The sequence below is a fragment of the Chryseobacterium rhizosphaerae genome, from assembly GCF_003385455.1.
Lineage (GTDB): Bacteria > Bacteroidota > Bacteroidia > Flavobacteriales > Weeksellaceae > Chryseobacterium > Chryseobacterium rhizosphaerae.
Map to the genome: position 1 here is coordinate 1 of NZ_QNUF01000025.1, position 57,671 is coordinate 57,671.

48 protein-coding genes, 1 tRNA gene and 3 pseudogenes (1 of these 52 running past the window's edge) are annotated in these 57,671 nt (G+C 35.8%); 28 read left to right on the top strand and 24 right to left on the bottom strand.

Annotated features, from left to right (window positions below):
* The 9 genes from DRF57_RS17955 to DRF57_RS17975 form a co-directional block, all read left to right on the top strand.
* A partial coding sequence (locus DRF57_RS17955; protein WP_115919991.1) for a helix-turn-helix domain-containing protein occupies nucleotides 1-803 on the top strand: 803 nt, incomplete at its 5' end.
* 234 nt (nucleotides 804-1,037) lie between these two features.
* On the top strand, nucleotides 1,038-1,199 hold the full coding sequence (locus DRF57_RS23700; RefSeq protein WP_156126142.1) for a hypothetical protein: 162 nt from the start codon (nucleotides 1,038-1,040) through the stop codon (nucleotides 1,197-1,199).
* Between the two features lie 11 nt (nucleotides 1,200-1,210).
* On the top strand, nucleotides 1,211-1,375 hold the full coding sequence (locus DRF57_RS23705) for a hypothetical protein (RefSeq protein ID WP_156126143.1): 165 nt from the start codon (nucleotides 1,211-1,213) through the stop codon (nucleotides 1,373-1,375).
* A gap of 14 nt (nucleotides 1,376-1,389) precedes the next feature.
* Nucleotides 1,390-1,563: a hypothetical protein gene (locus tag DRF57_RS23710; protein ID WP_156126144.1), complete on the top strand. Its 174-nt coding sequence runs from the start codon at nucleotides 1,390-1,392 to the stop codon at nucleotides 1,561-1,563.
* 58 nt (nucleotides 1,564-1,621) lie between these two features.
* Nucleotides 1,622-2,269: a hypothetical protein gene (locus DRF57_RS17960; protein ID WP_115919993.1), complete on the top strand. Its 648-nt coding sequence runs from the start codon at nucleotides 1,622-1,624 to the stop codon at nucleotides 2,267-2,269.
* A complete protein-coding gene (gene gwsG / locus DRF57_RS17965; RefSeq protein WP_115919995.1) occupies nucleotides 2,266-3,237 on the top strand; it encodes a grasp-with-spasm system ATP-grasp peptide maturase in 972 nt (323 codons plus the stop codon). The genes DRF57_RS17960 and gwsG overlap by 4 nt, the downstream gene beginning before the upstream one ends.
* On the top strand, nucleotides 3,224-3,397 hold the full coding sequence (locus DRF57_RS23715; protein ID WP_157969912.1) for a hypothetical protein: 174 nt from the start codon (nucleotides 3,224-3,226) through the stop codon (nucleotides 3,395-3,397). Before gwsG ends, DRF57_RS23715 begins: the two co-directional genes overlap by 14 nt.
* Nucleotides 3,381-4,484: a grasp-with-spasm system SPASM domain peptide maturase gene (gene gwsS, locus DRF57_RS17970; RefSeq protein WP_157969913.1), complete on the top strand. Its 1,104-nt coding sequence runs from the start codon at nucleotides 3,381-3,383 to the stop codon at nucleotides 4,482-4,484. Before DRF57_RS23715 ends, gwsS begins: the two co-directional genes overlap by 17 nt.
* Before the next feature lie 26 nt (nucleotides 4,485-4,510).
* Nucleotides 4,511-5,161 carry a DUF6624 domain-containing protein gene (locus DRF57_RS17975; RefSeq protein WP_115919999.1) on the top strand — a complete coding sequence of 217 codons (651 nt, stop codon included), beginning with the start codon at nucleotides 4,511-4,513 and terminating at the stop codon, nucleotides 5,159-5,161.
* A 263-nt stretch (nucleotides 5,162-5,424) separates the two neighbouring features.
* Here the strand turns inward: DRF57_RS17975 and DRF57_RS17980 are convergent.
* Both DRF57_RS17980 and DRF57_RS17985 read right to left on the bottom strand, forming a co-directional pair.
* Nucleotides 5,425-5,509 (bottom strand) — tRNA-Ser (locus DRF57_RS17980).
* A gap of 195 nt (nucleotides 5,510-5,704) precedes the next feature.
* Nucleotides 5,705-6,208 carry a DinB family protein gene (locus DRF57_RS17985; RefSeq protein ID WP_047496242.1) on the bottom strand — a complete coding sequence of 168 codons (504 nt, stop codon included), beginning with the start codon at nucleotides 6,206-6,208 and terminating at the stop codon, nucleotides 5,705-5,707.
* Between the two features lie 195 nt (nucleotides 6,209-6,403).
* Between DRF57_RS17985 and DRF57_RS17990 the strand changes: the two genes are divergently transcribed.
* The gene (locus DRF57_RS17990) at nucleotides 6,404-7,546 is read left to right on the top strand and encodes a tetratricopeptide repeat protein (RefSeq protein ID WP_115920001.1); all 1,143 of its coding nucleotides are present in this window, start codon (nucleotides 6,404-6,406) and stop codon (nucleotides 7,544-7,546) included.
* Between the two features lie 67 nt (nucleotides 7,547-7,613).
* On the opposite strand, the gene DRF57_RS17995 is transcribed toward DRF57_RS17990, so the two are convergent.
* Entirely contained in the window at nucleotides 7,614-8,384 is a 771-nt protein-coding gene (locus DRF57_RS17995) for a hypothetical protein (RefSeq protein WP_206607203.1), read from the bottom strand.
* A 187-nt stretch (nucleotides 8,385-8,571) separates the two neighbouring features.
* Here DRF57_RS17995 and DRF57_RS18000 point away from each other — a divergent pair, with 187 nt between their 5' ends.
* The 7 genes from DRF57_RS18000 to DRF57_RS18030 all read left to right on the top strand — a co-directional run bounded on the left by DRF57_RS18000 (nucleotide 8,572) and on the right by DRF57_RS18030 (nucleotide 13,265).
* The gene (locus DRF57_RS18000) at nucleotides 8,572-8,991 is read left to right on the top strand and encodes a GNAT family N-acetyltransferase (protein WP_115920003.1); all 420 of its coding nucleotides are present in this window, start codon (nucleotides 8,572-8,574) and stop codon (nucleotides 8,989-8,991) included.
* Nucleotides 8,992-9,065: 74 nt separating this feature from the next.
* The gene (locus tag DRF57_RS18005; protein WP_115920082.1) at nucleotides 9,066-9,404 is read left to right on the top strand and encodes a nuclear transport factor 2-like protein; all 339 of its coding nucleotides are present in this window, start codon (nucleotides 9,066-9,068) and stop codon (nucleotides 9,402-9,404) included.
* A gap of 138 nt (nucleotides 9,405-9,542) precedes the next feature.
* Entirely contained in the window at nucleotides 9,543-10,493 is a 951-nt protein-coding gene (locus tag DRF57_RS18010; RefSeq protein ID WP_047496251.1) for a helix-turn-helix domain-containing protein, read from the top strand.
* A gap of 123 nt (nucleotides 10,494-10,616) precedes the next feature.
* Nucleotides 10,617-11,183: a Crp/Fnr family transcriptional regulator gene (locus tag DRF57_RS18015; RefSeq protein ID WP_115920005.1), complete on the top strand. Its 567-nt coding sequence runs from the start codon at nucleotides 10,617-10,619 to the stop codon at nucleotides 11,181-11,183.
* A 101-nt stretch (nucleotides 11,184-11,284) separates the two neighbouring features.
* Nucleotides 11,285-12,364: a DUF418 domain-containing protein gene (locus tag DRF57_RS18020; protein ID WP_115920007.1), complete on the top strand. Its 1,080-nt coding sequence runs from the start codon at nucleotides 11,285-11,287 to the stop codon at nucleotides 12,362-12,364.
* Between the two features lie 103 nt (nucleotides 12,365-12,467).
* Complete coding sequence (locus tag DRF57_RS18025; RefSeq protein WP_052188805.1) at nucleotides 12,468-12,767, top strand: thioredoxin family protein; 300 nt, start codon at nucleotides 12,468-12,470, stop codon at nucleotides 12,765-12,767.
* A 9-nt stretch (nucleotides 12,768-12,776) separates the two neighbouring features.
* Nucleotides 12,777-13,265 (top strand): DUF2938 domain-containing protein, encoded by a 489-nt coding sequence (locus DRF57_RS18030; RefSeq protein WP_115920009.1) that lies wholly within the window; start codon nucleotides 12,777-12,779, stop codon nucleotides 13,263-13,265.
* A gap of 112 nt (nucleotides 13,266-13,377) precedes the next feature.
* Here DRF57_RS18030 and DRF57_RS18035 read toward each other — a convergent pair whose 3' ends face one another.
* The 5 genes from DRF57_RS18035 to DRF57_RS18055 all read right to left on the bottom strand — a co-directional run bounded on the left by DRF57_RS18035 (nucleotide 13,378) and on the right by DRF57_RS18055 (nucleotide 16,527).
* On the bottom strand, nucleotides 13,378-13,938 hold the full coding sequence (locus DRF57_RS18035; RefSeq protein WP_115920011.1) for a DUF6624 domain-containing protein: 561 nt from the start codon (nucleotides 13,936-13,938) through the stop codon (nucleotides 13,378-13,380).
* Between the two features lie 3 nt (nucleotides 13,939-13,941).
* Nucleotides 13,942-14,367 carry a GNAT family N-acetyltransferase gene (locus DRF57_RS18040; RefSeq protein ID WP_047496265.1) on the bottom strand — a complete coding sequence of 142 codons (426 nt, stop codon included), beginning with the start codon at nucleotides 14,365-14,367 and terminating at the stop codon, nucleotides 13,942-13,944.
* Nucleotides 14,368-14,423: 56 nt separating this feature from the next.
* Entirely contained in the window at nucleotides 14,424-15,002 is a 579-nt protein-coding gene (locus tag DRF57_RS18045; protein ID WP_115920013.1) for an AAA family ATPase, read from the bottom strand.
* Nucleotides 15,003-15,058: 56 nt separating this feature from the next.
* Nucleotides 15,059-16,054, bottom strand: a complete 996-nt coding sequence (locus tag DRF57_RS18050; protein ID WP_115920015.1) for an MsnO8 family LLM class oxidoreductase — start codon at nucleotides 16,052-16,054, stop codon at nucleotides 15,059-15,061.
* Between the two features lie 77 nt (nucleotides 16,055-16,131).
* Nucleotides 16,132-16,527 carry a winged helix-turn-helix transcriptional regulator gene (locus DRF57_RS18055; RefSeq protein ID WP_047496274.1) on the bottom strand — a complete coding sequence of 132 codons (396 nt, stop codon included), beginning with the start codon at nucleotides 16,525-16,527 and terminating at the stop codon, nucleotides 16,132-16,134.
* 105 nt (nucleotides 16,528-16,632) lie between these two features.
* Between DRF57_RS18055 and DRF57_RS18060 the strand changes: the two genes are divergently transcribed.
* A complete protein-coding gene (locus tag DRF57_RS18060) occupies nucleotides 16,633-17,775 on the top strand; it encodes an MFS transporter (RefSeq protein ID WP_115920017.1) in 1,143 nt (380 codons plus the stop codon).
* A 180-nt stretch (nucleotides 17,776-17,955) separates the two neighbouring features.
* On the top strand, nucleotides 17,956-18,732 hold the full coding sequence (locus DRF57_RS18065; protein ID WP_115920019.1) for an MBL fold metallo-hydrolase: 777 nt from the start codon (nucleotides 17,956-17,958) through the stop codon (nucleotides 18,730-18,732).
* Nucleotides 18,733-18,824: 92 nt separating this feature from the next.
* Here the strand turns inward: DRF57_RS18065 and putP are convergent, their stop codons facing one another.
* The 16 genes and pseudogenes from putP to DRF57_RS18150 form a co-directional block, all read right to left on the bottom strand.
* Nucleotides 18,825-20,321: a sodium/proline symporter PutP gene (gene putP, locus DRF57_RS18070; protein ID WP_084084638.1), complete on the bottom strand. Its 1,497-nt coding sequence runs from the start codon at nucleotides 20,319-20,321 to the stop codon at nucleotides 18,825-18,827.
* Nucleotides 20,322-20,463: 142 nt separating this feature from the next.
* Nucleotides 20,464-22,917: a M1 family aminopeptidase gene (locus DRF57_RS18075; RefSeq protein WP_228450377.1), complete on the bottom strand. Its 2,454-nt coding sequence runs from the start codon at nucleotides 22,915-22,917 to the stop codon at nucleotides 20,464-20,466.
* Between the two features lie 504 nt (nucleotides 22,918-23,421).
* Nucleotides 23,422-23,832 carry a DUF4279 domain-containing protein gene (locus tag DRF57_RS18080; protein WP_115920023.1) on the bottom strand — a complete coding sequence of 137 codons (411 nt, stop codon included), beginning with the start codon at nucleotides 23,830-23,832 and terminating at the stop codon, nucleotides 23,422-23,424.
* A gap of 415 nt (nucleotides 23,833-24,247) precedes the next feature.
* Nucleotides 24,248-24,757, bottom strand: coding sequence for a hypothetical protein (locus DRF57_RS18090; RefSeq protein WP_123863347.1), 510 nt, complete (start codon nucleotides 24,755-24,757; stop codon nucleotides 24,248-24,250).
* Between the two features lie 346 nt (nucleotides 24,758-25,103).
* A complete protein-coding gene (locus DRF57_RS18095) occupies nucleotides 25,104-25,580 on the bottom strand; it encodes a DUF6843 domain-containing protein (RefSeq protein ID WP_123863348.1) in 477 nt (158 codons plus the stop codon).
* A 3-nt stretch (nucleotides 25,581-25,583) separates the two neighbouring features.
* A pseudogene (locus DRF57_RS18100) lies at nucleotides 25,584-26,528 on the bottom strand (RHS repeat-associated core domain-containing protein); the annotation flags it as partial.
* 487 nt (nucleotides 26,529-27,015) lie between these two features.
* Complete coding sequence (locus tag DRF57_RS18105) at nucleotides 27,016-27,492, bottom strand: hypothetical protein (protein ID WP_115920030.1); 477 nt, start codon at nucleotides 27,490-27,492, stop codon at nucleotides 27,016-27,018.
* Between the two features lie 9 nt (nucleotides 27,493-27,501).
* Nucleotides 27,502-28,365 (bottom strand): annotated as a pseudogene (locus tag DRF57_RS18110) (hypothetical protein); the annotation flags it as partial.
* Between the two features lie 389 nt (nucleotides 28,366-28,754).
* Nucleotides 28,755-29,243, bottom strand: a complete 489-nt coding sequence (locus tag DRF57_RS18115) for a hypothetical protein (RefSeq protein ID WP_115920032.1) — start codon at nucleotides 29,241-29,243, stop codon at nucleotides 28,755-28,757.
* Nucleotides 29,243-30,205 (bottom strand): annotated as a pseudogene (locus DRF57_RS18120) (RHS repeat-associated core domain-containing protein); the annotation flags it as partial. The gene DRF57_RS18115 and the pseudogene DRF57_RS18120, both read right to left, overlap by 1 nt.
* Before the next feature lie 920 nt (nucleotides 30,206-31,125).
* The gene (locus DRF57_RS18125) at nucleotides 31,126-31,629 is read right to left on the bottom strand and encodes a hypothetical protein (RefSeq protein ID WP_047495330.1); all 504 of its coding nucleotides are present in this window, start codon (nucleotides 31,627-31,629) and stop codon (nucleotides 31,126-31,128) included.
* 3 nt (nucleotides 31,630-31,632) lie between these two features.
* Entirely contained in the window at nucleotides 31,633-41,445 is a 9,813-nt protein-coding gene (locus tag DRF57_RS18130) for a SpvB/TcaC N-terminal domain-containing protein (protein ID WP_167449385.1), read from the bottom strand.
* An 8-nt stretch (nucleotides 41,446-41,453) separates the two neighbouring features.
* A complete protein-coding gene (locus DRF57_RS18135; RefSeq protein WP_115920036.1) occupies nucleotides 41,454-43,421 on the bottom strand; it encodes a T9SS type A sorting domain-containing protein in 1,968 nt (655 codons plus the stop codon).
* A gap of 7 nt (nucleotides 43,422-43,428) precedes the next feature.
* Nucleotides 43,429-45,678 carry a S8 family serine peptidase gene (locus DRF57_RS18140; protein WP_115920038.1) on the bottom strand — a complete coding sequence of 750 codons (2,250 nt, stop codon included), beginning with the start codon at nucleotides 45,676-45,678 and terminating at the stop codon, nucleotides 43,429-43,431.
* Nucleotides 45,679-45,690: 12 nt separating this feature from the next.
* Nucleotides 45,691-46,320: a hypothetical protein gene (locus DRF57_RS18145; protein ID WP_123863349.1), complete on the bottom strand. Its 630-nt coding sequence runs from the start codon at nucleotides 46,318-46,320 to the stop codon at nucleotides 45,691-45,693.
* Nucleotides 46,320-48,311 carry a hypothetical protein gene (locus DRF57_RS18150; protein ID WP_123863350.1) on the bottom strand — a complete coding sequence of 664 codons (1,992 nt, stop codon included), beginning with the start codon at nucleotides 48,309-48,311 and terminating at the stop codon, nucleotides 46,320-46,322. The genes DRF57_RS18145 and DRF57_RS18150 overlap by 1 nt, the downstream gene beginning before the upstream one ends.
* Before the next feature lie 679 nt (nucleotides 48,312-48,990).
* Here DRF57_RS18150 and DRF57_RS18155 point away from each other — a divergent pair.
* The 9 genes from DRF57_RS18155 to DRF57_RS18200 all read left to right on the top strand — a co-directional run.
* Entirely contained in the window at nucleotides 48,991-49,791 is an 801-nt protein-coding gene (locus tag DRF57_RS18155; protein WP_115920043.1) for a helix-turn-helix domain-containing protein, read from the top strand.
* A gap of 117 nt (nucleotides 49,792-49,908) precedes the next feature.
* On the top strand, nucleotides 49,909-50,790 hold the full coding sequence (locus DRF57_RS18160; RefSeq protein WP_047490536.1) for a cupin-like domain-containing protein: 882 nt from the start codon (nucleotides 49,909-49,911) through the stop codon (nucleotides 50,788-50,790).
* Between the two features lie 237 nt (nucleotides 50,791-51,027).
* Complete coding sequence (locus DRF57_RS18170; RefSeq protein ID WP_047490539.1) at nucleotides 51,028-51,741, top strand: hypothetical protein; 714 nt, start codon at nucleotides 51,028-51,030, stop codon at nucleotides 51,739-51,741.
* A 171-nt stretch (nucleotides 51,742-51,912) separates the two neighbouring features.
* Complete coding sequence (locus DRF57_RS18175) at nucleotides 51,913-52,455, top strand: TetR/AcrR family transcriptional regulator (protein WP_047490541.1); 543 nt, start codon at nucleotides 51,913-51,915, stop codon at nucleotides 52,453-52,455.
* Between the two features lie 173 nt (nucleotides 52,456-52,628).
* Nucleotides 52,629-53,462, top strand: a complete 834-nt coding sequence (locus tag DRF57_RS18180) for a sigma-70 family RNA polymerase sigma factor (RefSeq protein WP_115920044.1) — start codon at nucleotides 52,629-52,631, stop codon at nucleotides 53,460-53,462.
* Nucleotides 53,463-53,505: 43 nt separating this feature from the next.
* Nucleotides 53,506-54,111 carry an FMN-dependent NADH-azoreductase gene (locus DRF57_RS18185; RefSeq protein WP_115920046.1) on the top strand — a complete coding sequence of 202 codons (606 nt, stop codon included), beginning with the start codon at nucleotides 53,506-53,508 and terminating at the stop codon, nucleotides 54,109-54,111.
* Nucleotides 54,086-54,442: a nuclear transport factor 2 family protein gene (locus tag DRF57_RS18190; RefSeq protein ID WP_047490550.1), complete on the top strand. Its 357-nt coding sequence runs from the start codon at nucleotides 54,086-54,088 to the stop codon at nucleotides 54,440-54,442. The genes DRF57_RS18185 and DRF57_RS18190 overlap by 26 nt, the downstream gene beginning before the upstream one ends.
* 207 nt (nucleotides 54,443-54,649) lie before the next feature.
* Nucleotides 54,650-55,033, top strand: a complete 384-nt coding sequence (locus tag DRF57_RS18195; RefSeq protein WP_115920048.1) for a hypothetical protein — start codon at nucleotides 54,650-54,652, stop codon at nucleotides 55,031-55,033.
* Between the two features lie 121 nt (nucleotides 55,034-55,154).
* Nucleotides 55,155-57,671 carry the 5' portion of a TonB-dependent receptor gene (locus DRF57_RS18200; protein ID WP_115920050.1) on the top strand. It continues 294 nt past the right edge of the window, so the window shows 2,517 of its 2,811 coding nt (coding positions 1-2,517); the start codon lies at nucleotides 55,155-55,157; its stop codon lies beyond the right edge, outside the window.

Sequence of the window (57,671 nt, forward strand, 5' to 3'; positions counted from 1 at the left end):
ATCTTATAGATTATTATAAGGGAAATAATGATAAAGAAAAACAACTTTATTATATTGATAGATTTTTAAAAGTTGATAAAAAGCTTGATGAACAGTTTCAGTATTTATCTACAGAGATACCCAAAAAGTATGATACTCCAAATCTTTTGCAAGAAAAAGAGGATATAATTAATGATTTAAAAAACAGGAAAACAGTTTTATATGTTTCTGTTAGCATTTTAATATTTATACTTTTATTGTTTGTATACTTTTATTATAAAGCTAAGAAAGCCGAAAAACAACATCGAAAAATTGCTCAAGATTTAATTTATTTGATTGAAAAAAGAAATTCTGGAACAGCTAGTATCAAAAATGAAAGTAAGACAGAAATATCTCTAACCTCTGAAAAGATTGAAATTGAAAGTAAAATTAAAACTGTTCCTGACGATGTTACTCAGTCTATTTTAAAGAATTTAGAGATTTTTGAAACAAAAGAGCTTTTCTTAAAGAAGGGCATTACCTCAGCCAGTCTGGCAAAAAGCATTAAAACTAATACCACGTATTTATCAGAGGTAATCAACACTCAGAAAGGAAAAAATTTTGCAGCTTATCTTAATGATCTTCGTATCAACTATGCGCTAAACAAGTTGGTTAAGGACAGAAGATTCCGCTCTTACAAGTTATCTGTCATATCAGATGAATTGGGATATAATAATGAGCAAGCATTTTCTCTAGCTTTTAAGAAAAAAACAGGTACCACTCTTTCTATTTACCTTAAAGAGATTGAAAAACAAACAGGTTCTGAAAATAACACAAATAACTAATATTCAATATTTTAAATATTAAATTTTTACAAATATATAGCTCTAAATTTACAAATTTAGACTTCATTTTCTTTTTTCATGTCAGTTTCATGCATAAGTTTGCTTCAAATAAAAACACAGATATTTAATTTTTATATGTGTACAGTATAAAAAATAAATATAAAGCTGATCAGCAAAAATCCCATGTCAGGGATTGTATGGCAAAAATTAATCATTAATTAAATTTTTAATAAAATGAAAAAGTTACAAAAGTTAAAGAATAAAGAGCTTTCTTCAAAAAAGTTAAGTTCTATATTCGGAGCTTTTAAAAAGGCAGATGAATCTTTTAATTGCACTAACACTGTTAATAGTGGTGGAGGTATCTGGGATTGTGAAGATGCTATAACTGATAAATAAATAACTGGAAAATGAAAAAATTAGAAAAATTGAAATCAAAAGAGATTTCTAAAAAAAATGTAAAAACGATTTTTGGTGGATTAATCGCGCCGGATTATACAGTTTATAGTTCAAACTGTGTAGAAACTGGAACTTCGGGATCATGGGATTGTGGAGATCAAAGTAAAGATAAATAACTAAATTTTTTATTATGAAAAAGTTACAAAAATTGCAAGCAAAGAGCATTAAAAAAGAAAGTTTATACGCTATAAAAGGCGGATTGATGGCTATGACTTCTCAGTCATTCACTGATACTAACTGTGTTGATAGTGGAAGTAATGGAGCTTCAGACTGTACAGATAGTAAATCTGATACAGATAAATAATTTACTAAAATAACTAAATACTTCTCAATCTTTTTTGATTGAGAAGTATATTTAAATTATGGATAAAATTAAACTTCTTTTACTTATATTAATTTCTTTTTTCATGAAGGTCAAATCTCAGGAAAAACAATTAATGTATAAAGTAATTATCGATTCTTCTAATAGAATAAATAAAGCAAATCATTATAAGGATGTTCCAAATTTTATTAAGGCAATATATTTACCTAATAAAAAATATGATATTCCAGATCAACTTCCAGTAAAGTACTATACTTGCAAAACTGAGCAAGAATGTAACTCAGCCAAGTATTTCGAGTTAACAGGATTCATTGACAACTCAAATGAATTTTGGACACATCCACCTCGTGATAATGATTATTTAAAACAACTCGAATTTTTACCATTCCCTAATATAAAATTTAACAAAAAAAAATGGAGTTGGAAATTAGAAGTAGGGGATCAATGGGCAGATGTACGTTGGTTAGAATGGAAAGGAGCAATTACTTTGCGATTTTTATATAGATTAACAAATACTAATTATCCAATAATGATTGGGGGAAAATCTATAATATGTAAAGAAATTTCCGCTAGAATGATTTCTTCAATTGCTAAATCAGAAGCTAAATTTTATTTCAATAATTCAACACTTGTAAAAGCTGTTTACTCTTTATTAAATGGCGATAATTTAGAAATAACTTTAGAATGATACTACTTTTTAGTCAAGATCAGTTTGAATACACTACCGATATAATATTTGAATGGATTCAACACCTTGGAGGTAACGCTAAGCGAATTAATGGAAAAGAACTTATAGAAAATAAGCACAAAATATTATTTTCTGATAAATTAAATGATTGTGAATTTAATGATACTAATCCTTCACAAGTGAATGTCATTTGGTATAGACGATGGCTAAATTCAGAATATACCTTAAATAGAAATAAAAAAGTAAATTCTTATTTACGTAAAGAGTTCTATGCGCTAACACAATATTTCTTTTCGTGTTTTGAAGAAAGTAAATGGTACAATAGACATGACTATTTCCAAGAGTTTCTGTCAAAAACAGAACAGCTTATTATAGCAAAAGAAGTAGGATTCAAAATACCTGATACCCTTATTACCAATAATAAAAAGGAACTTGTTACTTTTTTCAAAAAACATGGATCAATAATAGTAAAACCTATTAGCGATGTTGAATCATTTTATGATAAACCAACAAAAAAATTAATGGGTACTTTTACAGCAAGAATTACCGAGGACTATATTAAAGAAAAAATTCCGACATTTTTTTTCCCATCATTGTTTCAGGCTGAGATTAAAAAGAAATACGAATTAAGGATATTCTATGACAAAGGCGATTGTTATCCTATGGCTATTTTCTCGTCCAAAAATGAAAAAACTGCTGTCGATTTCAGACAATATGATAACCAATTACCTAATAGGAATATCCCGTTTCAGTTAACTCTCAAAGAAGAAAATAAAATTAAAAAATTTATGAAAAAATCAAATCTAGAGACGGGTTCATTAGATATAATCTGTTCCGAAGATAATGAATTGATTTTTTTAGAAGTAAATCCTTTAGGTCAATTTGGAATGGTTTCAAACCCATGTAATTATTATATTGAAAAAAAAATAGCAAAAAATCTAATTCAAAAAGATCATGAAAACAAATAAATATAAAAAAAGTATTCTTTTAAAAAACTTAAAGTCTGTAAGTGGAGGAAAAGCTGTTCTGATTGATATTGACAGGATAAACTCTTCTGAAACATTCAGCTTTCTTTTTTATAAACCTATCAGCAAATTTGAAATTCTAGATGATGAAAAAAACAAATAACTACATATATCTCTTTTCTTGCTGTTTTTTAGTACAAGGTAGTACTCAAAGTATTATTTGTGATGTTCAACGGAAAAATTATGAAATAATTCCAAATACTCTTTTTGAAATTTTGAACAACCTCACTATCGAAAGAAATTTAGATATCCTTAGAAAAGCATATAATGATATAGAAGATCTAGAAGTATTTGATTCTTATATCCAGTTTTTACTAGATGAAGAATTTATATTTTTTGATGATTCTCTTCATGATAGATTTCCTTCTATTGATCTTAGCTATGATTCTCCAAATATAATCAGTAATGCAATTATTGAAATAGGGGAAGATATTTCACTTAAATTACTCAGCACTAACATAGAATTATTAGACAATATACGTTGTGAATCAATAGAACTAAGATTTTATGAAGATTGTTTTGGAAAAAATTATGAAGATGTACTATCCATTTTCAATTCAACAGGTATTAGATCACTTCGTTTAATAATAAATTCTTTTGATTTTCCTTCTGATTTTTTTAAAATATTAGCAAGAAAATATAAAAGAATTAGGGAGGTTTATATTTGTGCTGATACAGAAATTAAAGAATATGATAGTCCGTATTTCCCTGTTATACAGCTTGCTCATAAAGAAGTCTCATCAACTTTTTGCGGTTGTATCTCAACTTTTTATTTTTCTCCGGAATTAAAAAATTTTACAGAGTCTCATCATTATAATTCTTGTCTTCATAAAAAAATATCAATAGACAAAGATGGTAATATCAAAAATTGCCCCTCTATGTCTCAAAATTTTGGTAATATAAAATCTACCACTCTACAAGAAGCTCTGGATCAAGAAGATTTCAAAAAATATTGGAATCTTACCAAAGATAAAATAGAAATTTGCAAAGACTGTGAATTTCGCTATATCTGTACAGATTGCAGAGCCTACACCGAACGGACCAGCAGCAATAATGATGGACTAGATATTTCTAAACCTTTGAAATGTGGTTATGATCCCTATACGGGGAAATGGGATGAGTGGAGTGAAAATCCAATTAAACAGGAATCAATAAAGTTTTACGATTTGTCAAAATTGGTGAAAAAATAAAAGTTATATTTATTAAAAAAACAAGTATGAGTAAAAGAATAATTGCTATTTCCCTGTTATTGCTCATTACCAGTTGTAAAAGTACATTGTCACCAACTGAGAAAAGAATCTTAACAAATGAAATCGATGCTATGGGAACAATTGATCAGGTAGCAGCATACATCCCCCAAGGAAAGTATGCAAATTACTCTCGTGAAAAATGGAATACATTTAAAGACAGTGTTATGGCAGATAATACAAAAAGAGCAGAGCTACTTTATAAAAAATATGGCTATTTAGGATTTGATAAGGTAGGAGAAAAAGGAGAAACACAGTTTTGGGCAATTGTCCAACACTCTGACAAATCCGTTGATTTTCAAAATAAAGTTTTAAAATCCTTAGAAAAGGAAGTTGATAAAAAAAATGCAAGCCCTGCAAATTATGCGCTTTTATATGATAGGATTAAGATTAACAACGGTAAAAAACAGCTATTTGGAACACAAGTAGATTACAAAGAAAATGGACAAGCTAAGCCTAAAATAGGGCTTATTGATACTGTTAATGTAGATAATTTGAGAAAAAAATATAGTCTTGATTCTTTAAAGAAATATCTCAACTTTATGACCGAAAGGCATTTTAATATGAATAAGAATATATTAGTAAAAGAAGGCATTACAGAACCTGTACTTTATAAATAATATAGGTTATCATTAAATTCTGATATTACACAAAAATAATTAGTAGAAAATAAATATTAAAATCGGTTATTTCCTAATTTTCATAAAATTCACAATTGAAAAATCTCATCAGTACCTGTTTGCTTGTTGTTCAGTGAGTCAAAATGCTATTTAAAGATGATTCACTGAATGGTTTCCTTTCAATTATACTTCTTTAGCCTATTTTGGATAACTCTAAACAATAAAAAAAACCTTAGAATAAATTATTCTAAGGTTTTTTCTTGCGGAGAGAGAGGGATTCGAACCCCCGGACCTGTTACAGTCAATAGTTTTCAAGACTATCGCAATCGACCACTCTGCCATCTCTCCTTAAACTCCGATACTATCGTTGTTTTCAGTGGTGCAAATATAGAAAGTTTTTTATTCCTGGCAAAATATTTTTCAACAAAAATTAATATTTTCTTAACCTTCCTTATTTTCCTCCTATACATCAGGCTTTTCCGGTATTTTCCAGCTTATTTTTCTTTTGTCTATACTTTTTCTGGATCATGAAAGATAGAGGTATTACAGCTTTACACTCATTTCCTGCACCTCTTCTGCGGATAAACCATAGATCTGGGGTGTCTTTACATCCAGCATATTGAGATAAATATATAATTCTGCACGATGATGAATTTCATGTTCTATCATTGCCCGGAGCCATTTCCACACTGAAATCTCGTGATTTGCAGGGGTTAAACATTTCCGGTTAAGGTCTTCATCAGAAAAACCATTAATAATCTCCATGGTTTGCCTGTGCATTTCATTAAAATAAGCAACGGTATTTTCATAACCATCAGCCAGCTCTTTTCCGCATCCCGGATAAGCACTTTTCCGTCCTGAGATCGTTTCTCCGTACATATAGCGCTCAATAGCCGCAATATGTCTTATTTGATCTCCTATCGTGAATTTTCCCGGTTTATAGGAAAAATTGATATGCTCCGGCGGCACTACTTCTATAATACGGAGAGTTCTTGCCCGGATTTTTTCATAATAGTCGACAAAAGATTGTACAGATTTTATTTCCATTATAGTCCGTTTTAAATGAATGGATATATTGAAGTTTTTTAGATTTCTCTATGGTGAATATAAGAAATCTTTGGACAGAAATATCCTTACTTTTTTTGACCGTATTATTTTAAGCTTAAAAAAATCACCAATAAGTGACCGTTAAATTTGTAAACTTAATAAACATCCTATATTTTAGTTAAAAAAATAACAAGCATGAAAATACGGTTTCTCTTATTAATCATCCTCTACCATTCGATCCACCTTACAGCTCAAACCGCAAAAATAGATACCGAAAAACTGCTCGAATATTACGAAACACAGCGTTACGGTGATGCCGCACAATATTTACAAAGTATATATCCTGAAGATTCCCGGGACAGTAAAGCACTGACTCAAATCGGCTATTGCCACATGATGGCAGGAAAACTGCCGGAAGCAGAGAAAAGTTATCTTAAAGCGAATAGCATTCAGCCTGACCATCTTCCTATTTTATTCAGTTTGGCTCATATCAATTCCAAACGGGGTAATATTGCTAATGCAAAATCTTACCTCCAGCAGATTATTCGTCTCGACAGTCTTAATTTCAGTGCCTATAAGCAACTGGCAGCTTATGAAGATACTCCTGAAGCAAGGTTGAGCTTACTTAAAAAAGCCAATACTCTGAATACTAAAGATCCTGATGTGGCATATGATCTAGCCACGGCTTATAAAGACCTTAAACAATATCAGCAGGCTTACAATGTTTTGGAAACAGCTATTGCCTCAGATACAGAAAATTTCACGCTACAGCAAGCTCAATTACCCCTATCCAATCAGCTTGGAAAATATCGGGAAGTTATTGAGGTAGGTGAAAAGCTAGTGAAAAACCACACCGATGCTAATGTGATGAACGAAATGGGGCAAGCTTATTTTCATTTACAGGAATATCGGAAATGCATTACCGTTTATCAGGCACTGGAAGAGCTGGGTATGCAGAATGAAGGCACTTTATATTATATAGCCCTGAGCTACCGAGAACTGAAAGATTATGACAAAGCAGCAATTTATGCTCAAAAAACCATTGATGAAGCCATATCAGAGCATACTTCTCTTTATTACAGTACACTGGCAGGAATTTATGAAGCTAAAAATCAATTTAATGAAGCCTTAACAGCCTATAAAAGAGGATTAACATTTAAAGCTAGCTATGGTATTTACTACCGATTGGGCCTTCTCTACGATCTCAGTCTTAAGCAGCCCAAAAATGCTATAGTCTATTATCATTTATACCTTAAAAACAAACCGGAACAGGAAAAGGAAAAAGAACAGATAACGTATGCAAAAACAAGGATTGCTGTTTTAACGGGTGTGAAATAGGAGCATTAAAACTTTTTAGCCACAAAAAACCTGTACCTCTATCCTGTACAGGTTTTTTAATTTGTTCTTATTCAGCAGATGACAGCTCAAGTTCATCGAAATCTTTAATTTCTGAAAGCCTGAGTACCTTTGGCATTGTAACTGATGTCCAGGTACTTTCAAAAACTTCATCCCCACTCTCAGCATTTTCATTGGTATTTATTTTTGTCAGCTTCTTTTTTGTAGAAAAATTAATGCTGGTGGTACTGTTGACCGTAGGACCTGTATTCGAGCTATCCTCATATCCAATCAACTCAAAATCAGAATTCTGATATCTGAAAATATACTTCCAGTAGCCATATCTGCCATGAGCATAATGGATATTTAAATTTCCTTTTTCAGCATATACCATCAGCTCCGGGGCATAATACACTCCTCCTTCTTCATTCTCTGATGAAAAGCAATTATTATTTTTTGAGGCTAATTCATACCCCTCTTTTGTTTTAAAGAGGACAATAATACCGCGGCGATTCCGATCCAGCTTTCCCCGGTGTTCATCAGTAATAATATTCTCTTTGTCAATTTTTTTTATGATGAGAATACAGTCTTCTACCCCATCTTTATTCAAATCTCCATAGGCTTTTTCAAAAACACTAAATCCTTTTGGCACAAATTCAGCAGGTTCTTTCCGGGTATCTGCAACAGGTATAGCCGGTGCCGGTTTTGTCACTGTAGCTTCCTGTTTATTTTTTTCCGAAACATTTTGTTTCTTACCAGACTCAGAACAGCCACAAATCACCATCGTTGCAATGATTAACAACCATTTATAATTAAAAAAATGAGGAATTATTGTATTCATAGTTTATGATTATCTGTTTTATTTTTTAATTTTTGCTTTGTGAATGCTTATTATGTTTTCATATGATTCAATATCCAATTGAAGAAAAATGGAGCATCCATACTTAACAAGAGCATATTTACAATTTTTTTGCTTTTCATCCTTCACATTTTTTGTAATTTAAACCCAATTAAATTCCTGAATCATAATGAAAATAGCCCAGAAAGACAGTATTACAGAAGAATATTATGAAGCTGTATCAGATTTACTGTATCAGCATAATCTGAAAAACACAGTCCATATTGACTCAATCAACAAGCCTTTAGAAATGATCATACAGGACAATGAAAAAATTGCCGGCGGACTGTATGGACGTTCGATCTGGGGAACGCTTGAAATACACAAACTTGCAGTTTCTGAAGATTATAAAGGTCGGGGATTGGGTAAGCAACTGATAAAAGCTGCTATAGAAGAAGGTAAAGCCAGAAAATGCGACTATATTTCATTACAGACTTTTAGTTTCCAGGCTCCTGAATTTTATGAAAAACTGGGATTTGTAAGGATTGGGATTGAAACTGACTTTCCTAAGGGTTTTGAAAAGTACTACTACAGAAAAAGCTTGTTATAAATACTTTTGTGACGATAATCACAAAGTATATGCTCAACAATCCCTTAATTTTGTCTTCAGAAAAACAAATAGGTATGAACAATAAAACCAAAAATTTAGCAGAACGATTTATCCAGTATTTAAATGACGAAAATTTTGATGGAGCTGAAAACTGTCTTGACCCGGAATTTAAATTCAAAGGAGTATTGGGAAGCCGGGATAATGCTTCGGTGTACATCAAAGACATGAAGCAGATGAAGTTTAAATACAAGATTCTTCAGGCATTTATAGCCGGTGAAGATGTATGCTTCTGGTATCAGATCACTATGGGAGAAAAAACAATACTGGCATCAGGATGGTATGAGATCAAAGATGAAAAGATCCAGTCATTACAGGTTCTTTTTGATCCCAGACCATTATTAAATGATCAATAACACAATCGGATTGCTCAGTGAACACTGCCTTTATACAAAGCATCTATACAGCTTATAGATGTTTTTGTTGCGTCGGGAATCATCATCTATGCTTATCTTTAGCCGTCAACAAACTCCGGAAAATAAGAGAAATTGAAAATGAGACATTCCGACATTAAAGAATTGCGAAACGAACAGGATTTTAAAGATTTTTATTTGAATGATGCTCCTGTGTCATTTTGCGAAGAATGCAACAGTGTCAGCTATACCCACGGAAATGGTTTTCTGGAAATTGCCAAGCTGGAAGGTCTTAAAAAAGGGCAAAAAGCAATAGAAGGGAAACAGACCAGGCGAAAATTTTACAGCATTATCCTTCTTACCGAAGGAAAAATAGAAGAAACCATAGGGCATCAAACCTATCACTTCAAAGCAGGAACCTTATATTTTGTAAGTGAGAACCAGCTACATATTATCAATCGCTGGAGTGAAGATGTGAAAGGTGTTTTCTGTATGTTTGACGCTGATTATTTTCTATTGTGTATCAAACATCAGATCAAACTCAATCAGTTTCCTTTTTTTCAGATGACCCGGAAACCTTTTATTGAACTTTCCGAACGTGAAACTGAAATGATGGAGCACCTGTTCTGGAAATTAAATAGTGAAAAATGTCAGAAAACAACTTTCAATGATGATCTTCTTACCAGGATGTTCCTGAATATCATCCTTCTGGAAGCAGAGCGGATTTATAATAAAAATACCGCTGAAGAACCTTTTTCATTATCAAGAAAAGACCAATTAACAGCCCGGTTTCAGTTATTGGTGAATCAGCATTTTATAGAAAAAAAACAAGTGGCAGACTACGCTGATCTGCTGTATATACATCCCAATCATTTAAATGATACCATCAAGGAAGTCACAGGATTTCCGGCAAGCCATTTTATACAAAAACAATTGATACAGGAAGCTAAATCACGCCTTCTCCAAACCAATGCTACGGTTTCTATGATTGCCATGGATCTTAATTTTACCGACGATTCTTATTTCGGCCGTTTTTTCAAAAAACAAACCGGTGTGACCCCTCTTCAATATCGAAAAAACCATAAACATTAACACAGCTAAAAAACTGATTCTAACCCAATTGCTGAATGAAATCACATATCTTCTGAATTTCCAAAAATATAAATCATTAGCATACAGAAAGTTCAACTGTGAAAAATTTATTTTAGATCCCAAATGACAGAACATATTGAAAAAATCCGGGCCTTAATCTCCTCTTTTGATCAGGAAACTCTTGAAGCTCTTAGCAAAATAACGGTAGTTGAACAATTTAGAAAAGGGGAAGTGCTCCTGCATCAAGGGGAAATATGCCGAAAAAGCCGTCATATTATTCATGGTGTTGCCCGAAAATTTTTCTTTTCTGATAAAAAAGAGATAACAACGGAATTTTTCTTTAAAGATGATCTGGCGGTTTCTTTTAAAAGCTATATCCATCAAAAGCCAGGTAAAGAAATTATTGAATGCCTGACAGATGTAACGGTAGAGACAGTAGATTATATTGCCTTTGAAACGGTAAAAAAACAGTTTCCACAATTAATGGAATATGATATTTTAATAACTGAACTGTATACAATATGGCTCGAAGACAGGCTTTTTGATTTTTATGCTTTAAGTGCTAAGGAAAGATATGAAAGTATCCTGAAAAAATCACCTGAATACTTTCATCACCTGAAGCTTACCCATATCGCATCTTATCTCGGAATTTCCCTGGAAACCTTAAGCAGAATCAGGGCTAAAATCTGATACTACTCTGTAAGCTTACTACCGGTTCAGTTTATTATTTGACTTTTATCAAAGGAATGCCCGTTCATATTCATGATTTTTGCCACAAATGATCATGTAATATGAAAAAAAGAATTATCGGGTTCGATCTTGCAAGGGCTTATGCCATTTTTGGAATGTTTATCGTAAATTTCAATATGGTATTTGGAAATCATGATGATACCTCATTACCCGGGAAGCTTCTGGTGCTTTTCAGTGGACATTCAAGTACTGTTTTTGTGATACTTGCCGGTATGGGGGTTGCCCTGATGACCAACCGGATTCAGGATTATACTTATGAAGACCGGAAGAAGCTCCGCAAAACTATTCTTAAAAGAGCCCTTTTCCTCTTTATCTTTGGAATGTTATTTTACCAATGGTGGCCTGCAGACATTCTGCATCTTTATGGAGGGTATATGAGCATAGGAGCCATGCTGATATTCATGGATAAAAAATATTATCTGATTGCCGCAGCCATAGCTATTGCTATTTTTCACCTGCTATTGTTACTCATTCCTTTTGAAACCGGATGGAATTTTGAAACATTGGAGTATACTGATTTCCGGACTGTTTCCGGTTTTTTACGAAATACCTTCTACAACGGATGGAATCCTATTTTCCCATGGTTTGCTTATTTTGCCGTTGGTCTTTACCTCGGAAGACTGGACTGGAGCCTGAAACAAACCCAACAAAAAATGTTTGGTATCGGTTTGGCGGTATACATTGGTATAGAGGGATTCCGGTATGCCAGTACTTTTATGAATCTGAGTGCCGAAACACGTGAATTCATCAATGCTGATTATATTCCTCCGGTACTGCCTTTTATTCTCAATACCATGAGTTTCGGAATGATGCTTATTGCAGGTTTCATGTTTGTAAGCCAGTATATCTCTGAAAAAACATGGGCCCAGGATCTTGCGAGAACCGGTCAGATGACATTGACTCATTACGTATCTCATCTCAGTATAGGCCTCGTATTGTTTGCTTTATTTCAGGAGAACGGCTATACAGGAATAATGACAGCCAAAAAACCACTGTCACCTGTTTACATTTTACTCTACTCTGTTATTTTCTTTGTTGTAAGTGTTTATTTCAGTAAACTTTGGGGCAGAAAATACAAGCAGGGGCCTCTGGAAATGCTCATGAGGAAAATAACCGGTTAATTCACCAGCCGGATCATCTTTGATTTGTGCCATTTTCACCCTGATTTGTGTCAGCTGAACGGCCTGCAACTTCTCTAATTTTGTTCTTATAAATTTTATAACAATGATACAGAGAAATCAGAACGTACAGGAAATTGATTCATTAATGCTATTTCAGTTTTATGCTGAATGGTGTGCTCCGTGCAAAGTCATGATGCCGGTAGTCAATACTTTAAAAGTAAAACTGGAAGACTGGCTGAATGTGCATCAGGTAGATGTGGATCAACAGCAGGAACTTGCAGTGAAGTATGGAATCAGATCTGTCCCTACTTTTGTGGTTTTAAAAAACAACACAGAGGTTTGGCGCAGCTCAGGAGTTCTTTCGGAAGATGCTTTAGAACAGAAACTGATCAGTTTAAAATAACAAGTCAAAATGAATATGTTAATAAATGCCGTGTTACTCGGCTTAGGAGCAACTGCTTTTATGGATCTATTCGCCCTTATTATCAAAAAACTGTGGAATATTCCTTCCTTAGATTACCGGATTGTTGGGCGATGGATTGGGCATTTTAAAAATGGAATATTCAGTCATCCCAATATTATCCAGGCCTCTCCTATTCGTAATGAAAAAGCGATTGGCTGGGTGGCTCATTATTCTATAGGGATTATGTTTGCATATGTTCTTCTTTTGATCTGGGGTGAAAACTGGCTGATACAGCCTCGTCTTTTCCCAGCTATTGCTATTGGCCTTGTTACCACGTTAGCACCCTGGCTGATGATGCAGCCGGCATTTGGCTTTGGGATTGCCGCTTCCAAGCTTCCTAATTCTTCTATGGCCAGGCTACGGAGTATACAGGTACATTTAGTTTATGGAATTGGGCTATATCTGTCAGGACTATTTATTTCAATCCTTTCTACATAGACTGTAAAGACATTGGTTTTATATATTTCATGAACCGGAGCCAATGCTCTGGTTCATTTTTTGTGAGTACAAAGGAACAGAAGCTGAGATCATCATACTCCATTTTATCTTTTTATATCCAACCTACCTTTTCTCTCCATAATGTATATTCTTTTTCTCTGGCATCCATTTCAGGAATATCTTCAGAGGCGGGAATCCGGTTGATATCTTCCAGGGATAATGGTGGCAGGCTTACTTTGATTCGTTCTTCATTGATATTCTCTTTGTTTTCTACAGGATATAGTCTTCTTTCAGGAATAAGCTGGGTTCCATATTTTTGGGGTTTACTTTGAAACACCTGAATCCGGTCGTATAAGTATGCTTTATTTTTGGGATTGATGTCATTACTATTCTCATCCATCATGATATAGCATTCTTTCATAAATGCAGGCTCTCCTATAGAATGTTGGATAATCAGCCAGGCAGCATCACTTGCTTCTTCTCCTACTTTTGAAATCGTTGGAAAACCAATTTCTTTAATAATTTCTCTAAGCCGCTTTGCATGGGTTTGATGAACAGCTTCCATTTCAGGGTGATACCCTCCGGACAGTTCTCCTTTGGCCGCCAGCCTTTCCCTTACGGACAAATCATGATTGGCAAGTTCTATGAGTTCTTTTGAGAATTGATACTCCATTATTTAAAGTTTTTTGATCAGATATTTAGGTGATTCTGTATAGCCTTGCCTGTAATAAAACTGATGTGCTTTTTCTCTATTGACATTACAATGCACCTCTATTCTATCGCAGCTTTGCTCACGGGCCACTTTTTCACAGTATTCTTCCAGAAGCTTTCCGATTCCTGAACTTCTGTAGTTTTCATCTACTGAAAAATAACTGATCCTTGCAAAATCTCCCTGAAGAGCAATCTGCGGAATAATATGAACAGAAATAAAAGCAACAACCCTACCGTCTGAGTTCTCTGCAACGGCAAGATATTCGTTAGGGTCACGTAAAAGTTTTTTTATTTTTTGGGAAAGAAATTTTCCTGTATCAGGGTATCCCAACTGATCCAGCAATGCTATAACAAATTCCTGATCTTCTTCTTTCATTCTTCTGATATTCATAGCGTTATTATTTTAAAAGGAAACTCAATGACCTGATCAAGTTACAAAATAATAGTCTACGAAACCGCTGAATCAGAATTATCTGCCCCAATTTTTTCAAGAATAAACTGAAGTCTCCGCTGTAGCGTATCTTTAGGAACCTCTATTACATGGTATCCAAATTCCAGATAAGTTTCTTTTATACAATCAAAGGTAAGTACTGCTTCTTCCGGGGTCTGCTTCCTTTCCGGATCGTTCTCATAAATCTCATGCCAGGGTGGAAGAATAAAAACATTTTTATGATAAGCCATTGCTCCGGCTTGTGTTTTCATCTCCTCCGGAACACGAATATTTTCTGTTTTGAGATAACCGATTGTATCTAATATTCCCCGGTCAAAGAAAGCCGTTTTCAAATCAGGAATCCGGCTTATTTTCTGATAGGCTGCTGCAGAAGCTTCAAACATCAGCTTTGCAAAAAGAATTTTGTTTATCCAGGGTAATCCTTCACCATTCAGACTAAGCTGCTCTTTAATAATTCTCCGCCCCTCTTCAGGGACGGTTATAAAACCTTTCCTGCCCAGCTCGTCAAGCAATGTGGTTTTGCCTGATCCCGGACCTCCGGTAATAACATATAATATTGGAGTTTCTTTTTCCATTTTTATTTCATAGGGTTAATGATTGGAATACATTTCCATATGAAACGGAAATGCAGTTATGTATTATTTTTAATAATGCTTTGATAGGTATTGATCCGGTCTTCTTCCCGGTACATATTGCTTAGAACCAGAATATCATCCGTACCGTATTGTTCTGCAATATGTTCTAATCTTACTGACACCGACTGAGGCGTCTCTATTATCATCCGATCTAAGATACTGAAAAACTCTTTCTCATCCTGAGTCCCCAATACTTTTTGTTCTACCATTTCAGGCGGAAAAAGGGCCTCCGGACTGACCAGCTGTCTTGACTGTAAAAACTGATAAGCCATTCCATATGCATTACGTCTGGCTTTTTCTATAGTTTCTGCCACCGAGACAGCTACTGCCACCTGCAATGAAGAGCTGGAAGTATACTGGGTGAGATCAAATTGCTGAAGATAGGCCTCCGTATTTTCTGTTCCATTTTCACTGTTCATAAAGGCAGCAAAAGAATATCCTATTCCGTGTTTTGCAGCTTCACTGGCTGATGTTATACCGGAACCCAGCCAAAAAATTTCAGGAAGCTGCTCCAGATGCGTAGGTTGTGCAATAAGATTTTCATAAACTCCTTTTTCTTCTTTGAGAAACCGGATAATCTCCTCAAGCTTCGTTTCCATACTGGATAAAACTACAGGCTTATGATTATTTAAGGCCATTACTGCATCTTTCAGCCCTCCGGGAGCTTTTCCCAATCCGAGGATAAAGCGTCCCGGATATATACTTCCCAGCAGTTTCGTCCATTCTGCTATTTTATAAGCCGAATAGTTTCTCATCATAATTCCGGCTGTTCCTACTTTTATCCGTTTTGTTTTACTCAGAATAATAGCCGCTAAAAGTTCGGGACTTGAGCTGCCATATGCTTCTACACCGTGATGCTCAGCATACATTAGACTATGGAAGCCGGTTTCTTCGGCCATTAAGGCGAGATTAATACTGTGAGTCAATGCCGATAATGCATTACCACTCATGGAGGTAGGTGACTGATCTAATATCCCCAGTTTTAATTTCATACTCTTGAATCAGATTTTGAACTATTCATGTGAAGATAGTAAAAAAGGAAGTTTGGTGTATGTACTGAGTTTTAAAATTATGTACCGGGTATGCTGTCTTTCTCACTGAGACTCTTTTCTTCTTTAGGAGGAAAGGTTATTCCTTCCTCTTTGATAAGATCATATCCAAACATCATAATGGTTTCGATAACAGGAATCGCTTTCTTTCCTTTTTCTGTAAGGCTGTACTCTACCTTTGGAGGAACTACCGGAAATACTTCACGATGAATCATATCTTTAGCTTCCAGCTCCCGAAGCTGACTGGTCAGCATCTTATCCGTGATATGCGGAATATCTTTTTTAAGCTCACTGAAACGAAGTGGTTTTTCCTGCAACCTCCATAAAATGGGCATTTTCCAGGTTCCTCCAATGTGGCTTAATCCAAACTCAATAGGTGTATAATACAGTCTTTTATCATGAAAAAATTCTGGCATAATAATCATTTTTTACAGATCCCCCTTTCATAAAGGTGAGTATAGAACTAAAAGGTAAGTATATAGTTTTCTGATAGCCCATTTTGCAAATTTGCACAAAAAAATATGAAATCAAAAAGAAATCTTTACGTGCTTGCTTTAGGTGTTTTTGGAATTACCACCACAGAATTTGGGGTCATTGGGGTATTACCGGAAATTGCTTCTGCATTTCATGTCCCGATTGACAAAGCAGGATGGCTCTTAAGTATTTTCGCATTGATTGTTGCCCTTTTCGGGCCCTTTATGATCATTCTCTTTTCATCTTTCAAAAGAAAGAATCTACTGGTTGCTTCTCTTTGTATTTTTACCGTGGCTAATATTCTGTCAGCTTATATCACCAATTTCTATATACTATTGGCTGCCAGAATGATTCCTGCATTTTTTCACCCGGTATATTGGTCCATTTCACTATCTGTTGCTGAAAAAAATTCAACTCCAGAAAACAAATCAAAGGCGGTAAGTATTATTTTTTCCGGACTAACTCTGGCAACAGTGCTTGGAGTTCCACTAGCTACTTTAATGTCTGACTTATTTTCCTGGCAATCCTCTTTTCTTCTGACTGCTTTCATTAATATACTGGCGCTGGCAGGCGTTCAGTTATTTTTACCCTCTATCCAAAATACCGGTGAGTCACCCATCAGATTCAGCAGTACAAGAGTACAAAGTAAATGTTTATGGACCAATCTTTTTCTTGCATTTTTTACCATAACGGCAATGTATTCTACGTATGGATATATGGCTGATTTTTTAAAGAATGTGAGTCTAATGAATGGCAGACAGATCAGCATGATGCTTTTTCTGTTTGGAACTGTAGGGATCTTTGGAAATAAAATGGCCGGAAACTATATGTCCCGGTTTCCATTTGAAACAACCCTTATTTTTTTAATCCTGTTGATCGGTATCCATTTATTGATTTACTACTATGGAGGATTTTTCATTCCGATGATAGGGATCATCTGCTTTTGGGGGTTGATTCATTCGGGAGGCTTTCTGATCAGTAATATCAATGTCACCTCATCCACTTCCGGTTCTCCTGAACTTATCAACAGCATTTTTACGTCCTGTGGCAATTTTGCCGTAACAGCAGGAACTTTACTAGGAGGTTTCTGGATTTCCCATTATGGGATTAAAAATATTGTATGGTCAAGTGTTATATGCATAACAGGAGCACTGCTTATATTGATCTTAAAGAAAAAGTTGATTGAATAAACAAGGTTTACGCCTCATTCAAAGCTTATAGTTTAAAATTTATGCATATTTAATTGGTTACAATCCTCTTCCTCATATATTCTTTCAATCTCCCGGCATTACAGGATAAAAACCTTAAACCACCAATAAGAAATGAAGTATAATTTGTAATTTGTAGGTGAATTTCAGTCTATTTAAAATATGAAGAGAATACACCACCTTAACTGTGTAAGAGTTGTTATACCCATGAATGATGATGTCATCGGACACTGCCTGCTGATAGAGGAAAATGACCAATTAGTGCTGATTGATACCGGAGTGGGTATTCAGGATGTTGAAAATCCTGATCAAAGACTTGGAAAAGACCTGATAGAGGCCGTAGGTTTTCAGCTGGACATGGAACTTACAGCATTTCATCAAATCCAAAAACTCGGATTAAATCCGGCTCACGTAAAACACTGTATTATAAGCCATCTGGATCCGGATCACACCGGAGGGCTGGCAGATTTTCCGGATGCTGCAGTACATTGCTCAACAGAAGAGCTCATTAATTTTTATAGCGAAAATCCCCGTTATCTGCAAGGCCACCTGGCTCACCATCCTGAAATCATTGAATATTCAGCCTCGGATAAACTATGGTTTGGGTTGGAAGCAAGGAGAATCCATACAGGACTGGAGACCGAAATCCTGCTAATTCCTTTATTTGGACATACCCTTGGGCATTGTGGGGTTGCCATACACTGGGAAGGAAAATGGCTTTTATATGTAGGGGATGCTTATTATCTGAGAGCAGAATTAGAAGATAAATACCATCCTGTAAGTGAATTGACAGATGCAAGGGCTGATGACAATGAAAAGCGTCTGGAATCGTTAGAAAAACTAAAAGAACTGGTTAGAGAACATCCGGAGATAGAGGTTTTCGGATATCATGACCGCGAAGAGTTTTCAAAATTTACCGTAGAAAAGGAATGGGTTTAGTCTTTTGCAGACCTTAGTTTCTTTACTGTATACAACAAACCCCTGCTGTCCGCAAGGGTTTGTTTTTTTATGTTGTATATCGGTTGGAAATATTAATCCTTCATGATTTTATTCACCTCATCAAATTCGTTCTCAATCACTGTATCATGCTTATAGGTCAATAGAGAAACAATGATATTGGTAAGTAATGAAAGGGTAAAACCGGGAATCATTTCGTACCAGTCTTTAAACGGATGCTGAAAATAGACCCATGCCAGTACTGTTACTCCACCTACCAACATCCCGGCAAAGCCTCCCTGCCAGGTTGTTTTCTTCCATAAAAGGGACAGAAGGATCAAAGGACCGAATGCGGAACCAAAACCTGCCCAGGCATTTCCTACGAGGTTCAGAATACTGTCTTTAGGGTCCAATGATAAAAGAACAGCAATAACCGCAACCAACAATACGGAAACCCTGCTGGTAATCAATAATTGTTTTGGTGTTGCTTTTTTGTTCAGAAAAGCTTTATAAATATCTTCCGTTAATGAACTGGAGGTTACCAGCAATTGCGAAGAAATAGTACTCATTACAGCAGCCAGAATAGCCGTAAGCAGGAATCCTGCAATAAATGGATGGAATAATATTCTTGAGAAATAAATGAAAATAGTCTCTGCTTCTGTCTTTGATCCATCAAATTTCATCATCGTTGCAAGATCAAACTTTTGCAGGTAAGCAATCCCAACCAATCCTATGGCTAAAGCTCCGGCTACGGTAAAGATCATCCATGTAATCCCTATTCTTCTTGCCTTGATCAAATCTTTCGGCTTATCTATCGCCATGAAACGCACCAAAATATGCGGTTGCCCACAATATCCAAGTCCCCAGGCTAATAAAGATACAATACTTATTGTGGTAGTTCCCTGAAATAAATCCAGATATTTAGGATCTTTCGCTTTAATCAGTGAAAATGTCTCCTGAAAGCTTCCGATTTCAGAAATCGCTACAATCGGTACAATAACCAGGGCCAATACCATAATCGTTCCCTGTACAAAGTCGGTAAGACTTACTGCAAGGAATCCTCCCAAAAAGGTATACAAGACAACAACTAAGCTCGTTACGAGTAGCCCTACCGTATAATCCATTCCAAAAGCCGATTCAAACAGCTTTCCTCCGGAAACCATTCCCGCTGAGGTGTAGAGTGTGAAAAATACGAGAATAAAAATAGAAGAAGTGATCTTCAGAAGATGGTTTTTATTTTTAAACCTGTTTTCAAAAAATACAGGTATTGTAATGGCATTCTGAGCTACCTCGGTATAAATCCTGAGCCTTGGTGCTACAATGATGTAGTTGAGATAAGCCCCAATCGTTAAACCTATCGCAATCCAGGAACTGGAAATTCCAGATAAATACATGGCACCGGGAACTCCCATCAGCAGCCAGCCACTCATGTCGGCTGCTCCGGCAGACAGGGCTGTAACAGCCGCCCCCATTTTTCTACCTCCAATTAAAAACTCCTCCGAATTACTTGTTGATTTTCTATAAGAATATATGCCTATACCTATCATCAATAACAGATACAACCCCACAGAAATCCCTTCATATACTTGCATATCATTTTTTTTATGAAGCCCGAAGATAGTTATTTTTTGAAAAATGGAAGGTCCGTGTCCGGAAACAGGCTATGCTGTCAATATAAAAAGCCCTGGCAAATTCACCAGGGCTTTTAGTATTTATCTCAGAAACAGGCTCGTGCTATTTCAGCAGTACCTGAGCTCTTTTCAGATTGTCTGTTGCCTGCAGAATTTTATTTTTTAGAATCACATTATAATCCGGGTGCTGTGAAAGAAACTGATTAACAGTTTCTAGTGCTTTTGGATTCTGATAATTACTAAATGTTGACCGCAGCCAGTTATCCGGGAAAAAGATATCTCCTGTTTTCTGTATTTCCTGTAACAGTTCTAAGGATTTAGGCAGATACTGAATAGAAGTCTGTTGTCTCAGTGGATGGTGTAGATAGCCCAATGCAGCACCTACAGCAGATTCATTCGTTCTGTTCTGTTTTTGCGTAAGACCGTTGAAGAAATCGTCACGAACTTTTTGATCTGATGAAGCGGCTTGCATAATAATTTTAAAACGATTTATGCGGTCCGGATTTTTAATTCTGGTCAACTGTTCCTGCAGCAAATCATTATTATTGGTGTTTCGTAGTGCTAAAGAAAGGGCAAGGCTGGTAAAATCTTCATCATTAAGAGATACATCTTTCGGTGGAGTCTGGGACTTCCAGATCGTATACAGATTATCATAGGCCTGTTGAGACTGAAAAACGCCCTGATAGCCATCAAATAAAATTTTCTTGTTGTTTTTCGCCGTTTGTATCTGCAGCGCTTTCCAAAGCATGTTTTCTATATTTCCTGATTCTTTCAGTCGCGTATTTTCAGGTAAGAATTCCCAATAAATGGTCGCGATATAACCGGTAATTAAACGAAGGTTCAGTTCTGTACTTTCTGTTGATAATTGTCCGGCAAAAAAGTTCAGTAAATCTTGCGGAGTCACTCCTGAACCATTCAGCATATTTTCATACAATGAGATATATGCACTGGCACGGTTGATCGGATCTTTTACTACAGAAAAGTTTTTGATGAGAGCATGATCCGTTTTGAATACTCCATACCCTATTCCTGAAGAATTCTGCAGGATAAAAAGGGGCTTTGCTTTCCCTTTTAATGCTGAAACTTCCTGTTGTTTTTTGGATAGTTTTACGTTAACCTTTTCTACCCTGTCAGTATAAAACAGACTTAACTGAAACTCCTGAGGCCATAATTTTTGGTCCTTTCCATATTCCGGACGCTGAGACAGACTAAAGTGTTCAATTGTATTATCTCTATACTTCACATCATAATCTATGACAGGTCTTCCGGGATCATTAACCCATACTTTATTCCAGCTTTGCAGATCTTCCGGTGTATGGTTGTCTAAAATAGCAATAAGATCCGGCCAGCTTGCATTATTGTAAGCATATTTTTTAAGATACTCGCTCACCCCTTTTTTGAAATTATCCTCTCCAATCAACAATTCCAGCTGACGCATCATGATCGGCGCTTTGTTATAAATAATCGGGCCATACATCATTCCTGCATTTTGAAGATTATCCAAAACCTGTCGGATGGGATTTGCTCCCAATGTACGATCTACTCCATATGCAGCCGGGAAATGTGTTGTTAAAAACTTCAGGTCATAAACACTTTTATCCGAAGAAGCTCCGGTACTTTTATCCGCCATAAAATTGGCGAACACTTCTTTCATCCAAACATCATTAAACCAGTTCATGGTCACCATATCTCCAAACCAGAGATGAGCCACCTCGTGGGCAATGAGATTGGAGCGGTTATTCAATTGATTTTGAGTAGCATTTTGATCTAAAAACAATGTGGAATTTTGAAATAAGATAGCTCCGGGGTGCTCCATTCCTCCAAACTGAAAATCAGGAACGGCAACCATTCCATGTTTTTGAAAAGGATGAGGAATATCAGTCCATTTTTCGAAGTAAGCAAGAGAGTTTCTATACAGCGAGAAAATAGAATCCATGCTGTTTTTAATTTTCACGGAATCCGTTTCACGGTATAAAAGTCTGGAGTCCTGCTGCCCTATTTTTTCTGTAGAGGTCTTAAAATCTCCGGCAGCAAAAGAAAAGAGATAAGTGGGAAGTAAATCCGACTGATTAAACTCTAAGGTTTTTTGCCCTTGCCTGACAGTTGTTTCCTTAAGCTTTCCATTTGCTATGGCACTCCATTTTTCAGGGATGGTTAAGCTCAAAGAATAATTAGCTTTCAGGTTAGGCTGGTCAAAACACGGAAACATTGTCCGCGCACGGTCCGGTACAAATAAAGCATATAAGTAGCCATCACGCCTGTTCAAAGCTCCATTACCGGCAAGAAAAGTGAAATGAATCTGATTCATTCCTGATTTCAGGTATCTTGCGTCAATGATTACATGTTCGTTTTCCAGAACAGGTTTTGTCATCTGCCCATTCACAGACACTGATATCAGTGAAGAAGCTTCTTCTTTAAAATCGATCTGCAGTGGGGCTTCATTTTGTTTTTTATAGTTAAAACTAAGAACTTCTGTCCCCGAAATCCTCTCCGATTTGCTTTCAGGAATCTTCAGACTGAGCTCATATTTGATTTCACTTATTGTATTCTTTCTCAACTGAGCCAATTTATATGAAACACCGGATTCAATTTTCGGTAAAGATTTTACCTGTGTATGATAACTACTGCTAAAAATAACAAAACATAATGCTAGTACCCCTTTTTTCATAATTCAAATATAAGGATTGAAACTGTGATGGAAAATAGAAACATCCACCAGAATTTTACTGTAAAACAAAACCCTTGCATTGTAAGGGCTTTAGTTTTTATTATTCTGGGCACGAGCAAGATGTGCCAGCACTCCATCTTCATTAAAGTCTAAATTAGACATTCTTTTATAAATTCACATCTATTTCCTATATCTCCTGATAATCATCACAATAATTCCTAGTACGACTTTTCTTTCATAAATTTTATATTTCTGCCCAATCTTCTAGAATAGGGAAAATAACTGTGTTGTAAAAAAGAACCCTCGCTATTGCTGGGGTTCTTTTTCTATTCTGGACAGGAGGTGGAAACTCGTGCCACCGACTGAGATTACAATTCTAAAATAAAATTATACTTATTCTCTTTTTAAAATATAAGTATCAACTTCAATTTCTGCATTTAATTCATTTACCATATTTAAAAAAGATTTATTAAAATATAATACTATGCCTTGTTCTTCTATTATTTCCAACACAATATCAAATTTTATTGTAAGATGATTTATATAATTATCCACAAGTGACATCTTCTCTTTAAAAACAGCAACAAGTTTATCTGAAACTTCCTCAAAATATACCGTACTAGAATGTACTGAATATTCCCATGCTGATTCCTCTCTCTTTTTATTTTTTTTATTATTTGGGATCAATTCTCCTTCCATCCATGTATTGGTAGGAACAATTCCTAATAATAGTGTAAAATCGTTTGGATCAAAAGAACATCCAAATATTGAAAAAGTTATCTTGATATTAGTATTGTAATCCATAATTTATTTGTCAGTTATATATTCACCCGTATGTATTGGTTCCCCACTGGAGCGAGCTTCCAGCTCATGTTAATCAGACATTTGTTTATAAATTTACAGCTATTTCCAATATTTTCTGATCAACGTCACAATAATTCCTATTGCTACTATATTTACATTCCCATGGTTCTATCACAAAACTGCTTACAACAGGATTTTGATGGATATAATTTAGCTTTTGTTCATATTCTAAAATAGGAAAAATGATCATAATAGTATTGTAAAGCCAAAACCCTTGCAATGCAAGTGATTTGATTTTTATTCTAAGCACGAGCAAGATAGGATTTCAAAATTTGAACCCGAAGACCACAATCGTATATTTTCCGTCATCAATGCTTTTATGACCAAAAGAAAAATACTTTGTAATTCATCTTTATTAGGGTGTGTTAATGTCAATAATTTCACATTCTTTGTATTTTGAAATAATTTTTCTTTGAAAATCACCAATATTAAAATTAGAAAAGTTCACAAAAATTGCTAATTGAGAATTCAGTTTATAAATCCTATTTATCTTAATATTATAGGGGTCTATACAGTTTTTAGCCTTAATTTGTTTTATAATACTATCCAAATTATTGGGGTATTTAAAACAAATTAGTTCAGCGTAAAAAACATTTCCTTTCTTTTTGTCAAATAAATTAACCGCTTTCTCTATATTGTAATACTCTGATTTACAATCAACACCACAATGTATGGTATATAATTCAACAAAATCTAATCTATCTTTGCCACTAATAGAATCAACAAAATAACTTGTATGGTATTTTTTATAAATAATAGCCGTAAATTCCTGTGATTCTGTTATATCGCATTTGTTTTTTTTAACATCTTTACAAGATATAAAACACAAAAAAAACATTATGGAGTATTTAAAAATATCTGACATTCTTTTGTTTTTTATATTCTAAATTATCAATTCTAGTCACCATACCTTTTGCTCCCCGCTAGCACGTGCTAATCGGACATTATTTTATAAATTTACACCTATTTCCAATATCTCCTAATAATCACAGTAATTTCTAGCACTACTATATTTACATTCCCATGGTTCTACAACAAAGCTATATTCAAAGAGTTTTGATAAATATAATTTAGCTTCTGTTCATATTCTAAAATAGGAAAAACAACCATATTGTAAAAAAGAACCCTCGCTATTGCTAGAGTTCTTTTTTATTCTGGAAACGAGCTGAAAGCTTGCGCGAGCAAAGGGGGGAATGTTAATTTAATAACTATTAAAAATTATATCCTGTTTTCTTCATAATCTGTTTATTATAATCATTTTCATAATCTGATTTGAAAAAAGACTCAAGACTATCAAGACTGGAAACATAAAACCCAAAATATCTTAAACTTTTTTTATCATCAGAATTCCCCATAACCCCAAATTCTTCATTATAAATTTTTACGGTCGTTCGTTTCACCTCTCTCAGTGATTCTATAGGAGTTTTATTTCCCAAAGAATCTACAAAGAAATAGTGTGTCTTATAATTTGCTTTCTCTTTTCTAAATTTACTTAATAATATCCCATCCTCAGGGATTAAATAAACTCTTTCTCCCTTATCTAATATTTTCATATTTTCATAATTTTGATTAAAAATTACGACTACTTTACCTGTAAAACCCTTAGGAATTAATACAATTTCCGTTATATTTTTTGTTTTACATGATAAACAAAGGAAAACTATAAATAATATTATATATTTCTTCATAAATTATGGAATTACTTGTTTAATTTTGTCTAACCATTTATTCACATTGATATACTTTGTTTGTTGTACAGGAGAGCTTTTCATTTTGTTATTCCACTCAGTAGGGGTATAATTTGTTGTTGAACTATTCCCTAAAACCGTAACTCCAGTAAATTCTCTTTTATCATTATAGTGGATCCACATTGTTGAGCTCATCATTTGAGCATTCCCATCCCCTCCAACATTTACTTCTGGATATTTGCCTACGGCAGGTGCAACACCTATAATTAATCCTTGTCCAGATGAATCATAAATAAGTGTTTCTGCTGTAGGAAAGTTATCTCCTGATTGATTTACATTTAAATATAATGTGCCTTTGTTATCATCAGATATATTGAATCGCGTATTTACATCAATATCAAACCCTGGGTGCAATGGTAATGATCCTGCATATACATTATCTAAAATATAGTTCGTCATTCCATATTGATCTTTGGATGCTGAGGAAATAGTTGTGGTTCCTGTAGGATGGGCTGTATCTCTATATTTCTCTCTAATATTCCCTGTATCTATATTCCAAGCACTTGAATTACTCCAAGTACGTCTACTTCCTATTTGTCCTTTTTCCGGATCAAATGTAAATTGGCTATTAACCCTTGCTGTGGCACTCCTGCTTGTAGAATAGCCTCTTTTATCTCCTTCATATTGATTAACAGCTCCAAATGAAGACCATGGAGCAAAAGATCTTATTAAAAACGGCCAAGGCCAAGCTCCATTAGGATCAACAAAATTGATAGGATTGTTAAAAGAATAAATATAAGGAGAGATTTGTGGTGCTTTAAAAGCTTCGGGGTCCACATTCAACCAAAGGCTAATCCTAGGATTATAATATCTTGCCCCATAGTAATAATACCCCGTTTCATCATCCTGCTCCTTGCCATTAAACTTATAAGGTGTATTGTAAGAGTTCTTATGATTTTGCCTCTTTCCTTATTTATTGTTTTTAAAGGAATCGGCGAATCTCCTCCGTCGATTTCTACAAACACTTCTCCGCTTGGGAAATACTCTATATTTTGGGTTACTTCTCCGTCTAAACCGGTAATAAAAGAACGCCTACGCGACAGTCTGGCTCGTTCGCTAAAAAGGTCCACCGGAACTTTTCTTTACGCTCCGCCCTCTAAGTGATCAGGATGATACCAATACGTATCTTTCTCCTCTACCCCTGTATACGAAGATACACAATTTTCATCTTACTATAAAATCAAAGCCCTCACTGCTGCAAGGGCTTTGATTTCTATTCTAAGCACCAGCGAGGGGCTGATTTCCTGCATAATAATGCTTAGTATAAGACAACCCATATTTAAAGACCACTGCCCAAAAACAGCAGTGGCCTTTTCTTTATCTAAATCATTGTCTAGCTATACTTATTGCCTTAGAGACGAGCAAAATGCTTGCGCTAGCGAGAGGCAATTTTAATGAAAACTCTTTCAATATTAGGAGATAATATATTATAAAAAATTTCACAAAAATCTTTTTCAGAATAATCCATATCATTATCTATATAAAAAAGTTCTACTTGATTGATTTTTTTTTCAATTCTTTCAAAAAACTCATCCTTTAAAAAAGTAACTTCTTCATAATTTAAAGAATTTAAAAAGAAGCTCACTTTGAAAAAAGTATTTAATTTTTTAATTGTACATAAAATATAACGATTACTAAAATTACAATTTTCTTGGTTTCTAAATGAAACAAAAAAATTATATATTTCTTCTTGATTTTTAAAATACGCATCAAAACTCTCTTCATTAAAATCAACATCATCTCCTTCTAAATATCCTCTCACCACTTCAGCACCTAGCTTATTTAGTGTTTCTAGCAAAGATAATCTCGAAAGATTCTTAAAACATAAAACTGCTTCTTTATAAGTTGCCATATATTATTCCTATTTAGGTTCCTTAAATATTTTAACATTGTCTTTTCCCAGTTTCTCCTGAGCTTTCTTTATTAACCATTCTGGCGTATTATCTGACAGGTAAGTTTGTGCTGTTGCTCCCGTATCATCAGCAACTCGTTTAAGATTTGCAAGAGTACTTAAAAAAGCACTCCCTCCATTTTTGGCTTTACTAGCTCCTCCAACACTTATAAGTTCTCCATTATTCCCAATTACATCAATGGTGGTACCAATTGTTCCATCTTTTGTACGAACTACCAAATCTTTTCCATCGACCATTGCTACTCCTCCTCCCGATAACTCAGCTACCAAATTTTCTCTCTTCTTACCTAAATCCAATACATCACCAACATGTCTAAATTGTCTAAAATTATCAGCATTTTTAAAAAGTTTTTTTAATCCTTTTAAAAAATCTCCACCTGGTACCCAAGCTATCATAGCAAAAGAGATATCCCAACCATTGCCTCCTTTGAATGCGTTGTAAGTATCTTTAATGTCAATAAGCTGTCCATAGTATGGAACAAACCCTGCTCCAGTATCATGAATAAGAGTCCATGATTTTTCATAAGAGCGATTCATTCCCCTTATAACATGCTGCCTTTGATTAGCAGGAACGCTACTCATTGCATATCCCCAAGTTTGTTTTCCGTTAGGGTCAATAAGATTTATTGGACTTTGATAGCAATAAATATACGGATTATTATTCCCTGAGTTATACACTCCCCCATTATGCTCTCCATCAATATAAGCCTGATCATTCATAAACGGATTATAGTCCGCCAGTGGGTCCACACTTAACCAAAGTGATACACGAGGATTGTAGTACCTCGCTCCATAATAGTAATACCCCGTCTCATCATCCTGCTCCTTACCATTAAACTTATAAGGTGTATTGTAAGAGTTCTTATGATTTTGTCTCTTTCCTTATTTATTGTTTTTAAAGGAATCGGCGAATCTCCTCCGTCGATTTCTACAAACACTTCTCCGCTTGGGAAATACTCTATATTCTGGGTTACTTCTCCGTCTAAACCGGTAATAAAAGAACTGCTGCCTAAGTGATCAGGATGATACCAATACGTATCTTTCTCCTCTACCCCTGTATACGAAGATACACAATTTTCATCTTGCTATAAAGCCAAAACCCTCACTACTGCAAGGGCTTTGGCTTCTATTCTAAGCACGAGCAAGATGCTCACGTTAACGAAGGGGAAACATTTTAATATGATTCAAAAATATATAAAATATTACTTTGACACTCGCTCTAATATGTTTTGTATAGCATTTTCCATGATATCGTATCTTTCTGAAAAAATGTTTATATTTTTCTTTAAGTTGGCTATATCTGAAAAAATTGTATTCCGATTAACTACTTTCCATACTATATATATCTTATCTTCATATTTGAACGAAAATATAAGATAATCATCTGTAAAAGTACCAAAACTAATATGATATTTATATGTATTCATATTCTCACTATCTAAATTTGCTTTTAAATAGTAATAAATATTTTTTAAATTAAAACTATTAAAAGTTTCAAATACACATTTTGAAATAGTTTCAGAATTTATAATTTGGTTCAAACCTGAAGATAAATAACTTACATATGGAATTAAATCTTCTTTAGATCCAACAATTTTATTTTCAATAAATATCCTAGCATAGCCATAGCCTTTTTCTTTAGTTTTCAAATACTCTACAGCTATTTTTGATTTATCATCAATAATCTTCATTATTTCTTATTCTTTATTTCTTGTGGAACATTTTTTAAATCAATCTTTCTATCAGCTCCTGATTTTGTTTTCCCTACTGTAGATCCATTCCAGTGCCATTTACCGTTCCCATCACTTTGAAACCTATGGTAAATTGCTTTGGTTCTTTCCATAACTTTTGTCCATCGAGTATCTGATTTTTTAGGATCCATTACACTTTTTTCAAATAATTCAACATGATCTTCAGGTAAAACCGATTTTTTAGGATTATAATTATTAGGTTTTTTTTGTTTGGGATATGCGTCATGATGACCAGGGTTTTCATATTCCTCTGGATTAATTCCTAAGCTCATCAACATTGTCAGAGATTGTTTTAAATCTACCACTCCTGCTAAAGCAACTCCCCCTCCATATGCAGCTGTTCCTCCTCCAGCAACCGCTCCTACACCAACTGTTTCTAATCCTGTGGTGGCTGCTACTGTTCCTCCAGATGCAGCAATATTTCCTCCAGTATTTATCATCCCAATATCTGCTATGGCTCTACCAACGTAGTAAGAAATCAGATACTCTTTAGGCATACCTTTAGGTGGCTCTGTCAAATTAAGTAAATCGCCTAGCCCTAATGAAAAAGCAGATGCTACTGCATGTTCAGCTCCTAAAACAGCTGCCGTACTATGAGTAGCTATCTTTTTTAGATTTCCTAAAATCACAGAATAATTCTGTTTGCCGTTTGGATCTACATATATAACTGGACTATTATATGTATAAATATATGGATTTAAGTTTCCTGGATTATATATCCCTCCATTATGCTCCCCATCAATATAAGCCTGATCATTATAGAAAGGGTTATACTCTGCCAAGGGATCCACACTTAACCAAAGACTCACTCTAGGATTATAATATCTCGCCCCATAATAGTAATACCCTGTCTCATCATCCTGCTCCTTACCATTAAACTTATAAGGGGTATTGTAAGAGTTCTTATGATTTTGCCTCTTTCCTTATTTATTGTTTTTAAAGGAATCGGCGAATCTCCTCCGTCGATTTCTACAAACACTTCTCCGCTTGGGAAATACTCTATATTCTGGGTTACTTCTCCGTCTAAACCGGTAATAAAAGAACGCCTACGCGACAGTCTGGCTCTTTCGCTAAAAAGGTCCACCGGACCTTTTCTTTACACTCCGCTCTCCAAGTGGTCAGGATGATACCAATACGTATCTTTCTCCTCTACCCCTGTATACGAAGATACACAATTTTCATCTTGCTATAAAATCAAAGCACCAGCGAGGGGCTGATTTCCTACATAATAATGCTTAGTATAAGACAGCCCATATTTCTGGGTCTGGGTGTTGAAGATCAATCTTGCCACAGCCATTCCGTTAGGAAAAAAAACAAAGCCAACTCATAAAAGTTAGCTTTGCTTAATGTTATCTGCTCAAGGTTATAAACTTTTCGCAGTTGGTTTCATTCTGGGCACGAGCTATAAGCTCGTGCTAGCGAAGAGGAATACTAGAAAAACTTACATTACTTATTTTCAAGTTTATCAATAAATTCTTCTTCAAACAGTTTTAATTCTTTATGATAATCATCTCTATTAGCATGAGATATTCTTAAACTCTTCGATTTAGAATCGGAAATATCTATCAGTAAAAGCCAAGGTTCATTATACTTTTCTACATCAACTTTATGCTTATATTCATTGTCAGAATTTGTTATAAAGAAAAACTTAAATGAATCCTTTCCTAAAGCTATGTATCTGGATATGCTCCAAAAAGTTAGACACTTTTTAGGGCATGTCCAATTTGCAGTGGTTTTACTTTTACCTGCTCAAAGTCACAGACTTTGCGCAGCGGAATATAAAACAAAAAAGCCACCGCTATTGCGGTGGCTTTGCTTTTTATCAGTCCAGCCCAGTGGGTTTGTCATCTAATATATCACTTAATAATTGGTCATCAATATTACCTTTTCCTCTAATAAAAATTTTATAAATAAACTCTAATATTTTTGATATTTCCTTTTTAAATAAACTTAAATTAATCTTTAAAAAAGAATTTTCATTTAATATATTTTCATTATGGCTTAAAATTGTATTCCACTGAGATTCTATAATAATATCATATCCATCTTTTTTAATATTCCACATAACATCAAATGTATTTGATGGAAAAGTCATTTGAATATTGTTCTCATATGATTCTAAAAATTTATATATGTATATAAAATCCTCAAACACTATAGATAAATCATATTTATAGGAAAGGGAAACATAAATATGATTCCAATTGATATAAAAATAATCTTCACTTAAAGGGAAAATATTCTCAATTAATTCTCCTATTGATTTATATTCCTTCAATGACTTTTCATCTTCAATATGTGGATGATTTAAAACTATTTCAAACATAATTTATTCTTTAGCTTTTGGATAACCATGATAGGTTTTCTCGTTTCCATTATTTCTAATCCATATATGGGTGGCCTTTTTTGTTGTTCCGTCAGGCATGTGTACTACACTCTTTGTATCTGTAGGTAACTCAAACTCTGCTCCTTCTCTTGGTTTTAAACCAGAAGCCTTTTGTCCTGCATAATCCAAATCTTCTTGACTTCCCCATTGCCCTTGTGGGATACCTGTTTTTTTAGCTTCAGCTCCTCCTTCTTTCCATTTTAAACCGTGCTTTCCACTACCCTCATAACCCTTTTCTGGTCGTAAATTGGATAATGCGAAAATCTTTGCTTTCTCATTTGTTGGAAAAGTTCTAACAATTAAATTATCCTTTTCCGCTTTCGGGAAAGTTTTGTATTTAATTTCCTCAATTCTATTACTAGGAAATACTTCCCGTTCCGTCTTAGATGGTGATTTAGGAATAGACCTGTTAACTATCGCAGCATTTTCTTGAGCTCGATCATATTCACTATAAGCATATACAGCTGTACCAGCAGTAACTATTCCAAATAAAACCCACCCAACTGGACCTCCTCCTAATAATGCGGCTTGAGCTTGTTTCCCATTTGGATCAGTTAATAAAACAGGATTTTGATAGCAATAAATATAAGGAGATAAGTTTTTTGAATTATACACTCCTCCATTATGCTCTCCATCAATATAAGCCTGATCATTCATAAACGGATTATAGTCCGCCAGTGGATCCACATTCAGCCAAAGGCTCACCCTAGGATTGTAGTACCTTGCCCCATAATAGTAATACCCCGTCTCATCATCCTGTTCCTTACCATTAAACTTATAAGGTGTATTGTAAGAGTTCTTATGATTTTCTACAAACACTTCTCCGCTTGGGAAATACTCGATATTCTGGGTTACTTCTCCGTCTAAACCGGTAATAAAAGAACTGCTGCCTAGGTGATCAGGATGATACCAATACGTATCTTTCTCCTCTACCCCTGTATACGAAGATACACAATTTTCATTATAGCCTGCATTTTGTCCATAATTAGGGGGAGGTGTAATTCCATTCGCTGCCATAATGGCTAAGCTAGCTGTTGTATTGGCCTCCAGCTTTTCTTTAGCCACCGCTTTTTCATTGATTGCTGCACTTCCTGCTCCAAAAGGAATAATCAGCCACCCGCAATTAAATTGCCCTACATCTTTTCCTTTTCCTAATTTGCTGTTGATACGTTGGCTGCCTGCATAATAATGCTTGGTATAAGACAGCTCATATTTCTGAGTCTGGGTGTTGAAGATAATTCTTGCGACAGCCATTCCGTTAGGATAAACAGTATAATCATTTTTGGTGATCGTTTGGGAAGTTCCGTTGGATCCTGTGATCACTGCTGTGGAAAGAACATTTTTAATAATTCTTTCTCCTCCCGCATCATACGTATAGATTGCGGAACCGTCTACTTCCGGCGTGGAAGGATTGGTATCTACAAAACGCAAGCGGTTTTCTTCATCCCATAAATATTTGGTTTTAGGTTCCGTTACTTTACAGGTTTGCTGCGCAATAGCGGTAGGATTGCCTTTTTTATCGTAGGTATAGTTCTGGAACTTCACCTGAGGATTATTGACGTCACAGCATAAAGCACCCGGCACATTAGGCTCATCTACAATGGTCGTTGGCGCATGAGGTTTTGTGCTTTCATATTTGTAGTTCAATCGGTAAGAACTCGCTTCTATAGTACTCCATACATTTCCGGTATTTCCCATCGCTTTTTCATGTTTTTGGGTTTTACCCATCACATTATGCATGTTGTCGTAAGCCATGGTAACGGTGTAACGCTGACGTTCTTCCTGACTTTGCGGATTGATGCCGCGCCAGTTCCCACTTGCAGAAGTCAGTCTGTATAAATCGTCATATCCATAAGTATGGTTGGTCCCTCCACCCAATAATCCGGCCTGTGCCACGGGGGCATTGTTATGAACCTGGAGTACATTGCTTACTACATCGTACTGATACAGGTTCTTCATAAAGTAACGGTTACCAGGAGTCTGGGCATTCATTTTCAGCAGCCTCCTTCTCTTGGTCTCATATTCATAGCTGGTTGCTGTTCCGTTTCCGTATTTCAGGAATACTCTCTGGTCAAATTTATCATAGCCTAATTCATTAATGATATTTCTGGTGAAACCATCTTTTACCGAAGCCATATTCTTAAGGTTTCCGGCCAGGTTGTAATTATACGTTACTTTTTCTCCATCCGGATAGATAATCGTTTTCACACGGTTCCAGGTATCGTATTCCCATTCTGTTCCGAACCAGTATACTCCTGCTCCGGGAACAGCTACTGAACGGCGTTGATGAATAAGTTCACCCAATCTACCGTATTTCATATACTGTGTTCCGGTAGCATCTACCTGATACCATAATCTACCTACTGAATTATTATCCATGGCTGAAGCGTCCATCGCCTGACCATAATAGTATTTGACAGTATTTTCAGGGTATTTCGGGTATATCACAGCATTCAGACGGCCAAAATCATAGGTGTAAGTCACCGTTTCATTTTCAGCATTGGTTCTGGAAGTCATATTGCTGGCAGCATCATATACAAAAGTGGAAATTCCGCTGTCCGGATGGGTCATGGATGTTCTTCGCCCTAAATCATCATAAATACTGGTTGTCAGATTATTCTGTACATCTCTTACTTTTAACAAATCACCAATAGCATCATGGGTGAAACTTGTAAAAATATCTCCGGTATTGGAAGGTTCGTGTACAGTGGTTGTACGCCCTTTAATATCCACATATGTGTTCTTGACTGTTCCAAGTTCATCGGTCATTATAGTACGGAACATCTGTCTTCCTTCGCGGTCATTTCCAAAACCATATTCCACTTCAGAAATCAGGTCTTCATCCGGTAATTTAGTGGTAAGGACTCTATCCAGTACATCATACGTATTGATCGTAGAAACGATATTGTCTACCGTAGCATCATAAGTATATCCTGAAGCCTGTGCTTCTGTGGGGTAATACGTTTTCAGAGCCCTACCGAAAGCATCCTGTTCTACTTTTCCGGAAACCACATATTTAAGGCCTTTTTGGTAGAGATCTGCTGTCTTTTTCACCTGTATAGGGCTTCCAAAACCATCTGAAATACTCACCGTATTAATAGTATTATTCGCATTGTCAGGATCATAATGACGGGTTACGGCATAAGATTGTGCTCCTGTAACATTCAATGGCGCCTCTGTAACAGGTTTATATTCAAACTGTATCGTCCATGGAATATCGTTGAACATTTCATAAGGGCCAGTAATTTCAGTGGTTCTTCCCGCTGCATCATAAGCATATTGTGTCGGCTGCAGATTCATATCTTCAGTGAAAACAGGAACTCCAAACCGGAAGTCATATTCTGACTTGCTGCTATATCCAAAGGCATCTTTTACCATCGTTGGATAAGTCGCTACATTGGAATCATAGGTATACTCATGGAAGAAGCGCTGTCCCTGGTGATTAACCGGTCCTGTTGCTTTTTTAATATTTCCATACCCATCATACTCATAATTATTGACAGGATTTCCCGGACCTACCATGGTAATGGCAGTAACATTTCCTTTACTGTCATATTGAGCTGTTCTTTCCCTTATTACTCCTGTAGCAGTTGATTTTACCCCTGTAGGCAGGATGAGATAGTTTGAAGCATTGTCTGTAACCTGATATGTTATAATAGAGGTAAGCACCTCTCCGGCTCCGATCTGAACGTCTCCCGCATCTTTATTCTGTTTCAGGTTACCATAATTATCATAGACCATTTCTGTAGAGGTAGATTTACCTGCCACGGCCTGGCCTTCATAGAAACTGGAAGTCGTTTTGTCCAGTGCGGTAAAATAGGCATAATTCGTCAGCGATTTTTCTCCTTCTTTCACCGGCAGATTAGTCGCTACCGTAGCTGTATTATGGATCGTCCTTAAGCTAAGGATATTATTTTTCTCCGTCCATTTTTTCCCTGCTGCATCGTATAGTATTTCAGATAATAGAGATCCTTTTAAGAAATAGGAATTATTATTGAAAACCTGCTGGGTATATCGATAGATTTCTGTAGCAGCAGCTCCTCCATTTCCTGTATTGATCTGATTGGTTCTTACTTTCTCAAATCCATAAAATGTTCTTTCTCTTCTGCTATGGTAAGGATTTTCGTAAGTTACTGTAATCTTGGAAGCGTCCGGTCTGAACTGATTATCTCCGGTAAACCCATCATTTGTCACCACAGAAGTCATGATCCATTTACTTTGTGGCAAATCATACGTATTTCCAGTTCTTTCGTAGGTTACCTCCCAGGCTCCTCCCATTGGAGTGGTTACCTTTTTAAGGAGATTAGTAGTTCCTATCGTAGAATATTTTACAAGCCCTGCAGTATTACTGAAATTACCGTCACCATCTGTCTGTGATTGTAATAAATCCGGGAAGCCGTCTCCGTTCAGGTCTACTATCTGTTGTTTGACGTTACTATCTCCTTCCCCAAAGCTCGTACTTGGGTTTACTGAAATTTTAAGAGAATTTCCTGTAGTTCCGATAGGAATAAGGATAGATGCTGTAATTCCTACGTTCATATTATACCCTCGGGAAACATCCTGCTGAATATTGAATGCAGCATTCCATGGAATAGCAACAAATCTGTTCCCTGTATTGATCTGGACATTCAGATTTCCTCCGGAACTGGTTACCAGATCTGCAAGGCCATCATTATTGATATCTATCAGTGATGTTTTCTGATCATTAAGCGTTTCAGATTTTCCGGCTCCAAAGGCTATACTTGCATTAAACATGCTGACTCCTTTAGGCAAACCACTTGTTATGGTTCCTCCAATAGATGCACCCGCTCCAAGATTAGATGAAGTAGTGGTTCCATTTCTGAAATCACCATATGAAAGATTTTCAGGAGCGGCATAAGAGTACCCCAAATTCAGCTGAACCTGTCCATCCTTAGAAACTTTATCCAATAATCCATCCCCATTAATATCAATATAGCTATACGTAGAGTGATCTGTCCCGTCAGATGATCCTGCAGAAAAATTAAATCCTGGTTCAACAGCTTTCAATGCGGTCTGATCACTTGATTCGTTTGATTTTCCTGATAACGGATAGCTTTGTCCTACCCCCTTTCCAGAATTTTCATGATCTGTTCTATGTGGATTCTCACCGGCTCCTGCTAAAGTGCTGCCGGAAAGCATACCGATCATATTGGTGTACTGAATTGCGTTCCCGTTTAATACATCAGGATAGCCGTCTCCATTCATATCAAAATAATCCAGGGTATTAATTGTACTCCCTTTTGATTCTGTATTATTTAAAGAGAAAACGGAAAATCCTCCTGAAACCCCTTTATTGTCATTTGTTGTTTTAGACTGCTTAACTGGAGCATTAAAAACTCCTGGTGTATTTGCAGGTGTCCCTTGTGTAAGAACACTCATATCATTCATTCCCATTCTTGAAGTGGAAACATCTCTACCTTGAGCGTAAGTGGTTTTACTGATTCCAATATACCTTTGAACGTAATCAGGATTAGTGGGTGTATTAAAATCTCTTCCGTTATAAGCGTTCATCATCAGGAAAAGCCTCTGACTCAAAGGAGTAGAGTCATTCTCATCATTAGGTGGCACTAATTTACCTGGATCTATAAGCTGACTGCCATAATCCGTTAACTGGTTTTGTAACTGACTGCAAGTTGCCGGTAATGTACCATAGCCCCCATGATAAATAAATTGTCCCCAGCTTCTGTACATGGCTCCAAATCTTCCGTCATCTTTGGACAGATCTGTATTGGATCCCGTCTGGTATATTTTATCGGTATCTTTTCCGTAAACATTGATACCATGGGTTTCAAATACTGTAGGAGCAGCAGGATTTACATTTACAGACTGACGGATTTCTACTTCCAGATTGGGAATAGCTCCGTCTAATCCTTTATCAGACTCCAGATCTGTATAACATTCCACATAATAATCATTATAACGTACAATAGGTTGTGAAATAGAAAGCTCCTGCATACTGCTCACACTACCTGTCCAGTTGATGGTAGTAATGATTGGATTCCCAAAATTTCCACGCTGCATTAGTCTATTTCTAACGATATAAGTATATCTTCCTGCCGGTTTGCCCGTTAATTTTGCATATAATGAATAATTTCCATCACGACCACGCATGTCAATCCATTGCTTAAATGTTGAAACCGTATTGGTTCTTAAATTATAAAACTGAATGTCCGGGACTACGGGTAGCTCCATATCATTTCCTTCATAATTGAGGGTCAGTTTTAAATTATTAAACTTTAAGTCTTCCCATTTTTCATTTAAGTCAGATTGTACCTGAAAATATAGGATATCCTGCTCAGCTAAAACTCCTGTATTAAAAAGAAGATTCTGACTTCCAGTAGTTGTATTAGCAAACTGCTGACTTCCTATGGTTGTTACCGTACCATTCGATTGTTTTCTTACAATATTCAATGTAATCCCTTTTACTGTAAGGGGTTTAATGAATGTCCCCGTAATGATCCCCGAACTTACATTGACGGGAACTCCTGTTCCATTTTTACTGCTTACCAGCCCCATGCTATTAAGCTGGCCTAAAGGTGTTTCTGATGAATCTCTATACCAATCCCAAAGGGCACCAGGATATGGATAAGCCATTGGAGCTACACGATATACAATATCTATAGGGAGCTCTACAATATCCCCAATACCATTATCCCGTGAGTTTACTCTAAAATAGATCTCATCACCTGGCTTTACTTCCACTAATTGTTGATTAATGTAATAAGATTTATTCGAGGTATTAAGGGTTGTAAACGGAACTAAAATATTGGATGTGTTAGTATCCACCTTATATTGTTGTACACTTATTTTTACACCGTCCGGGCTTGATGAAGGAGTTTTTAATTTAACCATCCCCGTAATGTTAACGCTCCCTTCATAAGGTGCCCGCCAAACCTTAACGACATCGTGAAGGGGGGAGTTTTTATAATCCTCCAGCAGGTCATTACAATCTACAGCAGGCGTACTTATAGCAGCTCCTTTATTGATTGGATTGGGAGTCAGTAAAACATCTGTTGTATATTTTAGAACCCCATTTTCTATTCTTCCAAAATAGACCTGCCCGTTACTGACAATATCCTGAATTCCATCACTATTGACATCTGTAAAATAATTATAGGTAAGATCCTTCGTTTTTGATGTTCCGAAAGATACTCCTGCTGATGCCAGCATTGAAGCGGTTGCCTGAAAACCAAAACTATTCGTATAGCTTTTTGAGTAAGAAAAGGACTTCGAATTTTCAGGAGTTAATAAATTACTTCCAAAAGAACTTATGTCCAGTCCTTTCTTTCTATATTTAAAAACAGAATCCGGAGAATTCCATTCATTCTTCAAAACCTTATCCGGTAGTCCATCTCCATCTACATCGGTTATGGTAAGTCTTCCCCCACCTTCTCCTTCTGTATACTGATAATCTCCCCCGAGAGTTGCACTTTTAGTCAATGGATTGTAAGCCTGGGTATCACCCACTTTTGCAAGCCCAAAAGTAAGAGCGCCACCAACAGTTGTATTTTTTGAGTCCCCATGCCCCAATAGTGAAGAACTTTTTATTCCGGCATCGTTAGCAACGGCATCAATTGAAGTCTCAGGTGAATACTGAGTAGTTTCTATAGTATTAAAGTATTCTATCCTATTGGTATAAAATACACTCCCATTTGCATTTTTCTCAGTAATTGTTTCTAAAAGCGATTTAGAAAAGGCTCCTTTTTTATATTGAAACTCATAACTTCTCACCTGAGCTCCATCATATAATATCTGAATGCTCCCTAACCTTTTTGATGTCACCCGTACAAATCCAAGTCTCCCATCTACCTGTACATCTTCTCTTTGATTGGAGTCATATCCAAAATTGACATTGTATTTCTTTAAAGAAGTATTAGCATCGTTAAGGGTATATTCTATTGTATTGATATACATTTCTTTTCCTCCATTTCCAAGAGCTCCTGACAAACTGTATGTGGGCGTGTCATAATTGTACTTTACATAATTACCATTCGTATCAATTGTTTTATAAAGTGACCAGTGGCCGATATTATTTGTTCCGGATTGCCTCAGTACCGCATTCTCTACTACAGCAGTACCATCTCCTCCAAAATAATTTCTTGTTCCGTCTTTACTGATCACTTCCCACCAGTAACTTGACGGACTGCTTCCATGTCTGATGATTTTATGATACGCACCTTCTATTCTCGGATAAAACTGACGTTCTGCAGTTCTCTCTTTATCAAAACCTTCTGCACGATTCGGTAAAACGTATTTATCACCTTCTTTAAAGGTTAACTGCTCCCCACCAAAAGAATAGATTTCTGTCTCTTTTGCTCCGTCATATTTTGGGACACCCCATCTTGTATCGATACTTATCGCAGGAGTAGAAAGATCCCAACCTAAGCCCAACCAGCCATTGCCTCCCTCACTGCTATAATTTACAGATAACGAAGGCTGTACTCCTTGTCTTCCGGTGGGAATCTTAATAGGAAAACTTGTATTTACTGTTCCCATACTGTTGGGAGAAGGAGCTCCTATGCTCACAATTCCTGTGGATGGATCCGCAGCTTTTATATCTTTTATAGAATTGGGAGCATAATTTCCGGTTTCCGGAGATTCAGGTACTTTGATAATCCCCGTGATCATATCTGTAAAATGGGTTGTTTTAGAAACCAGAATCTCTTTCTCACTCATCAAAGAATCTCTTTCCAGTACCATCCATTTTTTCTGGGTATCATCAAAGTAAAAAGCTCTTATATCCTGTTCGGTATACCCGGCAGGAATTTTAGATTTGTCATAAGTCATTGATACTTTTGCAGGAATACTAAAATGTTCTCCATGAGGAAGAAAACGATATGCAAAATGCTGTTTGGTAACATTCACGAACTCAGGAGTAGTAACAGGAATATCAATATCCCGCAAAGGAGTTACTGAAAAATTCCGTGAGGTTTTCAGAGTGCCTTTATGGACTTCAAGACCTGCACCTTCCCAATGTAATTCTCCTGCTTCTCCTGCCACAATATTTTTTATCAGTGCCCGAGAAACATTATTTTCTGTTCTATAGGATGACGGAATAGAGGGATCTATTCTGACATGAACATTCCGAACCCTGTAAGTATAATCTGCATCAGAAGGAATGGTAAAGGTGATTTTATTTTTCCCCTGAAGAAGAGCAGAGGCGGGTAATGCTTCGGACTGGAAACTCCACCGGTTATTTTTTTCCACAATCTTACCTCCTGTAGCCAATTCGTCATTGATGTATTTGCTAATACCAGAGGCCTCACTCACTCCATAAAGCTCATATTCCAGCCATACAGAAGAATTGGGTTTTACAACGTCATTTACAAGTACGGTAAATATATTATCAAACACCTGGTCTATAGGGTACTCCTGATCTTTACCAATAACTCCCAGTTTAATATCTGACCTGTATAATTTGGAAGCATGGCTCTTTACATCGGATATCTTAAAAGTTTTAATGCTTTCCAATGGGCTTTCAGGTATCTTTTCTACGGCCACCCCGGTATGTAAAGGAGGTTCAGCAGCCGATGAATTTTTCTTATTTGTGGAAAAAGAGAGTTGGGAATCCGAAGATGAAATACGTTTATATTCCTTATCTATTGGTTTCTGCTCTTCTTTATGTAAAAAAAGACTGTTGGCCTGGGCATGGATCTGTGACCATGAAATAAGAAAAATAAAAGAATTAACTATTTTTCTCTGTCCTCTGATTATGTTAAATAAAGATGTCTTCATAGCCATTACTAGTTAATGATTAGTTTAAAATTTTTCTTCTGAGAAGACGTTTCTACGACCACTACATATGTCCCTCCAACTCTAAGTGATTCTTTAAGCTCATAGAAGGATTTTCCCGATTCCTTAATTTCTTTAGCCAGTCTTCCGGACATTTCAAAAATTTTGACATTTACATCTTCTGCTTTTGACAAACGAATGCGAATCGTAAAACTTTCTCCTGCATGAATTGGGTTAGGAAAAATTACAATACTGTTTTCCAAAGGTTGGGTTACTGAAATTGCACTGGTTTTTATACAGCCTTCAGGAGTGGTAGCCGTGATTGTATAATCTCCAGGTTCATAGATTTTAATTTTTGAATCGGAACTCTTAAATCCATTACTGGAAGCCCATTGATAACGTGTTTCTTTATTACTGACATTTTTAGAAGCATCCAATTCAACAAATCCATTTTGAGGAAGTATATAATTTTCTTCCAGGTTCTGATCTATAGACTTAAAATCAGTGATGTTAAAACTAAAACGGGAAGAAATATTGGTTTTATCCAAAATTTCAAGTGTATAGCTTCCCGGTGCAAGGTTGTTAAAATCTACCTTAGCACTTTGTGAAATTTGATTTTGTATCGATATATTATCTTTCGTCAGATTAATTTTAAATGGAGCTTCCCCTCTTTGAATGTTTATTTTTAAAGCACCAAAATTATTTTTGCAGTCAGCCTGTATAATCTCTTTTGCCAATAACAGTTGTGAACCTAAAGCAAAAGTAAATACATCAGATCCTGAAAAATCCTTGTCAAATATTATATTTTTAAAATGTATAAACCCTTTATCATCCACAGATTCCATAGGATACACTTCAAGATCAGTATTGTTAAAATCTCCTTTTCCGGAACGGTCAACAACCAGTAACACTTTCTTTCCTTCAGGAAGAACAGGAAGAATATCTTTGGTATAGAAAACAACTTCGGCAGGGAAAGAACTTTCTTTCTCTTCAGATAAACGGATTTTCCATTTTCGTTTTAAAAGTTGCTGTCCCAGTACTTCTTTATCAAACTCTAAAGGGTCTCTGGTATTTCCCCATATCAGAAAGGTCTGGTTAGGAAGTTGAACTGTATTATCTTTATTGCTCACCATCAGCTGTTTAGCTGCAATAGCCAGACGTTTGTTTTCTGAAGTACTTGTAGACTGTTTCTGATAAAGTCCTGAATATTGATCGATTGCAATGCCGGCCACATTCTCCGGATAGTCTGCATAATCTTCTTTTTTCCATATTTTTTTACTTTTGGAACTCAGATATTCGGTCATTGGCATAGTAACACCATATTTTATGGCCAGATAGGAATTCACCCTATCTCTTTCATTTTGGGTTAAAATCTTACGGTATATAAAAAATTCAGGGAGTTTTCCTTTAAAAGCTATTCCGCTTCTGTTCCCTGCATCTTTCCCAATATAAATATTACTTTTCCCAGAGCTCCCCAATACATCGCCTATCCGTTGAGAGGGTACATCAAATTTCGAATACATACTCAAGGAAGTCATACTGTCCAGTTTTTCAGGCTCTATATAATTGATCTGCTCATTATTATAGCGGAACACACTGCTTGTACTGTAGTAGAGTTCCTTCTCTCCTGCAAAGTCTGTTGAGAATAATGCAGTTTCTTTATTTGTATTTTTGTTCTGGTATACCATAAAAAGGTTTACCTTATTCAACGTTTCCAGGACATAAGGAATTTTCAGAAAGTTATTGGTTCCGTCAAAATCCAGTGTTTCATTATAATTCAGTAAACCATATTTCGGTTTATTCTTTTCTGTATCTGCAGATATAATATGCTGGTTACTGCTATAATCTGTATATAAAAGGGTCGTATTTCTTCCTGTATCAGATTTTAGCCAAAGGCTTACTTCTCCCACTCCACCGGGACTTTGTGAGAACATCAAAGAACTGAACGACACTAAAATGATTCTATATAAATGCTTCATAGCTCCTTTATTTAATAATTATTTTTTTACCTGTTTTTTGAGTTGCCGTTTCTATATACAGAATATATACTCCACCGGGCAGTCCTTTTACATATAGGGTTTTCATAAATTCACCAGCAGGGAAATCCTGAGTACTTTCCTGACGCAGAGCCTCTTTTCCTGAAGCATCATATAAAGTAAAGGTTACTTTAGAAGACTTTTCAAGATTGAATTTGATATTGAGTTCATCATGTACCGGATTTGGATAAACGGCAAGTTCATTTCGTTTTTCTGCATCTGTTTTTTGGGGAGGAACAGGAAGGGCTGCAGCTTTATTAGTTCTTGCCTGTGACTGTGCCTGATACAATAAAGGAAGTTCTACTCCGGCACCGCAATTGGGATCAATATAAGCGAAGAATTTTGCTCCAGACTCCGTTTCAAAGCCTATCGTATTATTGCCTCCTGATGCGTCAGGTAATAATTCTACAGACTGAGCTGCTTTATAAGTGACATCTGCCGTATTTTTAATCACATTAGACGCTTTGATATTTTTAGCTGTACCTACAAAATTAGGAGCGTCTATATTGTCTTTTTCTCTTACCAACACATAAAGATCATCTGAATAACAGAAAGAGACCCCGGAAAGTATCAGCGAAAAATTCTGGTTTCCCTGCTGAAGATTTCCTTTATGTCTGATGACTACCTGATATAATCCGTCCGGATGATCAACTTCTACTTTTTCAATATTATCTACGGAATTAACAGAATTTCTTGTAGCTGCTGCCGTATAATTTTGGATTCCTCCTAATTTCCAGGGATAAAAAGTCTGGGTATTTCCAGAATTATCTTTTTTAATAATACTGATGTCCAGATCATTGATGAGAGCTGAGGTTTCATCATCCGTATTACTATTTCCTATATTCCCGGCAGGATCTGTCCAGGCCAAAGTAGCTACAAGTGGCTGATTTGATTTTCCGGCAACTACATAAAGCCTGTATTCTTTTCCATTCGCCAGATTTTCTTCTTTCACCAATGTGCTTTTATTATTGCTGTAAATCAATTGAGCAGCCCTCTCTGTATCCATCAAGCCCCAGCCATAAATATAGTCCGGTCCAAAAGTCCCTTTATCATTTGCTGTATGGGCTAAAACAGCTCTAATTGAAGAAGACCACATGTAATTAGAATTAAGAGTTTTCCAATATTGTTGTAATAAAGTTATTCCTCCTGCAACAGAAGCAGAGGCAGAAGAGGTTCCATTATAATAGCCATAAGCCAAATTATAAGTATCTATGGAAGAATAAACATTTTCTCCCTGAGCAGCAATATCCGGCTTGATTCTTCCATCATCAGTAGGTCCATAGCTACTAAAAGAGGAAATACTAAAGTCTGAGTCTCCATTAGGATTAATATTTTCATTGACCGATGTGACAACTAAAACATTTTTGGCAATACCTCCTCCTTCTAAGAGATCATACCCCTGTTTAACAGTCACTTGGGGAACAATGGAAGGATTGATACTTCTTGTATTCCCGGCAGCTTTTACAATCTGAAAGTAAGGAGCATTGTACATGATATTATCCCATTCCTGTGCAGTAGTATTGTACTTTCCGAACTGATAAGTTTGCAGATATATTGGATCAAATCCGTAACTATTATTGGCAATTAGCATTTTATCCAAAGCTTCTATGGTCATTTCTTCTGTATCGTTGACCCAATCATAGGCTTTAGAAGTAGCATCATAAGCAATGCCGGTAGCATTTGGGTTACTGGTGTTATTACCAATCAGTGTCCCCGCAATATGAGTACTGTGACGGGAAATAGCTGGATTTTGACTGGCATTATATGAAATCTTCCCCACCAATAATTGATGAGTAAGTCTTGGCTTAGAATAATCCCATTGGCCAATAATCATTCCCTGCCCGGAAATATTCAGTCCCAACCCTTGCCCTGGGTAGAACTTATTTGCCTTAATTCGTTTGGAAGGACCGGCATTTAATGTTGTGTAATACACTGGACGCCCTTGTTCATCTTCATTAATCAATTGTTTAACGTTCTCACCTTCTACTATAATTTCTTTAAAACCCTGAGCTTTTAAGCGGTTAATAGCCAATATTCTCTGTGCAGATTGTTTTTCTTTTACAGCAATGATATTTTGCAGTGCCATTTTCTTTTCTGCAGGAAAATCGTTACTTTCGATTACTTGAGCTATGACATTCGAATATTGAAAAAATAAAATGGCAATGCCAAGACCATATTTATAGGTTATTGCTGATTTCATATCTTAAAATATTTAACGATAATCATGCTCCAGTTTTTCTATGCGCTTTTGGAGCTTGTCAGTGATTTCGTTTTGGTTGGTAATCTGATTATCTAATTCTGAACTTTGTTGAGTAAGGTCCTCATTCCTCTTGTTAAGATCTATTGTGTAAAGTGTTAGCTCCTCTATCTTAGCTAGAAGCCTAGCTTTCATCTCTCCAAGTTCAATTCCGTTTTTTGCCACTTCTTCCGCAGATGGAATATTTGGTAAATTCCCTTTTTCCTGAATATATTTTTCTACTTCTTCTAATCTTAGAAGTTGATAATCGGATCTGAGAACATAATCTGCCCAATCATTATCGGAGGCAATATTTAATTTTATTTTTTCTGCTTTAACACCTCCTTTTACAAAAAGCCTGTAGCCAGAGCAACCTGTACATGAAAAATTAGAAAATCCGATACCTGCTGTACCTCCTATTCCCAATTGCATTGCTTCCACTCCATCTGTTTTTAAAAACAGACTCTGAGAATCTGTAGTTCCTAAAAAATGGGCATCAGAACTGGTACCGGCATTTCCTCTAACACTCCAATATTTTATAGGTGCTAGTTGCGAATAGGCATATTGAAAGAACATTATGCATATTAAAAAACTATATTTATTCATTATTTTAAGATATTAGAGTTAATACTTTTCTTATTTCCAATTCTTTCCAAACCTTCTACTTTTTTCAAAAGAATTTTGATCACTTTCTCTCTATTCTTTACATGTCCTCCTAGCTCAGCGTTCTTTTGATGAAGCTCAATATTCTTTTTATTCAGATCTATAGTATAAAGTGTGAGTTCTTCAATTTTTTCTAATAATCTGGCATCCATTTCCGCAAGATCAATTCCTTCTTTCACAACTTCAGCAGCAGAAGGAATATTAGGCAGATGCCCTTTATCAAGTATATACCTTTCCACTTCTTCTAAGTTCAGAAGTTGATAATTCGGATAGAATACATGATCTGCCCATCCATTGGCAGAAGCAACCTCTACTTTTACTTTTTCTGTTTTAATTCCGTCCTTTACAAAAAGTCTATAATTGGTACAATCAGCACATGAAAGGTTCTTTGTTCCCATTCCAATCTTGCCATTAGCGTCTATACGCATATTTTCTACATTATTAGTTTTGAAAACCAAACTTTGCTTATCTGTGGTTCCTATAAAATTTGCACTAGGATCAGTATCAGCATTTCCGCTAAGGCTCCAATTATTGTTACCAGTGCAGGCGCCTTCATAGCATAATGATTGAACGGTATCTAGCAACATATGAACTGCTGCGTTGGTAGGACTTGATACTTCAATAATAATTTTGGCTTCTGTACCTGGATTTCCGGAAATTTTATAAGAGTTCCTTCCATTATAATTTATAGTGGCAGGGCTTGGAAAATTCTGAAAACTCATCAAAACTCCATTAGCATCAAATAATCTTACCCCTACATTCGTCCCTTTCCATTCAGAAACTGGGATATAAATAGTATAATCCTGTTTGTTCCGATCTATACAGATTCCACCAGCTTTTGTCACACATCCTTTTTGTTTCTCAAAATCATTCCATTGGTCTTGAGGTAAAGCATCCAATATTTTTGATACTGGTACATCCTGAGAACTGCCTATCTCAAATGTCAGAGGCTGATCCCAAACTTGCTGTCCATTAATATCCCCAGCACCTATACCTTTAAAATAATAATACTGTATACCATTTGACGTGACCTTCGGCAGCGATTGGATACTATATCCTTGACTTGTAGATAACGTACCATCTTTAAAATAACTTTTGAATATAATATCAGTTCCTTTCCATTGGCTCACAGGAATAAGCATTTCTGCCCAACCGTTATGCAAACGGTTAAAACAAACTTTAGCTTTAGCAACACCACAAAAACCTGTTGTTCCTGCAGTATTCCATTGATCCTGAGGTAAAGCATCCAATATTTTTGATACGGCAACATCCTGAGAACTGCCTATCTCAAATGTCAAAGGCTGATCCCAAACTTGTTGTCCATTAATATCCCCGGCACCTTTTCCCTTAAAATAATAGTATTGTACACCATTTGATGTGATCTTCGGCAGCGATTGGGTACTATACCCTTGACTTGTAGATAGCGTACCATCTTTAAAATAACTTTTGAATTTAATACTAGTATCCTTCCATTGACTCACAGGGATAAGTATTTCTACCCAGCCATTGTGCAAACGGTTAAAGCAAACTTCAGCTTTAGCAACACCACAAAAACCTGTTGTTCCTGCAGTATTCCACTGATCCTGAGGTAAGGCATCCAGTGTCTTTGATATTGCTGTATCCTGAGGACTGCTTACTTCATAAGTCAACGTCTGATTCCAAATTGGTTGGCCATTAATATCACCTCCACCCTGTGCCTTAAGATAGTAATACTGTATACCATTTGAGGTTATTTTTGGCAACGATTGGGTAGTATAGCCTTGACTTGTATATAGAGAACCATTTGTAAGGTAGCTTTTAAATCTGACAGTAGTATCATTCCACTGACTTACTGGGATAAGTATCTCTACCCAACCGTTATGTAAGCGATTAAAACAGACTTCAGCAAAAGCTTTAGATGAGCTAACCTCATTATTTACAGCTTTACTACTCATATTATGAGCTTGAATAAAAAAACAATAGAAGCTCAATAGAAAAGTGATAAAAAAGTTTCTTTTCATATTATTTGTGGTATTTAATTTAAAATTAATATCTGGCTCTAAATTTTTAGTTTCAATAAGTATTGTAAGAATATCTGTACTTATGTTTGAAACTATTTGTACTTTTTTGTAGGCATTCAAGGAAAGATATGATTGTATATTATGTCCTATCACAACTTTTCCTTCCGAACTGACTCATATTGTTTCGATATTTTTGGCTTTAATTACCATATGCCTATTATCAGGAATTTCACCATGTTTCATAACAAGATTTATTTTCGGATTAGGGTTATTACATTCACCGGATTTATGTCTGGAAATAGGTAAAAGAAAAGGTAAGACTAGATAAAAAAGGTCTTAGTCCTTTTGCCATGTAAAAGAATAATGGACAAGTATGGCAATGCTTTTAAATTTTTGTGTTTTCATTGTGCTTTTTGTTTTGAATAAAGCTATAATAAACCTCGGTTTCTATCCAAATTTATGGTATACACACTCTATCAAATTTATAAATACAGTCAGTAAAAACATAAAATACTTGTGTAAAAAAACATATTACCAATTTACAAATAATTAAAAATCAAACAATTGTCAAATCAAATCAATTTTGTACTTTTATAAAAATTAATTCAACACCATGAGAGTTTTTTTATCCGTTTTGTTTCTATCGGTCATTTCTTTTCAGGGCTTTATGCGAAGCTCTTTTGAGAGCTTATATGCTTCCTTTGAAAAGAAAAATAAAAACATATACAGTAGATCAGCAACCCACACAAAACCACCCTTACAAGATCAAATAATATGGCATAAGGAACTGGAAAAAGCAAATAAAGAAAACTCAAACCTGAAACAATCCCATGCCTGGGAAAAGAGACTATATTCTGTAACGATAGTAACTACGTTGATTATTCTCGCCGGCCTTATGCATCTGGTCTTTACAACACATATGAAAAAGAAATACTATAAGGGTCTTTATCTTCAGGAAATAAAAAAACAAAAAGTACAAAACAATTTCCACAGAGCAGAAACAATCTTACATAGTGAAGAGAATATTTTTGAACTTACGGAGATTAATCCTTTAATTGTTGAAAACATCCTTCACTCTCTTGAAATTTTTGAAAAGGAAAAAAAATATCTGGATAAGAATGCATCATTATCTAATTTGGCTAAAGAATGCGGTACCAATACATCCTATATGTCAAAAGTAGTCAATCATTATAAAAAGCAGAACTTCTCTTCATATCTTAATGATTTACGATTAAACTACGCTGCAGAATTATGGCAAAAACACCCTAAACTGCGTTACAAAAGTATTCAGGGAATGGCAGATATGACAGGTTTCAATACAGCCCAAAGTTTCTCTAAAAAATTTAACGAAAAATATAAAATATCCCCTACTCATTTTCTAAAAAATCTCAACCAAAATATCAAAACAAGCTAAAATTACCAAAGCAAAAAACACCCAATTCTCCTTTTATTTATATTAGTTCCAAATAAATTAAATTCATTATATCCATTGTCATAAATATTTAATAATTTAGCCTAATATTTTAAACAAATGGGACTATTCCTTAAACCAATTGATGTAGTAGATGACATTTCACAAGAAGATTTCCGTGAGAAGTATCTAAAGCCATGTAAGCCAGTGGTAATCAAGAATATGGCTAAAAAGTGGCCTGCCTATCAAAAATGGACAATGGAGTACATGAAAGAGGTCGTAGGTGATGTGACTGTCCCTTTATATGACAGTGCTAAAGCTGATCCTGCAGCCCCCATCAACACCCCTACTACCAAAATGAAATTCGCAGACTATATTGATTTGATTCAACGGGAGCCTACCGATCTGAGAATTTTCTTTTTTGACCCTATTAAATTTGCACCCAAATTACTGGATGATTATATCCCACCCAAAAATCTGATGGGAGGATTTTTGGACAAATATCCAAGTATGTTCTTTGGAGGAAAAGGTTCTGTAACCTTCCTTCATTATGATATAGACATGCCTCATATTTTCCATACTCATTTTAACGGAAGAAAGCATGTTCTTCTTTTTGAATACAAATGGAAAACCCGTTTGTATAAGCTCCCTTATGCAACATATGCTTTGGAAGATTATGATATTGCCAATCCTGATTTTGAAAAATTTCCGGCACTGGATGGGATTGAAGGAATTGAATGTTATCTGGAACATGGAGATACTTTATTCATGCCTACCGGTTGGTGGCACTGGATGAAATACCTGGATGGATCTTTCTCTATCTCTCTTCGTGCATGGGACAAAAGCTGGGCTGTAAAGGCACATTCTCTTTGGAATCTGACCGTTCAGCGAAACTTTGATAATTTCATGAAGGGACGCTATAAAAAGAGATATATGGACTGGAAAGAAAGAAAGGCTGTGGAGAGAGCTCATATAGCCCTAAAAAAAGGACTGCCAAAATAAGTAATAAACTCATTAAAAAACAGGTTGAAAGAAGCTTCTTTCAGCCTGTTTTTGTATTATAACTGAAAATCTCTTTACTCTTTACTCTTTACTCTTTACTCTTTACTCTTTACTCTTTATTCTTTATTCTTTATTCTTTATTCTTTAATACACAATTTTACTTTTATCCATCATATCAATTAAAATTTTATTTAAATTGCATAGACAAACTATTTCCTCATTCTTTATTTGGTCTATATGTTTGAAAAACTCATTGATAGCTTCGAGAAACTCTGTCTCCAGATTATTATCGAAATACTATTGGTTCCGGTAACTATCTTTAAATTGTTTCAGGAGCCCAGGCGTTGCTATGATTTTTCTGTACATGAAATGGAAAAAGAAGAAACGGAACGCTTCCAGGATTATTTATCGCCAATCAAACTTTCGGTATATACCTCTGTCATTATTTCTGTATTGCTGATGGATTATGGTGGTGAACAAAGTTTTATTTCCAAGATCAAAGGATTAAGTATGGTGGAAAAAGCCTTATTTATATTCCTGATCAATAATTTTACAGCGGTATTATTCAGTGTGATATTATTATGGTATAAAAAAGAAAAGGTAAATACACCTACTTTTCGTACATTACTGTTTTCTTTCATCTACACAACTGTTTATACCTCTACTCCATTCTTTTTACTCATTCTTTCGGCTATGTTTCTTGGGCAGACGGTTAATGTACAGGCCTACCTGGGCCATCTTGAAAAACTGGAAACCTATGGAGCCAGGGATTATGCATTTTTTATTGTTTTCTTAGTATTTACCATTATAGGACTTATCGGTCTTTTTAAACTGTTCAAAGCCCTGCATTATATCCTGAAAGAAAACTTCCGTTATCATCCGTATATAGTATGGATCTTTACTTTACTGTTTTTTATTATTCAGCTTTATTATGCAAGAGGATTTATTTAAAAATTATTTAAAGTAGATTCTCGCCTTTTATCTAGATCAACACCTAATTCGTCTGGGGGTTACTTTTTGTGTGCAACAGCAGTACCTTCCGTTCAAAAAAACATGTAAGATATCAATCAAACACACCAGTCTGTTCATATTTTCTTTACATTTGCAGGAAAGCCACAATCAATGTCCAGACCTCGCGAAAGAATCGTAAGTACAGCTATGGTCCTTTTTCATCAACAAGGCTATAACAGTACCGGTATCAATCAGATTATTGAAGAAGCAGGTGTATCCAAAGCAAGCTTCTACCAACATTTTAAGTCTAAAGACGATCTATGCATCGAATTTTTTAATAAAAGATTTGACTATTGGGTCTCCGAGTTGGAAAACTTTATATCTGATGCCCAGACCATGGAAGAAAAATTCATGAAATCATTTGATTTTTTGATTTATATGAATGAGAAAGAAGATTTCAGGGGATGTAGTTTCTTAAATATCATGTCTGAAATACCAGTTGATAAGACAGAAATTCATCATGTAATCCGGGATCACAAGGGTAAATTGAGAGATTGTTTCAATAAAGACCTTAAGAATGATATTTTATCAGCCCATATTTACCTTCTTTTCGAAAGCTCAATACTTACCAGCCAGCTCTATAGATCAAACGAATTAATAGAAAAATCCAAACTCATCCTAAAAGATTTGCTTCAGTCTTCCACTTTAAAATAAGGAAACAACATAGTATGCATTATAAATTTTGGCTAAAGCCAGTGGAGTATTTTATACCGAGAGCGGACTAAAGTCAACTCCTACTAGATCATTCGTTGTCTGATATTTTTTTATCTTTTTTTAATGAAAACCGTCACGTTTTCTTCACTAAGTTTGTCTTACAAAGAAATATCATGCAGGAAAATTACAACAGACTCCTCACCTATGCCTATAATATTACCGGTTCCTATGAGGATTCTCAGGATCTGGTACAGGATGTTATAGAAAAATATATTTCACTGGATAAATCAGAGATCAGGGATGAGACTAATTTCCTGATCAAAAGCACCATTAATCATGCTATTAATTTTAAAAACAGGCACAGCAAAAAAATGGTGTATGGAGAATGGCTTCCCGAGCCGCTTTCTTTTGAAAATGCAGAAAATAAACTCATCAAAGAACAGACTGCCCGGTATACCCTGCTTGTCCTTTTAGAAAAGCTGAATGCCAGAGAACGTGCAGTCTATATTCTCAAGGAAGCTTTCGACTATTCTCACCAGGAAATTGCAGAAGCTCTTGATATTTCGGTGGAAAATTCCCGTAAACTGCTAAGCCGTGCAGGTAAACAGCTGCAAAATATAAAATATACCCCGGATTCTATCAGTATTTCTCCTGATATGGGCATTCTTCATCAATACCAGCAAGCATTAAGCGAAGGAAATGTACCTCATATTGAAAAACTTCTTATCGATGATATCAGGCTTTCTGCGGACGGTGGAAAACGGGTTCGGGTGATCAAAGCTGTAGAAGTTGGAAAATCTGCTACTGCCCAGCTTCTGGCCTATGTACAGCAGCAGTTTCTTGGCAGCAGGCCTTATACATTCCATATTTTTAATCATCAGCCTGCTATTTGTTTCTGGCAGGGAGATCGTATTTACAACTGTCATATTTTAGATATTGATCCCAAGGGATTAATCCGTGAAATCTATTCTATTGTAGATCCAGAAAAATTAAAAAGACTGCAATAAGTGTCACGTTTGGAAGAAGCTATGTGTCTTAAAAGAAAAAAGTATGAACACATTACTCAGAATCGACAGCAGTCTTAGAACTGAAGGCTCCTATTCAAGGACCTTAGGAGATTATTTTATCCGACAATGGCAGACAAAAAACCCAGAAGGGATTATGATTGAAAGAGATGTTACGAGAAAGCTTATGCCTCATATTACCCAGGAAACAGTCGATGCATTTTTCAGTGAGATTCCGGATTCCGAAAATATTGAGCTATCTGATGAACTGATCAATGAGCTCTACCAATGTAATGAAATTCTCATCACCTGTCCGATGTACAACTATGGAATACCGTCTTCTTTGAAGGCTTACTTTGATCTGGTGATCAGAACAAAAAAAACATTTGCCGGCAGCTCCATCCCAAAAGGGTTGCTTGCAAATAAAAAAGCTTACATTATTTCTTCAATGGGAGGAATTAGTACTGAAACATTGAATCCATTGGAAAACCACCTCACTCAGCTTTTAAGTCTTATGGGAATCACTGAAATCTCTTATTTCCCACTGGATGGTACAGTAGATCAGTCCAGAACCGGTGAAAAAATACTCATACAACAATCGGAAATTTTAAAACAACTCAATGCATATGCAACAGATACAACAAGCCATTGAAAAATTCATTAAAGGAGGCGACAACAGTGATACAGCAATTTTAGAAGAGATCCTTCACAAAGATTATCAGAATATCCAGGACGGTTTTTTTGATCAACCTGGAATATTCGTTATCCCCAAGAACGAGTATATCAGGTTGGTACGGGAAAAAATTTTTGGTGGAAAACCACGTAAAATTACCTATCATTTCCTGGAACACAACAACAATATTGCTTACGCTAAGGTTTCTCTGGAAAGCTCTGTATTAAGGTTTTCTTCTCTTATTACCTGTGTACAGGAAAATGGGAAATGGCAGGTGATGACCAATATGCCTTCCATAGAAAGCAAATAGAAGGTAGTCTCAAAAACAATCCTCTCTATGCAATATTTTGTTTTAGCTGCGAATGTACTACTCTATGTATCGAAGCAAAAACATTCGTGGTTAAAACAAATTTTCTATTAACCTATATCTCGTTTTGTTATCACATTCACATTTCTTTACAAATGTTATCGTTCAGCCAAAAATGCCGGATGTAATTTTGTTTCAAATAATAAAATTATGAAACATTTTATACAACAGGTTTTCAGTGAGGTGCTGGAAAACCCTGTTTTTGATCAGTCAGCAATTGAAAAGTACTTTTCCAAGCAATATGTCCAGTTTGTAGATCATACCCAGCTAGATTATAACGAATTCGTCCTGCACATAAAGAAACTTAAAGAAAAAGTAGCTGAACAAAAGCTCGAAATTATTAACAGTGCTGAAAACGGGAACACTATTTTTACCAAGCACATCGCAACATCTGTTTTAAAAGATGGAAGTACCGTTCTGCATAAGGTATTGGCAGAATTTACCATTCAGGATGGTAAAATTATACAATGTGATGAATTGACTTTCTTATTAGAAGGAAATCATTCGGCAAAGGGGTTGGGATCTGAAACCTAGGAAAATAGGGAGCTTCCCGCTTCCTATATTAACAAATCTTAAAACAATCTTAATTTTTACTTCAACACTTTCCCCAAACAGACGTTTAAATTTGTTTCAATTTTTAACCTAATAAAAGAAAGTGAAGAAAATTTTTACATCCGTTTTGTTTTGTGCCTCTATTTTTTTCTATGCACAAACCGGTTCTCTTTCCGGAAATATTAATGACGACACTAAGATTGCATTACCGGGCGCCAAGATATCTTTAAATCCTGGAAATATCTATACAACCTCTGATGAACATGGAAATTTTGTATTCCTTAATGTTCCTCCAGGCACTTATACCATGAAGATTGATTACCTGGGATATGGAGTGCATGAGTATAATGTAACTGTTGAACCTGAAAAAAACACCCGTCAAAATATTGTTTTTGATAAAAAAGAAAACTCTATTGCTGAAATTGTAGTTTCAGGCGCTACTTTAAAAAACCAGGCAAGAGCCTTAAACAAACAAAAAAACAATGCCAATATCACCAATGTGATTTCCTCCGATCAGATCGGCCGTTTTCCTGATGCCAATATTGGAGATGCATTAAAACGTGTTCCGGGAGTTACTATCCAGAATGATCAGGGTGAAGCAAGAAATCTTATTATCAGAGGTCTTGCCCCAAATCTTAATTCTGTTACCCTAAACGGAGATAGAATTCCTTCTGCAGAAGGAGACAACCGTAATGTACAGATGGACCTGATTCCTTCGGATATGATCTCTACCATTGAGGTTAATAAAACCTTAACTCCCGATATGGATGCTGATGCTATCGGAGGCTCTGTAAATCTTATCACAAGGGCTTCTCCTAACGGACAGAGAATTTCAGCAACCCTGGCCGGCGGATATAGCCCGATTCGCGAAAAAGGCAATTATACAGCAGGATTCGTATATGGAAACAGGTTTTTAAATAAAAAGCTGGGTGCTGTATTCAGTTTTTCCTATAACAACAATAATTTTGGCTCAGATAATATAGAACCCGTATGGAGCCTGGCTAATGACGCTGCCCAAACAGCATACATCAGCAAAATGGGCGTTCGTTACTATAATGAGCATCGTATCAGACATAGTTTTGATCTTAATATGGATTATGAATTCAATTCAAAAAATAAGATCTATGCTTCAGCGATGTACAATTTCAGGAATGATAAGGAAACCCGCTATGCTTTGGGATATAAAATAAAGCCTGTGTATAATGCCGATGAAACGGAAATCACAGACTGGAAAGGCAGCATTACCAGACAGAACAAAGGTGGCGATGCAAGCAATGATAACACCCGTCTGGAAAAACAAAAAGTTCAGAATTATGCCTTACGGGGTGAGCATTTGCTTGGATCTAAAGTAGACCTTGACTGGTCTATGAATTATGCCATAGCCAGTGAAGATAAACCTCATCAGCGCTATATAGAATTTGAAAACAGCAAAATGAACTTCTCTCAGAATCTGAGTGATCCTGAAAACCCGGTTATTACCCCTCTGGCTGCTGATAATTTAGGAAGCTACAAATTAAGTGATCTTTCGGATGCCAACAGCTTTACCCAGGAGAAGGAGTTTGGGGCAAAAGTGAATGTACGTTTTCCTTTTTCTGTCATTGAAGATCAGAAAGGAAGACTTCGTACAGGTTTCCGTATGCGTCTGAAGGAAAAAGAAAGGGAAAATGACTTTTATGCTTTCCAACCGATCAGCAATATGGGAAGTCTGCTATCCGTGCCTACGGTTTATCTTGACGGACACAACTTTCAGGCAGGAAATTATGTTCCGGGCACATTTGTTGATCCGGCCTATCTTGGAGGATTAGACTTATTTAACCAGGGTCTGTTCAACGGTAAATCCAAACCTGAGAAATTCCTTTCAAGCAACTATAACGCTAAAGAACAGATCTATGCAGGGTATATCCGTTGGGATCAGGATTTTAACGACAAACTTTCCATGATTGTTGGGGCACGTGTGGAAACAACAAAGATTGATTATACCGGGAATTACGTTATGAATGAAAAAGACCTCGTAGGACAGATAAACAATACCAATACGTATACCAACGTCCTTCCCAACCTTTCTTTCAAGTATGTTCCAGTACAGGATCTTGTACTTCGTGCTGCATTTACTACCGCACTTGCCCGTCCGAACTATTACTCATTGGTACCTTACCTGAATGTGATCTCTGAAGATGAAATTGTGGCCGCCGGAAATCCCAACTTAAAAGCTACCTACGCTTATAATTTTGATTTTATGGCTGAAAAGTATTTTAAGTCTGTAGGGATTCTTTCAGGAGGAATTTTCTATAAGAATCTTAATAATTTCATTTACACATACTCCAAAAGAAATTATACGGCTGGTGACTTCGCTGCCGACTTTGCAGGGCAAACCAACCCTATTCCTTCCGGTGAAAGCAACTGGAAATTTACCCAGCAGCGTAATGGTGATAATGTAGATATCTACGGATTTGAAGTTGCATTGCAAAGACAGCTTGATTTTATTCCCGGAGCATTCTGGAAAGGTCTTGGTGTATATGTCAACTATACCTATACGAAATCCAAGGCAAAAGGTATTACTAATGAAGACGGTATTGAAAGAACGGATGTAGGACTTCCCGGAGCGGCACCTCATATGTTC

What these genes read in the sequence shown, in the direction of transcription:
- DRF57_RS23700 (WP_156126142.1), top strand. Translation starts at nt 1,038, where the DNA reads ATGAAAAAGTTACAAAAGTTAAAGAATAAAGAGCTTTCTTCAAAAAAG.
- DRF57_RS23705 (WP_156126143.1), top strand. Translation starts at nt 1,211, where the DNA reads ATGAAAAAATTAGAAAAATTGAAATCAAAAGAGATTTCTAAAAAAAAT.
- DRF57_RS23710 (WP_156126144.1), top strand. Translation starts at nt 1,390, where the DNA reads ATGAAAAAGTTACAAAAATTGCAAGCAAAGAGCATTAAAAAAGAAAGT.
- DRF57_RS17960 (WP_115919993.1), top strand. Translation starts at nt 1,622, where the DNA reads ATGGATAAAATTAAACTTCTTTTACTTATATTAATTTCTTTTTTCATG.
- gwsG (WP_115919995.1), top strand. Translation starts at nt 2,266, where the DNA reads ATGATACTACTTTTTAGTCAAGATCAGTTTGAATACACTACCGATATA.
- DRF57_RS23715 (WP_157969912.1), top strand. Translation starts at nt 3,224, where the DNA reads ATGAAAACAAATAAATATAAAAAAAGTATTCTTTTAAAAAACTTAAAG.
- gwsS (WP_157969913.1), top strand. Translation starts at nt 3,381, where the DNA reads ATGAAAAAAACAAATAACTACATATATCTCTTTTCTTGCTGTTTTTTA.
- DRF57_RS17975 (WP_115919999.1), top strand. Translation starts at nt 4,511, where the DNA reads ATGAGTAAAAGAATAATTGCTATTTCCCTGTTATTGCTCATTACCAGT.
- DRF57_RS17985 (WP_047496242.1), bottom strand. Translation starts at nt 6,208, where the DNA reads ATGGAAATAAAATCTGTACAATCTTTTGTCGACTATTATGAAAAAATC.
- DRF57_RS17990 (WP_115920001.1), top strand. Translation starts at nt 6,404, where the DNA reads ATGAAAATACGGTTTCTCTTATTAATCATCCTCTACCATTCGATCCAC.
- DRF57_RS17995 (WP_206607203.1), bottom strand. Translation starts at nt 8,384, where the DNA reads ATGAATACAATAATTCCTCATTTTTTTAATTATAAATGGTTGTTAATC.
- DRF57_RS18000 (WP_115920003.1), top strand. Translation starts at nt 8,572, where the DNA reads ATGAAAATAGCCCAGAAAGACAGTATTACAGAAGAATATTATGAAGCT.
- DRF57_RS18005 (WP_115920082.1), top strand. Translation starts at nt 9,066, where the DNA reads ATGAACAATAAAACCAAAAATTTAGCAGAACGATTTATCCAGTATTTA.
- DRF57_RS18010 (WP_047496251.1), top strand. Translation starts at nt 9,543, where the DNA reads ATGAGACATTCCGACATTAAAGAATTGCGAAACGAACAGGATTTTAAA.
- DRF57_RS18015 (WP_115920005.1), top strand. Translation starts at nt 10,617, where the DNA reads ATGACAGAACATATTGAAAAAATCCGGGCCTTAATCTCCTCTTTTGAT.
- DRF57_RS18020 (WP_115920007.1), top strand. Translation starts at nt 11,285, where the DNA reads ATGAAAAAAAGAATTATCGGGTTCGATCTTGCAAGGGCTTATGCCATT.
- DRF57_RS18025 (WP_052188805.1), top strand. Translation starts at nt 12,468, where the DNA reads ATGATACAGAGAAATCAGAACGTACAGGAAATTGATTCATTAATGCTA.
- DRF57_RS18030 (WP_115920009.1), top strand. Translation starts at nt 12,777, where the DNA reads ATGAATATGTTAATAAATGCCGTGTTACTCGGCTTAGGAGCAACTGCT.
- DRF57_RS18035 (WP_115920011.1), bottom strand. Translation starts at nt 13,938, where the DNA reads ATGGAGTATCAATTCTCAAAAGAACTCATAGAACTTGCCAATCATGAT.
- DRF57_RS18040 (WP_047496265.1), bottom strand. Translation starts at nt 14,367, where the DNA reads ATGAATATCAGAAGAATGAAAGAAGAAGATCAGGAATTTGTTATAGCA.
- DRF57_RS18045 (WP_115920013.1), bottom strand. Translation starts at nt 15,002, where the DNA reads ATGGAAAAAGAAACTCCAATATTATATGTTATTACCGGAGGTCCGGGA.
- DRF57_RS18050 (WP_115920015.1), bottom strand. Translation starts at nt 16,054, where the DNA reads ATGAAATTAAAACTGGGGATATTAGATCAGTCACCTACCTCCATGAGT.
- DRF57_RS18055 (WP_047496274.1), bottom strand. Translation starts at nt 16,527, where the DNA reads ATGCCAGAATTTTTTCATGATAAAAGACTGTATTATACACCTATTGAG.
- DRF57_RS18060 (WP_115920017.1), top strand. Translation starts at nt 16,633, where the DNA reads ATGAAATCAAAAAGAAATCTTTACGTGCTTGCTTTAGGTGTTTTTGGA.
- DRF57_RS18065 (WP_115920019.1), top strand. Translation starts at nt 17,956, where the DNA reads ATGAAGAGAATACACCACCTTAACTGTGTAAGAGTTGTTATACCCATG.
- putP (WP_084084638.1), bottom strand. Translation starts at nt 20,321, where the DNA reads ATGCAAGTATATGAAGGGATTTCTGTGGGGTTGTATCTGTTATTGATG.
- DRF57_RS18080 (WP_115920023.1), bottom strand. Translation starts at nt 23,832, where the DNA reads ATGGATTACAATACTAATATCAAGATAACTTTTTCAATATTTGGATGT.
- DRF57_RS18090 (WP_123863347.1), bottom strand. Translation starts at nt 24,757, where the DNA reads ATGTCAGATATTTTTAAATACTCCATAATGTTTTTTTTGTGTTTTATA.
- DRF57_RS18095 (WP_123863348.1), bottom strand. Translation starts at nt 25,580, where the DNA reads ATGAAGAAATATATAATATTATTTATAGTTTTCCTTTGTTTATCATGT.
- DRF57_RS18105 (WP_115920030.1), bottom strand. Translation starts at nt 27,492, where the DNA reads ATGGCAACTTATAAAGAAGCAGTTTTATGTTTTAAGAATCTTTCGAGA.
- DRF57_RS18115 (WP_115920032.1), bottom strand. Translation starts at nt 29,243, where the DNA reads ATGAAGATTATTGATGATAAATCAAAAATAGCTGTAGAGTATTTGAAA.
- DRF57_RS18125 (WP_047495330.1), bottom strand. Translation starts at nt 31,629, where the DNA reads ATGTTTGAAATAGTTTTAAATCATCCACATATTGAAGATGAAAAGTCA.
- DRF57_RS18130 (WP_167449385.1), bottom strand. Translation starts at nt 41,445, where the DNA reads ATGAAGACATCTTTATTTAACATAATCAGAGGACAGAGAAAAATAGTT.
- DRF57_RS18135 (WP_115920036.1), bottom strand. Translation starts at nt 43,421, where the DNA reads ATGAAGCATTTATATAGAATCATTTTAGTGTCGTTCAGTTCTTTGATG.
- DRF57_RS18140 (WP_115920038.1), bottom strand. Translation starts at nt 45,678, where the DNA reads ATGAAATCAGCAATAACCTATAAATATGGTCTTGGCATTGCCATTTTA.
- DRF57_RS18145 (WP_123863349.1), bottom strand. Translation starts at nt 46,320, where the DNA reads ATGAATAAATATAGTTTTTTAATATGCATAATGTTCTTTCAATATGCC.
- DRF57_RS18150 (WP_123863350.1), bottom strand. Translation starts at nt 48,311, where the DNA reads ATGAGTAGTAAAGCTGTAAATAATGAGGTTAGCTCATCTAAAGCTTTT.
- DRF57_RS18155 (WP_115920043.1), top strand. Translation starts at nt 48,991, where the DNA reads ATGAGAGTTTTTTTATCCGTTTTGTTTCTATCGGTCATTTCTTTTCAG.
- DRF57_RS18160 (WP_047490536.1), top strand. Translation starts at nt 49,909, where the DNA reads ATGGGACTATTCCTTAAACCAATTGATGTAGTAGATGACATTTCACAA.
- DRF57_RS18170 (WP_047490539.1), top strand. Translation starts at nt 51,028, where the DNA reads ATGTTTGAAAAACTCATTGATAGCTTCGAGAAACTCTGTCTCCAGATT.
- DRF57_RS18175 (WP_047490541.1), top strand. Translation starts at nt 51,913, where the DNA reads ATGTCCAGACCTCGCGAAAGAATCGTAAGTACAGCTATGGTCCTTTTT.
- DRF57_RS18180 (WP_115920044.1), top strand. Translation starts at nt 52,629, where the DNA reads ATGCAGGAAAATTACAACAGACTCCTCACCTATGCCTATAATATTACC.
- DRF57_RS18185 (WP_115920046.1), top strand. Translation starts at nt 53,506, where the DNA reads ATGAACACATTACTCAGAATCGACAGCAGTCTTAGAACTGAAGGCTCC.
- DRF57_RS18190 (WP_047490550.1), top strand. Translation starts at nt 54,086, where the DNA reads ATGCAACAGATACAACAAGCCATTGAAAAATTCATTAAAGGAGGCGAC.
- DRF57_RS18195 (WP_115920048.1), top strand. Translation starts at nt 54,650, where the DNA reads ATGAAACATTTTATACAACAGGTTTTCAGTGAGGTGCTGGAAAACCCT.